The sequence below is a fragment of the Pedobacter sp. KLB.chiD genome (genome assembly GCF_047040275.1).
Taxonomy (GTDB): domain Bacteria; phylum Bacteroidota; class Bacteroidia; order Sphingobacteriales; family Sphingobacteriaceae; genus Pedobacter.
In genome coordinates, this window is record NZ_CP178207.1 from 519,045 (window position 1) to 576,102 (window position 57,058).

A 57,058-nucleotide genomic window follows, 5' to 3' on the forward strand; every position below is an offset into this window, starting at 1 on the left:
GCATAATTATCATAAAAAGCTTCACGTAATCCTTTTGGCATATAACCTTTCATGTAATCGCTTAAAATGCGTTTGCCGATGTAGGAGCCGCTACCTTCATCACCTAAGAAATAACCCAAAGAGTCGATGTTCATGGTAATTTCAGTCCCGTCATAAAGGCATGAGTTTGTACCTGTGCCTAAAATAGCAGCAAATCCAGGCTCGTTTCCGAGAAGTGCTCTACATGAAGCAAGTAAATCATGGCCTACAAAGATGGATGCATTAGTGAAGACCTGTTGCATGGCATCGGATACAATCTTAACATTTGCAGGTGTAGAACAACCGGCACCGTAGTAATAAACCGCTGTCAATTTTTCTCTTTCCAGGTGGTCAGGAAGAGTCTCATTCAAAGACTTTACAATGTACTCTCCTTTTGAAAAATATGGATTGTAACCTTCGGTGTTAAAGTAAATTTTTCTGCCGGCCTCGTTAATCAAACACCAATTTGTTTTGGTAGATCCGCCGTCTGCAATTACTATCATTTTATTTATTTTTGGTTTTAGCACGATAAAAGTATAAAAAGTCTTATATTTTGTATTCTTTTTTTTAATAATTTTTTAACAATTTGTTGTTGCTGAAAATGAAGTGTGTAAAAAATACACTATATAAGGCGTGTAATCACCGAAAAACCTTAAAATTATACCGGAAAGGGCAATGGTCTTTTTTTTAACGTCAACAATATTTTACAACAAAATAGCGAAATGAACAAGCGATTTTTAGATTTTAGGAGTGATACGGTAACGAGGCCAACTGCCGGAATGTTAGACGCCATGATGAATGCAAAAGTGGGGGATGACGTTTTTGGTGAAGATGAAACGGTGCATGCTTTAGAGACCAAGCTGGCTTCAATTTTTAATATGGAATCCGGGCTTTTCTGCCCTTCCGGCACGATGACCAACCAGATTGCAATCAAGTGTTTTACCCAGCCCATGGATGAGGTGATCTGTGATCAGACTGCGCATGTTTATCGCTACGAAATTGGAGGCATTGCTTTCCACTCCGCCGCATCGGTAAGGCTATTGCATGGTGAGCGAGGAATCCTGACGCCTGAACTGATTGAGCCTGAAATTAATGAAGACAATATTCATTATCCTAATTCAAGTTTGGTTGTTTTGGAAAATACGGTAAATAAAGGTGGTGGAAGTTGTTATACCTTATCGCAGATTGCGCCAATTCATCATCTCTGTAACATTAAAGGATTAAAGCTGCATTTAGATGGGGCGCGTATTTTTAATGCACTGGTGGCTACAGGCGACCAGGCAAGCGATTACGGTAAATACTTCGATGGTATTTCGGTTTGTTTATCTAAAGGGCTCGGCGCTCCGGTGGGTTCAGTATTTTTAGGAAATAAACAAACGATCCATAAAGCACGCAAAATTAGAAAAGCTTTTGGCGGAGGCATGCGCCAGGCAGGTTTTTTGGCCGCAGCAGGTATTTATGCGCTCGATCATCATGTAACCCGTTTGAAAGACGATCATGTACATGCGCAGGCATTGGCCAATGCACTGGCCAGCACGAAATATGTAAAATCGGTAATGCCTGTTGAAACCAATATCGTTATTTTTGAAGTAGAAAAGGGATCAGCAGAGAAGATTGTACACCGTTTAAAGGAAAAAGGACTACATTGCAATACCACTAGTGCCAGCACCATCCGCTTAGTAACCCACCTTGATCTAACTGCCGAAATGATTGATCAGGCAATTGAAATTATATTACATTTGTATTAGTTGGAGGCCTGAAGACAGAAGTCCGATGTCAATAGTTTTATAATTCATGGTCAACAGTCAGGTAGTTCATTTACAATCTGCATATATACAAAGTCTAACCAAAATGCCCGAAAACTCCAAACTCCAAACCCCGATCTCCAAACTTCTAATCGCTAATCGTGGCGAAATTGCCTTACGTATTATGCGTTCAGCTAAGGAAATGGGAATTAAAACGGTTGCTGTTTTTTCTGAAGCAGATCGGAATGCATTGCATGTACGTTATGCCGATGAGGCGGTTTGTATTGGTCCGGCACCCTCTAACCAAAGTTATCTGGCCGGCGAAAAGATTATCAATGCTTGTAAACTAACCGGTGCTGAAGCCATTCATCCAGGTTATGGATTTTTATCAGAAAATGCCAGTTTTGCGCAGATGGTTGCTGATGCAGGGCTTATTCTGGTAGGTCCTTCTCCTCACGCGATGGAAACCATGGGCAACAAATTATCGGCAAAGGCCGCAGCGCTAAGATATCATATTCCTATGGTTCCCGGAACGGAAGAGGCTGTTCAGGATGTAGGCGAGGCAAAGCAGCGTGCCATCGAAGTCGGTTTCCCGATTTTAATCAAAGCTGCTGCAGGAGGAGGAGGTAAGGGAATGCGCATTGTAGAGCGGGCTGAAGATTTTGAAGAGCAGATGCAATTGGCGGTAAGCGAGGCTACCTCGGCATTTGGCGATGGTGCTGTTTTTATCGAACGTTATGTGACCTCCCCTAGGCACATTGAAATACAGGTTTTGGGCGATAGCCACGGCAATATTGTTCATCTGTTTGAGCGTGAATGTTCTGTGCAGCGCCGACATCAAAAAGTGGTTGAAGAAGCACCTTCAGCGGTGTTGACTGAAGAAATAAGACAAAAAATGGGCAAATGTGCGGTAGACGTGGCCCGTTCTGTAAATTATACCGGAGCAGGAACGGTAGAATTTATTTTAGATGAACATCTTAATTTCTTTTTTCTCGAAATGAATACCCGCCTGCAGGTAGAACATCCGGTAACCGAGCTGATTACCGGAATAGATCTGGTAAAAGAGCAGATCAAAATTGCTTCAGGAGAAAAATTGAGTTTTAGTCAGGATGACCTGAAAATAAGTGGTCACGCCATCGAACTGAGGGTTTATGCTGAAGACCCGGCCAATAATTTCCTGCCAGATATCGGCACTTTGCAAACATATCATACACCTAAAGGCAATGGTGTAAGGGTAGATGATGGTTTTGAGCAGGGGATGGAAATACCAATTTATTATGATCCAATGATTGCAAAACTAATCACTTATGGCAAAGACAGAGAAGAGGCTATGGTGCGAATGATTAGGGCTATTGATGAATATGATATTACCGGGATAGAAACTACGTTGGGTTTTGGTAAATTTGTAATGCAGCACGAGGCGTTTAAAACAGGTAATTTTGATACACACTTTGTAAGTAAATACTTTAAAGCGGAAAATTTAAAGAAACAGGATGAGACAGAAGCACTGATTGCTGCAGCAATTGCTGTAAAATTGTTTGATAAGAAAGAGGTGATATTGGGCGATAGCTTGATTAAAAATACGTCTGATTGGAGAAAGAATAGGTTAAAATATTAAGAAAAGTCCCGATGGAACCGTTTCGCTTAACTTCCGCCCGGCGGACGGGTGTTCAGCATCTTTTTTAGTAATAATTAAACCATCCATTGTATGGAATCGTCATTCCCGACTTGATCCGATAGGGATCTCAATGCCTTTAAAGCTTGTATTCGGCATTAAGATTCCCGCATGCGCGGGAATGACGGCCTTTAAATAAAAATAAAATGTTCACAGGAATTATAGAAACACTTGGCGAGGTTACTGCCATTAAAAACGATCATACCAATATTCACTTTACCATATCATCGGCCATCAGCCATGAGCTGAAAATTGACCAGAGCGTGGCCCATAATGGGGTGTGTTTAACGGTTGTAGCTTTAAATGACGGGACGCATACGGTTACCGCTATAGATGAAACTTTGAATAAAACCAATCTGGATGCGTTAAAAGTAGGCAGTAAAGTTAACCTTGAGCGCTGTATGCAGATGAATGCACGCTTAGATGGTCATATTGTGCAGGGCCATGTAGACCAGACCGCGGTTTGCGTGAAACGGGAAGAACTGGACGGTAGCTGGGAATATCGTTTTAAATATGATGCCAGTGCCGGAAACGTGACCGTAGAAAAGGGTTCTGCTTGTGTAAACGGGATTAGTTTAACGGTTGTAAATTCAGCTGACGACGAATTTTCGGTATTCATCATTCCTTATACCTTTGAACATACCAATTTACAGGAAGTTAATGTTGGGGATACGGTAAATTTAGAGTTCGATATTATCGGTAAATATGTAGCCCGGTTGATGAACCGGTAATTTATAGATAAAAAGGAAGAGATAGGTTCGGGTAGTGATCATTTTGAATACAAATATTAATCGCTTAATATTGCAGCCCGGTAAAGAGACATCGTTAATATTTTTTTACAGGAAATCGTCATTTCCAACTTGATTGGGAATCCTAAGGCGTTCGCTTTAAGATCCCCCGCCTGCGCGGGAATGACGATTTAGGGGATGTTGACGCAGCACCTCTTGATCTTAAGATAAATGTACAGTAAAGAAGAATCAGCGAGGTTACGCCAACAATTTTGGATCAGTTTCGGACAGTATATGAAACCTGTTCCATCAGTAAGTGGCTCTACCGTAAACTGGACCAATTATAAAACAGGAGTAAAGAATATTTTCTTTAAAATGGATGTGGACAATAAAAAAGCATTCATCAGCATACAGCTTTCACATCCTGATACCGATATCAGACACCTTATTTTCGAACAGTTTGAGGAATTTAAACTATTGTTTACTAATACAGTAAATGAAGAATGGGACTGGATCAAGGATGTAACCGATGATTTTGGTAAAACGGTATCTCAGATTTCAATCACCATTACTGGAGTAAGCATTTTTAATCAGCAGCATTGGCCAGAACTCATCTCTTTTTTTAAACCGAGAATAATTGCTCTGGACGAATTTTGGGACAATGTAAAACCGGTTTTCGAAGATCTGGTTTAATCGGCCAGGTTTAGCTGTGCGACACGATCTTTGACGAATTTAAGTTCTGCTTTATCATCTGTAACGCTGGGTTTGCTTTTCAGATAGAGGTTGTAGTATTTTAAGGCATTACCAGACTGTTTTAACTTGGTATCATAAAATACAGCCAGGCGATAATACAAGTTAGGGGCAGCATTAAATTGCAGCCCTTTTTTGTAAGCTGAATTGGCCTGGCTCAGTTGATTGTTTTCTTCGTAAACGAGGCCTAACAGCGCATAATAACTCGGTGTGTTGGGCGAAATAGCTTCTTCGATCGTCTTTTTCGTATAATTGGCGGCCTGCTGGTAGTTTTTTAAGGCCCGGTAACTTAATGCAGTATAATATAAAGTAGCTTCGTTTTGCATGGCGACTTTCTCCAGCAATTTAAAAAGATCAATCGCTTTCTGGTATTTTTTGGTGTAATAGTAGGCTTTGGCTACATCCTTTAATACACCGGCATCATCTCCGTCCTTTAATAACTTTTCGCCAGCTGCAATTACTTCAGTATATCTTTTTAACTGATTGGCTATAGGCAGTTTTTCCTTTTGCAGGATCAGATTGTCGCTATCGGCTTTACTGGCAATATCAAGGATCTGATAAGCTTTTTCGTAGGCTTGTTTTGTAGTATAAATGCCGGCAAGGTCTACAGCCACATCTCCTTCAGCAGGATTAATTTTATTGGCTTTTAGCAGGTAAAATAATTTAAGCGAATCGGTAGGGATGCGGTAAAGATTAGCCAGTAACTTGTACACACTAAAATTGTTAGAGTCAATTGCTACAATTTCACCATAGTATAACTTGGCTTTTTCCGTATTACCTCTTTTAGTATTAATACTGCCCAGGCTAAACAAAATGGAAAGATTTTTTGGTTGCAGGGTATATGCTTTGCTATAAAATTTTTCTGCTTCAACATTATTTCCTGCCATTAAAAAGCAATAACCCATTTGGCTAAGGATTTTAAAATCATTTACATCTTCACCATAAATACCTTTCAGGTACTGAGCAGCATCTGCATAACGTTGAGTTTGATAGAGGTCGAAAAGTTTCTCCTTGTCTACAGTTTTTGCTTCTTGTGCATAACTTGTTAAAGTTAAAATAACTGATCCTAATAGCGTAAATAGGTGCTTCATAATAAATAATTTTAAACTAAAATATTAGTTATTTTTGGTAGTTCCAAATTGTCAAGTAAAAAATGGAGAAACAAAACAAAAACTATACAAAGGGGTTTATAAAGAATAGTTTAACTTAAAATAAGAACCTATGAACACTTTAAAGAAGTTTGAATTAATGGAAAAGATCGTGCGTGAATTGGAAGATTTACAAAATTCTAAGCAGGCACTTATTCAGAAAATTGCAAAAATTGAAGTTGATAATATCGAATTGGGTGATAGCCGTCTGGAAAAGGATTTACCAGAAATTCATCAAAATTTGGCGGATAACTTAGATACTATTTCGGGAATTTTAGATTATTTTGCCGGTAAAACACAAAACTTTGGTGATAAAAACAATGTTGATGCTTTAAAAGAACAAGAAGCCATTAACAATGCCACCAGCTAAATTTAATCGGATATGAAATTTTTATCTTTAACCATTGCCTTTTTGCTAGGTGGCTTATTTGCCAGCGCACAGGTACTGCCATCATTCCAGCTAGGAGTTAAAGCTGGTGCAAATTTTTCGAAATTTGATAGTGAAAATACTTTTAACAGCAACAACCGAACTGGTTTTTATGGAGGCCTTTGGGCCAGGGTAGGGGCAGCCGGCGTTTATTTCCAACCTGAGCTTTATTTGTCAGGAAAAAAAACAGAACTGGTCAGCGAATCCACAGGAGAAGTAAATAAAGTACGTTTTACAAGTCTGGATGTGCCTTTATTGGTGGGAACAAAATTCGGTGCAGCTGGTGTCGGACTTCGTTTAAACACGGGCCCCATGTTCTCGCTGATATTAGATGAAAACCAAAGTTTTAGTCAGGCTGCAGGAAATGTTTTTCGTGCCGATTTTAAAAATCAGGCTTTGGCCTGGCAATTTGGCGCAGGGTTAGATCTTAAAAAACTAAGCTTTGATGCCCGTTACGAACTGGGGCTATCTAAGATTAATAAATCCGGTTATCCGGGTACCAAGCTGAATTTATTCACAATTGGTTTAGGTTATAGAATTTTGTAATAAAAATCAATTAAAACAGAAAGGTGTTCATTAAAAAATGAGCACCTTTTTTTATGCCGAAGATTTTGTTTTCACATTTTCAATAAACTTCCTCCGGATTGTAAAGATTAATTTGCTTTTTTAATAACGTTGCTTATATTTGTATCGTAAACGATATAATCGTTTACGATACAAATAAATTTAGAAATATGAAAACGTTATATGAAACAAGCGCTACAGTAACTGGCGGACGTAATGGAAAAATAACAAGTGAAAATGGTGTGTTAGAACTTGAAGTGAGAATGCCAAAAGAACTGGGCGGTACCGGCGATGGGTATACTAACCCGGAACAGCTTTTTGCTGCAGGTTATGCCGCTTGCTTTGACAGTGCATTAAACCTGGTGATGCATCAGGATAAAGTTAGATCCGAGCAGCCATCGTCAGTCAAAGCAAATGTATCGCTACATCCTGATGAAAAAGGCGGCTTCAAATTAGGGGTCTCGTTACAAGTGCATATCCCGGGAATAGAAACTACACAGGCTCAACAATTGGTAAATAAAGCACATGCGATATGTCCATACTCAAATGCGACACGTGGTAATATTGATGTTAAATTAGAAGTAATTTAATTACTGAAACCATCATGGGCCGCTTGGTAAGTGGAGTGCCGCTCCGGTCATGGTGTTACCACGTAAATTCTTCGGGTGAGAAATCTTCAACATGGCTAGAAGATTTCTCTGCCTTTTCCAGCTAAAATAACAACCATATTTTTGCATTGAACAGCAAATTCCGGAGAAAATGATTTATTTAGCTAAGATTTTATGATGAAAGAAAATAGGCGATGGAAATAGATGAGTCTTTGAAACTGGAAAATCAGTTGTGTTTTCCGCTTTATGCTGCTTCGAGGTTAGTAACCAAATGTTATCAGCCTGTGCTCGATACTTTAGGAATAACTTATCCGCAATATCTGGTCTTAATGGTATTGTGGGAAAATAACTCAGTTAATTTAAGCCTGCTTTCTGAAAAGTTGATGCTGCAATCGAATACCTTAACTCCATTGCTTAAGCGGATGCAGGAAACCGGTCTTGTAAAACGTGTTAGATCGTTACAAGATGAGCGGAGTATCGTCATATCGCTTACAGAAAAGGGAATGGCATTAAAGGAAAAAGCGCCGGCTTTACGGGCCCAACTTGGAGCGCAAATGCAGATAAGCTCAGAAGAAAGTTTGCAACTCAAAAGCTTGCTTGATAAACTGATTCAGAACCTGGCTGTTTAACGCTATTTAATTATCTTCCTTTTCCTGTCCAACTTCGGTCAACTCATAAGCAAAGGACCCATTTTTCGGAACAATAGGGGTGGCACGTCCAACGCTTAATGCTTTTATAAATGAAGCTCCAAAATAGAATATCAATGAAGAGTAGAATACAAAAAGCATAATAACGATAATTGATCCCGCTGATCCGTAAATGTTGCTGATATTGCTCAACGGCAATAAAATCCTTAAAATATATTTTCCTGCTGTAAATAGGCATCCGGTTAACAAGCCTCCCGAAATAGCTGCCCGCCAGGTTGGACGGCCATTGGTTAGATACCTGAAAAGTATGGTGAACCAGGTAGTTACAATGATGACGAAAACCAATTGATTGATAATTGAGGTTAAAATTAAACCAAATGATGGAGCGCCGTTTTTAAGAAATGCACCAATATAGGCCTGCACACTATCGGCCAGTAGGCCGATAAAAAATAATATTCCTGCAAATAAAATAATGGTCACAGATATGGCTCTTGATTTAAGGGTATTAATAATTCCTTTTTTATCTTTCTGACCTATATTCCAGATCTGTTCCAGGGAATTTTTAATCACATTAAATAGCGTAGTCGCAACAAAAAGGAAAAATATAAAACTAAACAAAGTAACATACCACGCCTGATCGATTCCCCGGATGTTTTTTAACGTAGTTCTGATCTGTAAAATACTTTCATTGTCCAGAATACTCGCTAAACGTTCAAAAAGATGTGTTGCCAATAACCTTCTGTCGGTAAACATGCCGAAAAGCCTGATCAGGATGATCAATATTGGAGGTAAAGCGAAATTGGTAAAAAAAGCAGTAGCACCTGCCAAACGTAAAGGATCATTCTGCTGAAATAAGTTAAATGCTTTTCTTATGGTAGAGAAAAAAAACTTCAGATCTTGTATTATCGATGGCATTATTCCTGCGTTAAACTCAAAAGGCCGAAAATAGTAAAAATACTTTGTCCGGCCTTTTATGATTTTAAAGATTTTAGTTTGTTTTAGTGAAAACCATCAACGTTTTATCACCATTTAACAGATGTAGCTTATTATCTGTTATTTTAGCGCTATTAACCTGATTTAGGGCATGTAGATAGGCACGCTCGGCCGCATCGGTTTCCTGACAAAACATTTTTGTGCTAAAAACATTCTTAACGGTTATTTTATTGTCTGCTATTGCTGCCTGTCCGCCATAACTGTTGCAGAACGATTTTCCGCTGATTTTAAGGCTATCGGCAAAATTCAGGGTTGCTTTTGCGGTTGAGGGTAGGGTTAATCCTGGCAGCGATGTTAATTCCCATTTGGTATTGGTAAAGCTTGATGGATCTAATTTCTCTTTGCATGCACTCAATAGTAAGAGTATTATTCCACAGTAGATGAGGTTTTTCATAATAAAAAGTTTATATCATTTACTTTTTAATATCAAAAACTAAACCAATAAATTAATATAAAGTTATGTAAGATGTGATATGGAATACGGATGATGGTGTAATCCTGCGATATTCTGTGAGATTTACGGTAGACCGATCTAAACTTGTTCGCAGACCATGTTTTTTTGATCCAGGAACTATTTTCTGCATAGTGGATGAAATGTCTTAAAATACCCTACAATCAAACTTTTAACTTTAACTGGTAATTTTCTGGTGATTTTATAATAGAAAAGCAATAAAGGTTTTAAATTAGCGCGAAATATAAATAGCTATAACATGAAAATTACGCTTTATGCAATCTTACTTTCCGTTGTTTTATTTGGCTGCGGAGGCAATTTGGAAAAAACCTTTAAAGCACGCGCATTTTCTGCAAGTGATGATTTTAATGTATTCCCAAAATCGAAAAAAGACATATTAATTATAGTGAAAACTGATTCAGGAAAACTAGCTGCCGACGATCGTTTTAGCATTAAATCTAAGGATACAGCCATTGTTATAGATGACGCACCAAATGCTGAAACAAAGAAATTTAAGGTTGCTTCTTTTATCAATACGCAGAAGACAGCGGTATTGGTTCAGGGGGACAATGGTAAGGGCAAAATGGATCCTTTTTATATCGTTTACGTAAATGGCGGAAAAACAGATGTGGTAAGCTTGAACAAGCCATCAAAAGGTGCTGAAGATAAAAAATATACAAACGGATTGGAAGAGTTAACCAGAAGTAATTTATTGGTGAACAACGATTTTTTCATCACTACAATCAATTCAAGGGTTTACCCGATCAAACGTCAGAAAGAGGATGAACGTATCCAGGGGAAATTTTTTATGTATTCGAGCGATAAAACAACTTTGGTGTTTTTAACCGCTAATTCTTTATACCAGGTAAATACAGCGACGGGCGAAACCTTTAATCTTCCTTTGCCGGCGGCTTTAATCAATCAACCTGAAACACTTGTTGGCAATATCCAGAGAGATTATACCTGGGTGGCAAATGCAAACGGAACATCATTTTTAAAGAAAAATGCTGATGATGACCGTATTGTAGACATTAGTGAGTTTAAACGTTAAGGTTTTGTAGTGTTATTGGCAACGATTATACCAGGTCTTAAACTAAAGTGTAATAGCCACGACTTGATCTGACAGTTGGTTAGTTTTACTAATTGTCAGATTCCATTAACCTAAACCACCATTGTTCTAAAAGTGAGGTTTATCCTCGGGCTATTTACTTTTTTGCTTGTCGGTAACCTGTGCAACCAGTTGGTTTGTGTTTGATCCTTCATCACCAGTAAACTTCCATGTTCTAAAAATAGGGTCACCGTTTCTTTAGATTTTTTATGTCTGAATAAAAATCTTCGCTCTGCACCGAAGCTTAATGATGCAATGGCAGAATCTTTTGCCAAGTCCTTTTCATCATCACTATGGTAAGCCATGCCTTCATCGCCATTGTGGTATAAATTAAGTAAGCAGGAGTTAAATGTTGTGCCTGCTTGTTCTTCTGAGATCTTTTTCAATTCCATTAATTCTTTTGTCCATGGTAAGGCTGTTTTCGATTTATTAGAATAGGTATAAGAATAAGCTTCATCTCCGTACCAGGCTACTTTTCTTTTAGTGATGATGTGTTTGCCCATGATAAAAGCTTCGTCGTTCTTCCATTCAATCGTTTTCATCAGCACATCAAAATAATGATCGGCGGCTGATTGCCGGAATATTTTGCCATAATAATTTACAGTTCCATCATAGGGAAGCAGGTTTTGATCACTGTCTATTTTGGTGTCGAATAAATCCATTGTTTGTATATTGTTTTCAAGCAATGTCCGCAGGGGCGATAGCCCATGTTGATTGCTTCTTTTTCAGAACGGAAAAATACCCGGTTTTCTTTCTTCATCCGCTTTCCCGATCTACATTTGAGTAGTCCGTAAATTTTCAATCGGGCATTTCCGCCCAGGCAAATATCTTTGTTTTTGAAATACTTTTTGAACGCTTCAGTTGAAATATTGATATGTTTAATCATGTGCGCTAAAGTTGGTTTTTGCTGCTTCCCAACCAATCATGGCTGTTTTTCGGTTTACTCCCCAGTGGTAACCGCCCAAAGCACCGCTTGATTGTATTACCCGATGGCAGGGAATGAGAAAAGCCACCGGATTCTCGCCAATGGCCGTACCCACCGCTCTTGATGCATTTGAGTTCTGCAGTTGTTTGGCGATGTTTCCGTAAGTGGCTAATTTACCCATAGGGATTTTCAATAAGGCTTCCCAAACTTTTAACTGAAAGTCAGATCCTTTTAAATGCAGTTTAATCTGATGCAGTTTGCTCCAATCGTGACCGAAAATATATAAAGCATTTTGTTGTTCTTTATCCAAGATCTGCTGGTATTGAGCCGCAGGGAACTGGCGTTGCAGATTTGTTAGAGCAGTATTTTCGTCGTCATAAAAAGCGATATGGCAGATTCCTTTTAAGGTACTGGCTACAATAATGTTCCCAAATGGGCTTTTCGCAAAACTATAATTGATACAAAGGTTTCCGCCGCCGTTTTTATATTCGCCAGGTGTCATTCCTTCAATATTTACAAAAAGATCGTGTAGCCTGCTGGTACCCGACAAGCCGGTTGCTAATGCGGTATCAAATAAACTTTGGTTTTCTTTCAGCATTTCTTTTGCGTAACCAATGCTGATATATTGTAAAAAACGTTTAGGGGTAGTGCCTGCCCATTCACTAAATAATCTCTGGAAATGAAAGGGACTTAAGTTTACTCGCTCTGCAATTTCTTCTAAACCAGGCTGATTTTTAAAATTCTCCCTGATATAACTTATGGCTTCAGCTATGCGGTTGAAATTGATTTCTTCTTGTGCTTTCATGGTGTTACTAATTGATATTCAAAAGTAGTTTTTAAAGAAAAGGCAAACTACCCGAAACTTGCTAAGTTTAACCGGATTTTGGCTCCATGTACCTGACTTTCATTTACATTCTGAAGATCAATTTTGATCATCCTGCAAGTTACATACTCAATTATGGTTAGCACTATAGATGATATCTGATTTTTTAAGCGGCATATTGGGTTTCACCACTTGGTAGCAGGTTTATCATTAATCAAGCCTATTGCTCTTCAATAATAGATTGTCCTTTCGATTGATCTCCAGATGTCCATTGCCAGGTTTCATAGAGTCTGATTTTGCCATTGGCCAGTTGCTCTGGCTTCGAGTTACATATCCCGGTCATTAATTCACCCTGTTTGTTAATTTGGTGATAGCGCATTTCGATGTTTCCATCATGATCTACCAGACCAATCAAATGGCCATAGATAATATTTCCACCTTCGTATTCGGCGGTCAGGATATTTCCGCTTTGCCTGTATCTGAAAATGGTTTCATTTGATGTTTCGCCATTTTCCGTATTGTGTACAGGTTTAAAAAGCTTATTGTTATAATTGATCATAGGTTGATAAAACTAAACATCTCCGCCCGAATAAAAAAATCCTTAAACTTGTCCTTTGTTGCTTTAAGTCTTAATGAAAATTAAAGCTTTTCAAACGAAGTTAACCCAAGCTTTCTTCTCTTTTTACCAAGAGGTAGTCATCTTGATTTAGGATTAGATAGCCAAATTCATAACAGAAAATATAAGTGTTACCGTTTTGGGTTTTGTAACTTGAAGTATGGAATTTAAAGTTAAAGCCTGCCGAAACCAGCTTTTTACCGGTAACCTTTGTTTTGCCTGTTGGATTTAGCGCAGCAAGAACAGCACGATTTTTTTTGAGTATGTTATTTACCCTTTTTATTAGGAGATTATCCTGATTATTGATGCGATTGTTATAATTGCTGCGGCAAGAATCATCGCAGTATTTTTTATCAGCCCTACCTCTTATCGGACTTCCGCAGTCTAAACATAAACGTTCCATAATAATTGCTTTTTTTATTATGGGATGATGATCTAATATATGAAATAAAAAAATGAATAAAAAATAAAGTGCCATAATGATGCTTAAGAATACATTATCCGTTTATAAACGTTTATAAACGGATATAAATGTTTACTACCCGACTAATTTTTGATGCTGTTTGCAATTTTGTCCTGTCGGTTATCGAGGTGATGACTGTTCGTTAAACATTTAGAAACTTAAAATTTAGAAATTATGGAAAGTGCAGTTAACAAAGTAGTATTGAGCGGATTTGCAGGAGCAGATGCAGAAGTTAAAAATTTTGGAAGTCAAAAGTTAGCAAGGGTTAACCTGGCTATAAACGAAAACTACAGAAATTCATCAGGAGAGGAAATAAAAAGAGTACAATGGTTTAATTTAATTTTCTGGAATTCAAAAGCAGAGCTTGCCGAGGCTCAGGTTAAAAAGGGTACAGCTTTAACAGTTGAAGGCAGGTTACAAACCAATACTTATGATGGTGCAGACGGGAAAAAGCGCTATGCAATCGAAATAGTTGTTGGCGATATCGTGATTAAAGAGAGAGAAAAGAAAGAGGCCTTTTAGCTGATACAAAAACCGCATCATATAGGTGAACAATCTATATGGTGCGATTTAATGATTAGAATTTGACAGAAAGGCCGGTATAAAAATTAATGCTTGTGGCTGGATTAAAGTATCTTCCATTTGCTGCATTTAAATCGTTGCCTAAACTATATGGTACATTGAGTAGATTGTTTACTCCTGCAAACAGGTCTAAGTGGATTTTATTGATGCTTAGATTTCTGACACCTAATTTGCTTTCAACCAAATGATAACTTTTTGCGAAAACAGTATTGGCATCATTCAAAGGAATTGAAGAAGTATAATTATGTTGCAGAAACAGGTAAATTCCTTTCGTAAAGTTAAATTCTAAACTATTAATCAGAACGTTTTCCGGAACCCCTGTAAGTTTATTGCCATCAAACATGTTAGCGCCACTTGTAAAATTTTCAAATCTGAAGTGGCTATACGTATAATTAGTCCTCCATTGTAAAGCTGTTAAAAAGGAAGGGTTGTCTCTAATTATCCAAATGGCAGTTTCCAATTCAATTCCTTGTTGGCTGGTGCTTCCGGCATTAGTGAAGTATTCGGTGTCGTTTTGGTTCAACCTTCTAACAATAGCATCTTTCAGATGGTAATTAAATAGGTTACCGGTAGCATAAAAACGGTTGTTTTTGGTTTTATAACGTAAACCCAATTCATAGTTCCAGCCAAATTCTGCCTGCAGGTTATTATTGATATTGTTATCTGACGCCCTGACTTCTGCAATTGTTGGTGGAGAATAGCCTTTACTGATCGAAGCCCTGGCCGAAAAATCAGAAGTGATGAGATAGGATGCTGCTGCCTTTGGCATAAACCGGGCATCGAATTTTCTTTGTTTTGAGGCCACAACAATGGGAAAATAACTCTCGTAATCATATCTGTAAAAATTTAAACTCGAAGCAAGTTCGATCAGAAATTTATTATTGATATCGAAATTTAACCTAAAATAAGCAAAATCCTGAGCCGCCTTCAATCGGTCTGAAGCCTGCATCCCAATCGCTTCACCACCATTGTTATTAAAGTTTTTAATCTGGCTTTTGGTACCCGAACTTTCTAAACCAACTTGAGCGTTAAATTTTAAATCTTGTTTTATCTGATCATATTCTAAAAATGTTCTTAAGCCAAGTGTACTTTCATAACGCTGTTCATAATTGGTAATAAAAGGATTTCTAAAGTCGGTATAAGTGGTAAATAAAGCAATAACGTGCTTCAACCGCTGGCTGATCTGATAGGAATTAGATATTCCTCCGAAAATGGTTTTATTGTAAATAGCGGCTTGCTGCGAAATGGCTCCGGGTAATGTTGGTGTTGCCGGGCGCGCCAGTTTAGGATCCTGATCTAATTGTGCAGCTGTTAATCCACCCGGTGTTTGGTATTTTAAGTCGCTGTAAAAAGCAAAAGCCTTTAAAGTACCGTGATTGCTGTAATTCCATTGTTGTGAGGTCTGCAGGTATTTTCTGTTCATTGCACTGTTTTGTCGATAGCCATCACTTCTCTGATAGCCTTCGCTAAAACTAAAACTGTATTTTTTATATTGCTGTTTGATGGATGCCGTTTGATGGAAGAGACCGTAAGAACCGCCTGTTACTGAAAAATTAATTTCATTGTGGTTTGTGATAGGCGTGTTAATCAAAATAGCACCACCTGTATTTGCTCCAAAGATATTGGCTTCCGGACCCTTATAGATTTCCATTGTACCTATGGCAGATGCATCCAGAGCATTTAAATACGTATTTCCACCTGCGTCTGTTAACGGAAAATCATCAATATAAATTTTAATGTTTCGTATGCCAAAAGGCGAGCGGAGTAAACTGCCGCGGAGCGATAGGCGATAGCTCCCTGGCGAACGTTCTTCCATACGTACCCCGGGTACGGTATTTAACATACTCACTATTGAACTGTTCGGTTGGTTTTTTATTAAGCTGCTATCTATCAGATTTACAGCTGATACTGATCTTAGTAAAGTTTGGCGGTTATAATAACCTTTTACAGTAATGTCTTCGAGCTTTTTGATCGAATCTGTTTTGATGGTCTGGGAGAAGGCCGTAGAAAAAAGTAGGGCAAACAGTAAGGTAAATTTAGATTTCAAAATGAAAAAGGGTTAGTATTAAGCCACAGGTTAGCAAATAAAATTACTGCATATTCTGCTAATCTGTGGCTAATTTAAATTATTTCGCCGCTACTTTCCAGATTACACCGCTAACGTCGTCCGTCACCAATAAAGCGCCTTCAGGTGTTAGGGTAACACTAACAGGGCGGCCATATACTTCTGCCTTATCCTGGTCAGCGATAAAACCAGTTAAAAAATCTTCTGGTTTTCCAATGGGTTTCCCATCTTTAAAAGGTACAAAAGCCACCTTATAACCGGAAATAGCCGATCGGTTCCAAGAGCCGTGTTGACCTATAAACGCACCTCCCTGATATTTCTGAGGAAACTTTTTGCCCTTGTAGAATGCCAACCCCAAAGATGCGGTATGTGCGCCAACCGCAACGTCAGGTGCAATGGCTTTTTTAACCATTTCGGGATTTTGCCCTTTTAACCGGGGATCTTCATTTTGACCATAGTAGGAGTATGGCCAGCCGTAAAATGCACCTTGTTTAACACTCGTGATATAATCTGGAACCAGGTCGTCGCCTAATCCGTCGCGTTCGTTAACCGCTGTCCACAACATATTGGTTGATGGCGCCCAATCTATTCCGACAGGATTTCGCAACCCACTGGCATAAATTTTTTCGCCACTGCCATCGGGATTGATTTCTAATATATTGGCTCTCCTTACCTCATTTTCCATTCCATTTTCGCCTATATTACTACCTGATCCAACGGTTACGTAAATTTTGCTTTGATCGGCATTGGCAATGAGGTTTCTTGTCCAGTGGTTGTTATAACCACCTGCCGGAAGACTCAGGATTTTTTTGCCTGTCGCAGTTATTTTCGTGTCGCCTGTTTGATATGGGTATTGCCAGATGCCATCAGTATTGGCTACATAGAACGAATTGCCGATGACTAGCATGCCGAATGGTTGGTTCAGGCCATTTAAAAAGGTAGTAACCAATTCGGGTTTACCATCTTTATTTTCATCGCGGTAGAGAAGAATGGTATTGGCACTTTTTCCTGGTACTTCTGATTTTGCTTTACCTGTTACCGTATTGGCCACTGCTTCAACGGCGCTTCTTTCTGAATTGGAGAGTGCGACCAATATATCGCCATTTGGCGTGATGTAGGTATTGCGTGGGCTTTTAATGTTTGCAGCAAATTTCGTAACCACAAAACCTTCAGGCGCAACAGGTGTTTTACCATCAGGCCAGCCAATTACCTTACTGAATTTATTTTTAGCAGCATTGGTATCAGGAGCAGGTAAATCTACTGCTCCGGTTTTGGTGGTTACAGTGGTATCGTTTCCTTGTTTTTCTGATTTGGTATTGGATTGACATCCGAATAGCAGAGCAGTGGATAGTAGTGATGCGTAAAAAATCTTATTTTTCATGTTAACCGGTTTTTGATTAAGAATTTATCTCAAAAAATATAACATCAAAAACGGATAGAAGTTTTAACACCGATATTCCAGCTGTTCATTTGAAAACTTTTAATCAAAAATGAATTATCGTATTTCACCTAATCTGAGTTGAAACAGGTTAAATTCGTTTAACCCGGTATGTCGATTTTTTAGACGTTATCTGACCAAATTCTCCCGTAATTTCGTTTCGATATCTTTGGCATTTAAGATCAGTGCAGAAAACTGGGGGTCTGATTTTACCAATAAAAATTTTCCGTTAGGAAGGATAATGGCTGAGGTTCCGCAGGAAGTGGCCTCTTTAAACAATAATTTTCTTAGAAAACCCGAATCAGTTTCTATTTCCAGACCCTTCGATTTAATAGGGCTAAAACTTTCTCCTTCTTCACGGTATTGATAAATGGCAACTTTTGGTCTGGCCTCGGCTTTTTCCTGAATATTTTTTTGAAAGGCCCATCTTACATTGTTTAGGAATTCTGCATTCTGGTAGCTAAGGGCATTCCAGCAGGGGTCATTATTAAAATCATACTTAATAATGACGGTATCTTTTAATGTGAGCCTTTCGTTTTGTTTTAAAAAAGTATGCAGCGAATCGATCTGTGTATCAGATAATGTACCCGCCTGGTAACGTTTATTTTCATCAACATACAATTTCGGAGAACAAGCATATATCAAGGCTGAAAGAAAGAAAAGAGCAAATCCCTGGAGATTGATTCTAGAGGTAGGTTTCATTGGTGTGAGCATTACATTAAATTATTGAATAAATTTAGAACTAAAAATTTATCCGACAATAATTTTAGCAGATTAATCATTTTCATTAACGCCAATCCAAAGTAGAGAGTATAGTAGTAAATCGTCGTTCTCAACTCGATTGTGAATCGTAACGCAAGACCCTATGCACAGGAATTAGGATCTATCACCGCCTGGAATTCCTAAAGAAACCATGATGTGAAATATTTTACACGATAAATGAATTCATACAATAACTTCCTGGTGATTAACTCAACTTTTCAAAATCTTCGCTTTTTCCGCATCAAATTCTTCCTGTGATAAAATTCCGGCATCTAATAGCTCCTTTAAATCCAATAAAGCCTGCTTTTTTTTTGCCATATCGTTTTTTGGAGTCTCCATATTGTTTTCTGTTGATCCGATTTTTGTAGCCTGCACTTTTGAATGAGCTGCGGGACCATACTTCAATAAGAACTCGGTAATTTCATTAAAGCCTTTAATATTCGAATAATCAATCGCCTTTTGCTCTTTTACATTTACGATGGAAGGATCTGCAGATTTTTCGAGCAAAAATTTAACGGCATCTTTTTTTCCATTCGCTGCGGCATAATGTAATGCTGTATTTCCGCTTTCATCCTGAATATTTACGTTCGCACCCTTTTCTATCAGCAGCTTTAACATGCTTAAATGTCCACTTTTCGCAGCTACATGTAACATGCTTTCGCCCCCGTAGTTGTAATTATTATCAAAAGAGAAACTGGCCGAAATAGAAATGTTGTTAGCCGTTTCTACCCATTCCAGATACGAATACATGGAATCATCATTACCGGAAAGTGGCCTGGTATAATTTACATCTACACCATTGGTCAAAAATAAATCGACAATTTCTTTTTGGTTATTGGCACAGGCATACCAGATTGGCGATAAACCATTTTTAGAAGATACAAAAACATCGGCGCCTTTTTCTACTAATGTTCTGGTCAGCATTCGGTTAGCATCGTAACAGGCAAGCAATAATGCCGATTCACCAGCATGGTTAACATGGTTGATGTTGGCGCCCTGATCAATCAACAGCTCAACCATGGGGTTATTTTTAGATTTAACCGCAAAAATTAGCGGCGAATCTCCATTTTTGTTGGTGGTGTTGATATTGGCACCAAAATTCAGCAGTTTTTGAACAACCTCTTTATTTCTCCAGGCTGATGCAATAAGCAGGGGTGTCTCTGCCTCGTTATTCTCATTGTCAACATCTAAACCCTTATCCAATAACTTTTCCAAAACTTCAATCTGTCCGTTTTGGGCGGTTAAATGTAGTAAACTATTGCCTTTTAGGTCTTTAATATCAATTTTTGCACCTTTATCCAATAAATAGAGCGCTGTTTGTTTCTGTTTTTGCAGGCAGGCAAAATAAAAAGGGGTTTCTCCGTTATGATCTTCATAATCCAGATCTGCATCGCGTTCAATTAACACCTTTACCAGATCTAAATATCCATGATGTGCAGCATAATGCAATGCTGTTCGGCCTTTCTCATCCGTATAACCCACCTCTACTTCATTATTGGTCAATAACAGTTCGGCTATTTTTCGTTTGCCGCTTTCGCATGCAATAATAAATGACATTGACATATTTAAGATTGTTTCATCAGTAGTTCAACAGTTTTTATTTTCAGGTTATCATCCGAGGCCAGCATTAAAGCTGTTTGATCCTTATCGTTGGTGAGCGTAGTATCTGCACCATTTTCGATCAGGAGTTTTACTTTCCGGTAAGTTTGTTTTGCTTGTTCAGCTTCGTAATTTACATTGTATGTGCAAACTTTGTGCAATAAAGTATTACCGTGATCATCTGTTCTGTTAATATCTAACTGTCCACTCGCTAAAACAGCTTCTAAAATATTGGACTGTTTTTCAGCAATTACATCTAACGGGGTTTTATCTGCATTGTACCATGTACTGGACTGGTATAGATCGGCACCATCATTTAGCAGCTTTTTGAGGAAGTTGATGCTGTTTTCACTGTCAGACATCATACGTACGTATTCAAACAATAGTGTTTCTCCTTTTTTGTTAACCTGATCAAATGCGGGAATGTCAAAATTGCGAAGGGTATCGTACATGTTTTCATTTTGGGCATGTGCCACTGCATAGAAAAAAGCTGAATTACCCTCGCGGTCGGTTTGGCTAGGGTCTGCACCATTTTCAAGCAAATGTGCAATTAAATTTTTTTTATTAAACTTTACTGCTGTAATTAGAGGTGTTTCCTGTATAATATTACCTTCATTGATGTCAACTCCTTCGGTAAGAAGAATATCGATATATCCTTTAAGTAGATCGGTGGTTTGTTCATCATTCAGGTTATACTTTCTCAGATTGCTTTTTACAACCTGGTGGATATAGTTTTCTTCTGCATTGTTTTTAAAATTGGTGTTGCATCCTGCACCGATACAAGCCTCGATCACACTTAAACCAACACCATTTTCGAAGAGATAACCCAATAAGGTTTTGGTATTTACCTCATCGTTCAGATTATCAAAGTGACCAATAAATTCGTTGAAGAAGCTGATATCATCCTCTTCATTTCCGAGATTGCGAACAATACCCTGGAAAATACTTTTGTCAAAATTGTCGAATTCATAAATGTCGGTTTCGATGGTTTTATCTTTGATCATCATCTTCAGGATTTCGTATTGTTTTTCTCGAAAGAGATTGTCGAAAATTGATGATTTCTGATAATCCTGGAGATTTTTGGACAGTTTTTCGCCGTTTTGCATTAAGCTTTTGGCTTCGTCAAATTTTCGGGCATTTAAGAGTTGATCTAAGGTCGTTCCGTTCATTTAAATTAAAATATTTAAAATAGATAGTGATGTTCGGTTTTCGCTACAAAAGTTTAGCCAAAGAATTTGCCTGACGTAAAATTATCGCGAATGTTGCAGGGAATCAGAATGATAAAGCATGTCTTGTTTTTCAGGAAAGCAATTGCAGTATTCCAGAGGTGAGTATCTTCCTGCTCTGCCTCCTGCCATGAAAAATGGCATCCGTTCGATCAGGTTTAGTTTGGTCATTTTTCTGATGATAGGTCAGTCTCCGTGCAGCAGGCCCATGTTTATAGCCCTGATCGCAGCGGCATCCCCCGATCCTTCATCGGGGATAAAGCGGAGAGCAGGAATAACCTTAAAAAATGCGAATGACCCTGCGCTTCAAATCATGAAAAATGCGTCTGCACGAAAGGACTTTTTATTGGATAAAGCGGAGCGCTGTAGTTTTTTACAATATACAGTATAAGCTGTGTTCCAAAATAAAATGGTATGTTTTATTATCTCTTTTACTACAATTACTACAATCAAAGATTATAGATTTTTAATAAATGAATTGCATATCCAAACCATAAATAACATTACTGTGTTCCTTAATTCATTCGATTATTTTATCTTTAGGCGATTTTAAAAAGATTGGTTTAAGCTATAAACTGATTGAATAATAAACGTAATAAGCAAAATCAATATAAACATGTCAAATACATCAAAAATTATCTACACCAAAACCGATGAGGCGCCCATGTTGGCAACCTACTCACTTTTACCTATCGTACAGGCTTTTACCGCATCAGCGGGTATTGATGTAGAAACCAGAGATATTTCTTTAGCAGGAAGAATTTTGGCCAACTTTCCGGAGTATTTAAAAGACGATCAAAAAATTGGTGATGCGCTGGCAGAGCTTGGTACTTTAGCAACCACTCCAGAGGCAAACATTATTAAATTACCAAATATTTCTGCTTCTATCCCACAACTGGTAGGCGCAATTACCGAACTTCAGGCGCAGGGCTTTGCTATTCCAAATTATCCTGATCATGCACAAAGCGATGAAGAAAAAGCAATTAAGGCTAAATATGCGAAAGTGTTAGGTTCGGCTGTAAACCCGGTTTTACGTGAAGGTAACTCTGATCGCAGAGCGCCTAAGGCGGTTAAAAACTATGCTAAGCAAAACCCGCATTCCATGGGTAAATGGTCGGCAGATTCGAAGACTAAAGTGGCCAGCATGACTGAAGGCGATTTTTATGGTTCAGAAAAGTCGACCACTGTTGCTGAAGCAAGTCAATTTAAAATAGAATTTGTAGCTGCTGATGGCACGGTAACCGAGTTAAAAGGTTTATCGCCACTGAAAGCAGGAGAGGTGATTGATAGCTCGGCATTGAGCTTATCGGCTTTGAAAACTTTTGTAGCAAAAGAAGTCGCTGAAGCTAAAGCTGCTGGTGTGTTATTATCTGCACACTTAAAGGCAACCATGATGAAAGTGTCTGACCCGATTATTTTCGGTGCCATTGTGGAGGTTTATTTTGCAGATGTTTTTGCAAAATATGCAGATCTTTTCAAAGAATTAAATATCGATACACGCAATGGTTTAGGAGATGTATACGCTAAAATTGCAGGTAACCCTAAACAGGCTGAAGTAGAAGCTGCATTAGCACAGGCCATTGAAAATGGTCCGGCTTTGGCCATGGTAAATTCTGATAAAGGGATCACGAACTTACATGTGCCAAGTGATGTGATTGTTGATGCTTCTATGCCGGCCATGATCCGTACTTCAGGACAAATGTGGAATGCAGCAGGTAAACTTCAGGATACCATTGCTTTGATTCCGGATCGTTGTTATGCTGGCGTATATACGGCAACTATTGATGACTGTAAAGCAAATGGTGCCTTTGATGTAACTACGATCGGTTCGGTACCAAATGTTGGTTTAATGGCTCAGAAAGCTGAAGAATATGGTTCACATGATAAAACTTTCCAGGCTACCGCTACAGGAACCATCCGTGTTACTGATGCAGATGGTAACGTGTTTTTTGATCAGAAAGTAGAAAAAGGCGATATCTTCCGCATGTGCCAAACCAAGGATGCACCGATTCAGGATTGGGTAAAATTAGCCGTAAACAGGGCGCGTTTATCAGAAACGCCTGCAGTTTTCTGGTTAGATGAACAAAGAGCACATGACAGAGAGATTATTGCAAAAGTAAATACCTATTTAAAAGATTACGATACCACAGGTTTAGACATTCGCATTCTGGCTCCGATTGAAGCCACTAAATTTACTTTGGAGCGTATCCGCAAAGGTTTAGATACTATTTCGGTTACCGGTAACGTATTGCGTGATTATTTAACCGATTTATTCCCGATTTTAGAATTAGGAACATCTGCCAAAATGTTATCTATCGTTCCTTTAATGAACGGTGGTGGTTTGTTTGAAACCGGTGCCGGTGGCTCTGCTCCGAAACATATTGAGCAGTTTATTGAGGAAGGTTATCTGCGTTGGGATTCGCTAGGTGAATTCCTGGCACTTCAAGCTTCTTTAGAGCATTTATCTCAAACCCAGAACAATGAAAAAGCCCGGGTATTGGCCGATGCTTTAGATGAAGCAAATGCTAAATTTTTGGCCACTGATAAATCGCCAGGTAGAAAATTGGGTACCATTGATAACCGTGGTTCTCACTTTTATTTAGCTTTATATTGGGCGGAGGCATTAGCAGCTCAGAGCAAAGATGCTGATCTGAAAGCCAGATTTGAACCATTGGCTAAAACTTTGTTGGAAAATGAGGCGAAAATTAATGAAGAGTTGATCGGTGCACAGGGCAAACCTCAAAACATTGGCGGTTACTATAACCCTGATGATGAATTGGCAAGTAAAGCCATGCGTCCAAGTGAAACATTAAATACGGCTTTAGCTAGTTTATAAGCTAAGTGGTTCACTTTAATGTGCTTCTTTAATTGAGAGTTGACAACTCCTGAAATATTTAGCGTCCTGATGTAAAAAATCGGGACGCTTTTTTTATGATGTATAATTTCGAATTTTATTCATTTCGCTGGAATTTTATGATTCTTATTCATTTGGAAAGCAGTAGCAGAAGCATTTGGGTTACAGTAGTCCCGCTCCCGCTGCTGCTCCCGATGAAGGATCGGTAGCATCCCGCTTTGATCGGGTTTAGGTGGCCTGGCCGATGGTGTAAATTTTGCGAAGTTGTTAATCCCTAATCCCTCGGTCCTGTGTCCCCACAGACCGAAAAAATTAAGCGCAAATACTATTTTCATTTAATTTGCTTTTTTTTTAATCGCTGCCCTTGTTTGGCCAAAAATAAATCGCAAAAAAGGAAATAGAAGATGCAATGGAAAGAAAGAAGAATAGAAATGAAGTGTTACTGGCATTTTCAGTGTTATCATAAATGATTAATCCATCTGCGTTGATCTGTTGGACTTTAAAATCATCAAATACAAGATTTTTCTTTATTAAAATATTGAGATTTTTGGAAGTTTTTAAACCGTCATTCACTGCGTCCAATTCTTTTCTACTATCGTGGATTTGTTCTAGTCTTTGCTTAACTTCAAATAATTGCTTATCGTTTTTTAGTTTAAACCTTAAAACGGCTACTTTATTGGTATCAGCTGTGTAAGAACGGCTCCTTTGAACGATTACTGTTTCAATATCTACCATTGAATGATCGAGGACACCCTTAGTTTCTTTCAGTAATCTTTTGGGAAAAAGAATATCAGCCAAAAGATAGATGGCGAAAATTAAAGTAATGAAACCTAAGATTAAAGCTTTGAGATTTTTCAATATTTTAGGGTATTCATTTTAATATTTTACCGTAAATCTAATAGAATATTCTGCCTTTAAAAAAAGAATTTTAGACGCTTTGCCTGCGTGAGGGATAGCAGCGGAAAGCCCACAGCCCGATTTTTCATCGGGCGAGGACTTGTAGTGTATAGCCCGACCCTTGCGCAGCTTGGGGCACGCTCAAATAATAACAGAATTTACGGTTAAAGAAAAACCATATCTATACCGCTTTGTTATAACAATATAAATTAAAGGAAACTTATATCATGGAAATTAACGAAAATAAAGGATCGCAGGATAAAATACATAGCACCACAGAAAATAGCGAAATCAATAAAGAAAATCTTGCTTATGATGAAACTAAGCAGAGTTACGAACTCGATGTAAAGGGGACAGACAAAGAATACGATCACCCGATGGGATATGAAACGGTTGCTGCGGGTGCAAGAGATGATGACTCGACCTACGATGAGGCCAACCCTTATGTTGGTGATGAATATGCAAGTAATGAAGAAATTGCAGAAGATAACCTGGAAGAATTGGGCATGCACGTAGATAACGGTGAAAGTGTAAAACTTAGCCCGGAAGATGAAATTCTTGCCCGTACACCTGAAGATAACCGTGATGATCTGGATGAGGAAGGTTATCCGGTTAATGACGCCCCACAAGATTAGTTAACAGTTTTCGGTTGGCAGTTTAAATTCAGCTGCCAACTGAAAATTACTAACTGAAAACTGCCTAAGGATTAATATCTAAATTAAACCTCCTCCTCAATTCATCCAATTTCGGGTTTTTATTGACCAGGTAATCATACTTTTCACGATTACCGTAAAGCCTGTTTTCTATCTTACGCTCGGTTAACTTATAAGTAACCTCAATACCAAAGTTTCTAAGTTCGTTTCGTAAGAAATTTAAAAGTTCAACTGATTCTTGTTGTACGAGGTGTTCCTGTGTTTTGCTCTCTACAGAAATTTCGATCAGCTCAGGATTCAAAAGTTTCGGTGCAAAGTTATTTAAGATCGTGAAAAGGTTAATCTTATCCGCTGCCTTCATCTTCTGCGTAAAGGCATTCCATACTTCCAATAAACGATCATAACTAAAAGGTTCGCGTGCTTCGCCGGTTGCTTTTTTAGGGCCTTTATCTTCTTCTTCCTGTGCGATGCGGTCAAAATCGTTCAAAGACGGAATAAGCATACTTGTTACTTTAGCCTTCGGGATATTAATGCTGATGGAAGTTGTAGATGGTGACGGAATGTTTCCTTCTGAGTTTTCTTTCGCTTTTTCTTCTACAGGAATACTGGGCTGAACGGGAACATTAACGGTAGGTGTTAGTGTAGGAATAGTCTTTTCACTTTCCGCTTTCAGCTTTGGACTTTCAGCTTGTTCAGCTACGACATTAGTTTTTTTTTTATCCTGATCTGCGTCAGTTGCTGTATTATTATTTAAAGGCTGTTGTGCTAAATTGACGACCGATCGGATATGGCACATTTTAATCAATGCCAATTCTACCTGTAAACGCTGGTTTTTAGAGTTTTTGTAATTTAAATCACAGGTATTGGCTAAATTCAGTGCTGTTAACAGAAATGATAGTTCGGTTTGCCTGCACTGATCCAGGTATTTTTGTTTAATGTTTTCGCTAACTTCCAATAACTTAATGGTAGCGGCATCTTTACCTACCAATAAATTGCGGAAGTGACTGGCCAAACCATTGATGAAGTTGTTGCCATCAAAACCATTGTTCAGGATTTCATCAAACAGAAGCAGGGTCTGACTCACTTCTGCTGCGGTTAAATAGGAGGTCAGCCTGAAAAAATAATCGTAATCTAAAATATTGAGGTTGTCGATTACCGCCTTATAGGTAATGTTCTTGTTTGCATAACTGGCAATCTGATCGAACATGGAAAGGGCATCTCGTAAACCTCCATCAGCTTTTTGTGCAATAATGTGCAGGCCGTCACTTTCGAAAGCAATATCTTCACGCTGGGCTATTTTCGACAGGTGACTGGCAATATCTTCTACCTGTATGCGGTTGAAATCGAAAATCTGGCAACGCGATAAAATGGTTGGCAGGATTTTATGTTTTTCGGTAGTAGCCAGGATAAAAATAGCATAAGATGGTGGCTCTTCCAGTGTTTTCAGAAAGGCATTAAATGCACTTTGAGATAACATATGAACCTCATCAATAATATAAATTTTATACTTCCCGGCTTGTGGTGGTATTCTAACCTGCTCAATCAGGCTACGGATATCATCAACAGAGTTGTTGGAGGCCGCATCTAATTCGTGTACATTAAAAGAATGACCGTTCTGGAAAGATAAACAATTGTCGCATTGGCCACAGGCCTCCATATCGGCTGTAGGGTTGGTACAGTTAATGGTTTTGGCCAGGATACGTGCGCAGGTAGTTTTACCTACTCCCCGCGGCCCGCAAAATAGAAATGCCTGGGCAAGCTGGTTGTTTTTAATGGCATTTTTTAACGTGCCGGTAATATGCTGCTGGCCAACAACGGTTTCGAAGGTGGCTGGGCGGTATTTACGGGCAGAAACGATAAAATTTTCCATCGGCACGAAAATAGGAAAAATTTAGGTGTTGTAAGATTGAAAAGTCGGAATGTGGAAAAGTTGAAATAGGATATGAAAGAAGCTTTATTGGTAGTTAAGTATTCAGGCCTATCCATGATAGTAGTAAAACTGTCTATATCTTTCTTCAAACTTGCTGAAACTGCCGAAAGTAAGTTCGATTGCTTTTTCGGTATCATAACCCTGCGTGTTTAGTTTTATGATGTTTTTTAACATCTCTGTTCTCTTCGATTTGATGAAAAAATAAATTACGCTATAGGCCGTGTTATAATTGTCATCTATATCATGCCCATAAAATGAACCGCTATAAATTTTAAAGAAATTTTTTAACCTTTCGGTGTTTTTTAAATCTATTCCTGCCTTTATATTCTTAATTCTGCTACTTTGCGGGTAGGCGTATAAATTTCCTTCGCTGTCAAAATCCAGTGTTTCAAAAAACTCCGCCAATCCTTCATTTAACCATTTGGGCGAATTTTTGAAATTGAACTGAAAAATACTGTGGCTGGCCTCATGCAGGGCAACAGAAATGAAATCGCTGCTCTTGTATACAAAAGCTTCGTTAATTGCAGCTATATAAAATCCGGAGCTGTTTATGGGTGCTTTATATGTTTTTTGTACTAACCGAAAATCTTTATTTTTTCCATAGAGATTTAGTTTTACCGGGGCAGTAATGTTTTCTCTGGTTTCAAAAATTTCGTTGCAGAACATACGTTCGTAGGCAATCAGTTTTTCTATTTTCTTTTGCTCAGTGTCGCTTATTTTGCAATTGACTAAATTGATGTCGACGTATTGAGGATAACAGATAAGACTGGTTAAATTAGCCAATAAGCATAGCAAAAAACTTTTCATCGTGTAGTATACCTGGTTTAATGATGTTTTATGTTTAGGTCATAATAGCTTTCAGTTCATTCCGATATTCTGAAGCACTTTTTCCGGTAAATTCCTTAAATAATTTATTGAAATGGCTAAAGTTGTTAAATCCGCTTTCATAAGAAATATTGGCTATACTGGTCTGCTTTTCGGCCAAAAGTTTAGAGGCATGTACCACACGGTATTCGTTTACGAAATGGGTAAATGTTTTCTTTGTAATCTTTTTAAAGTAACGGCAAAAGGAGGGGACGGTCATGCTCGACATTTCAGCGATATGCTTTAGGCTAATCTGCTCCTGGAAGTGATCTTTTACATAATTGAAGATCATATTGATGCGGTCGTTATCCTGTACCTGCATTTCCATCGAAAATCCGTCGGCGTTTAAAATTTTGTAGTCTTTTGCATGTTCAAGCGTTTTTAGTACGCTAAGTAGGGATAAAAGCCTGTTAAAAGGAGACTGATCGTCCATCATTTCTATTTTGTTTCCCACTGCCTGCATGGTTTCCCTGCCAAAGGCTATCCCAGCCTTTGATTTATCGAACAGTTCCTGTATCCCTTTAATTTCCTGCAGGCCTAAAAAAATGCTGCCCAAAAAATCAGGTTTCATCTGGATTACGGTCTCGTTTTTATTTCCGGTATTGGTATCAGTGAAGCCGCAATGAGGCAGGTTGCTGCCAATCAGGATCAGGTCGCCGTCAGTGTAATAGGAAACGTGACTGCCAATCTGCCTTTTTCCGGCTCCTCCATTAACAAATACGATCTCAATTTCGGGGTGGTAATGCCAGAGGTGGGCCATGTTATTGGCATTCTCTACGTATTTAGAATAATAAAATGAACTCCCGAAAGAAGGCTCAACAACCTCAAAACTTGGTTTCATATTTCGTTGAATTATTTAGGCTAAAATACATAAAAATATGCTTTATTATGGGTTTTGTTAAAATTACAGGTAATTGCGGGTAATAGAGCATAGATATTGGAAAATATGCAATCACCTGGCTTGAGGATGCCTCCTTATCTTAGTGGTGTCATTATAATGATTAACTCAACAAAATATTGGTTATGAAAAAGTTCTTAAAAATCGGTTTAATAGCAGCGTTATTTTTTACTGCTACGGGTGTATACGCTAACGATGGTGATTTTACTTTAACAGTAAAAGGTGAAAAGGAAAAATTTATCCGTTTCTCTGTAGATAAAGCAGAAAATATTAATGTATCGCTAATTGATGCATATGACGAGGTGCTATTTGAAGAAAGCATCCATGCTACGGCTGCTTCCAGCAAAATCTATGATCTGAATGAACTCCCTGATGGAAAATATACGCTTAAAGCAGCGTCGGATGAAAAGGTGGCTAAATATAATGTATTGATTAAAAATGGTGAAGCAATTGTTTCTGAGCCAAAGATATCCAGGATATTTAAACCTGTTTTTACTAAAAAAGATCAGGTAATTACGCTTAACCTTGAAAACCTGGAAAACAATCCGGTAGAAGTGAGGGTATATAACGAATACAACGATGTGGTTTACAATGAGGTGTTTAAAGATAAATCGCAATGGTTAAAAAAATTCAATGTCGGCAGAACAGATTCTAAAGAATTAACCTTTGTGGTGAAGTATAATGATGATAGTTTTGTAAAAACGATAGAAACCTATTAAAAATCTTTACCGCTAATTGATACAGGGAGATTGTCGGATAGACGAACTCTCTTTTTTATGTAAGACGGGGTAGGTAAGATGGATGGTGTTGCAAGACAGCCTTCGATAGATAAAATCTGATTACCTTTTATGTAAGATGGAGTATGTAAGATGGAGTATGTAAGATGGATGATGTTATGCGACTTTCTTATTTCGATTTTCTTCTCTCACTTTCGCTTTCCATCTTCCATTTTCCGTCTTCCCTTAACCATTTTCCTTCATCCGTTTTACCCCAATGTTTTTCATGATATAAAATCCAATTAATCATTTGATTTTAAGAAATATATTATTACTTTTGCATCCCCGTAATATACCTCGGGATTAAAAAAATTAAAAACATAATTTATAACAATGAATCAGTACGAAACTGTTATCGTTCTAACCCCGTTGTTATCTGAAGAAGCTGCGAAAGAGGCATTAGCTAAATTCAAAGCCGTTCTAACAGATAACGGAGCCGAAATTATCCAGGAAGATAATTGGGGTTTGAGAAAATTAGCGTATCCAATTGCAAAAAAATCAAATGGATTCTTCAACTTAACTGAATATAAAGCTTCAGGAGATTTGATCGCTAAATTAGAGCTTGAATTAAAACGCGATGAGCGTGTGTTACGTTTCTTAACTATCCGTTTAGACAAACATGCTGTTGCTTACAATGAGAAAAAGCGTAGTGGTGCTTTTAACAAAAAAACTAAGGAGGTTGCAGCGTAATGGCCAGAGAACAAATACAATACGTAACTGCCCCTAAAGTAGAGGATAACCGTAAAAAATATTGCCGTTTCAAGAAAAACGGAATTAAATATATCGATTACAAGGATGCAAACTTCTTGTTGAAATTTATTAACGATCAGGGTAAATTATTACCACGCCGTTTAACCGGTACATCGTTAAAATTCCAACGTAAAGTGGCTCAGGCCGTTAAACGTGCCCGTCATATCGGTTTATTACCTTTTGTTGCTGATCAATTAAAATAGGAGGCTAGAGATATGGAAATTATTTTAAAACAAGATATTAAAGGCCTTGGTGAGAAAGATGATGTAGTTACAGTAAAGCCAGGTTTTGGCCGTAACTATTTAATTCCTCAAGGATTTGCAGCATTAGCTACTTCTTCTGCTAAAAAAGTATTGGCAGAAAATTTAAAGCAAGCTGCTTTTAAACAAGATAAAATTAAGAAAGATGCTGAAGGTGTTGCTGAGCGTTTAGCTGATGTTAAACTTTCAATCGGTGCCAAAGCGGGCGAAAGCGGAAAAATCTTCGGAGCGGTTAACACTATCCAGATTGCTGAAGCATTAAAAGCACAAGGCTTTGATGTAGACCGCCGTCGTATTACTTTCGAAACTGAACCTAAATTTGTTGGCGAATATGTGGCTAACTTAAACTTACACAAAGAAGTTAAAGTTCAGGTTCCTTTCGAAGTAATCGCTGAATAAGCATTGTTAAATCAAGTCAATAAGAAAGGCCTTCCGATTAAATCGAGAGGCCTTTTTTTATTGGATGTAAAAGGTAATGATGTGAGATGGGGGAACTCCGTTTTCCATAATCCATTTCACATCTTCCATCGTTTCTATCCCTTCGGTGTAGTTGGTCGGATTTCTACCTTGCTAGGCAGTGTTCTTGCCGGCATGGCCAATAAATCAACAATCAGTTTACCCATATCTTCCGGCTGGATCTTCCAGGCATCATTTTCACTGTCAGGCTGATGATCATTAAAGTGACTCGCAACAGATCCCGGCATAATAGTGCTTACTTTTACGCCATACTTCCTTAAATCGAGCATCACCGATTGGGTAAATCCTGTTAAGCCGAATTTACTGGCATTATAAGCCGATCCTCCGGCAAAAAAGTTCGTGCCTGCCAAACTGGAAATGGTAAAGATATGTCCTTTGGTTTTTTTAATTTCCTCAACTGAGGCTTTAATACTGTAGAAAACGCCTGTTAAGTTAGTGTCAATCGTTTCTTTCCATAAATTAATATCCAATTCGTCAACAGGGGCAAAATGACCAACACCTGCATTGGCAACAAGTACATCCAATTGTCCCCATTTCTCAATGATCAGATTTACAGCATCCTGTTGGGATTTAAAATCTGCAACATCTGCTTCAATAGCCAATACATCGCCATGTGCTACCAGCTGAGATGCAGCCTGATTTGCGCTGGCAATCGTTCTGCTTGTTATGGCTACTTTGTAGCCTTCTTTTAAAAGTGATTCGGCAATGCCAAAACCAATTCCTTTGCTTCCGCCTGTAATTAATGCAACTTTCATGTTGTTGTAACGTATGATATCGAAAAATGTTTACCTGGATTTTTTCATATTGTGGTGGGGAAGTTCCATGATCTGGATATCTTTAAAATCCACAGGTTGCCCTTCGCTTTGCAAGGCAATAAAACCAGATTTAAGCGCTTTGCCATCAATTTTAATTTTTGGGTCGTAACGGTTAGCTACCTCTCCGCCAATCTGGGGTTTGCTATATTGTAGCACCGTATCACCATTGATAATATGGGTAACCAGCGAGTCGCCAAGAACAATCAATTCAGCAGATACCCATTGGTCACCATCGTATGTCTTAGATTTAGAATCCAGGCAATGTTCATCATATAATTTACCTTTATAAAAAATATCTGTACCTGGCGAACACATATTTCCGGTCGGGCGTGGGCGACCATCGCTCAAACCGCCTAAAAATTGCATTTCAATCGAAATTGGCCAGTCTTGTTCCTTAGGCATCGTTTTCGGATCCTGAGAATGGAACATTACACCGCTATTGCGTAAGGTATAACTGGGCGCTCCTTTTTGTAACTCACCTACGAAACGGTATTTCAACTTTAAATGATAGTATGAAAAAGGTGTTTTATAATAAAGATGGCCGAACTGATCATTAAAATCGCCATATTGGTCGTACCGAACTTGAATAATTCCATCTTCAACCCTAAAAGTGTTTCCGAAATTTACATTGTAATCGTGGTGGTGGATTTTAACATTCCAATCTTTAATATCTTTTCCATTAAAAAGTGTTATCCACTTTTCACTCTTGTTATTGATATTTTTAGTGGTGCTACAGCCCCATAAACCAAGGGCGAGAAATAAGTAACTAAGTTTTTTCATTTATTAAATCATTTATGGTTCTAATTCGGTTTTGTGTGGTTTAGCGAATGAGAACGGTTAATTCGAAGTCGCCGGACTAAAATACACAAACAAAGTTATTTATCAGATATAAGTTAGCCTGGTATAAAATAATTGCTTTTGTGTGCGTTAGCTGATTTTAATATCGACATAATTAGAGCCATGATTAGCACTTTCATTTCCATCTCTTTAAGTACCTTTGCGCTTATGGCGAAAAAACGGGCAACCAGGAACAAAAGCAAAGCAAAACATCCGCTGCTAAAGAAGATTACCAATGTGGCTACAAAAGTATTTCTGTATTTTTTATTGGTTTCTGTATTTTGGGTAATCGCACTTCGTTTTATCAATCCGCCAATTACCCTTTTAATGGTATTGCGGAACATTGAGCGTAAAGCTGACGGAAAGCCTTTTAAAACAGAAAAAAAATGGGTAAAATTTGATGATATTTCTGATAATATGAAGAGGGCAGCCGTTTCGGCCGAAGATCAGCTTTTTTTAACCCATATCGGTTTTGACATGAAAGCCATTGAAAAAGCTTTTGCCAGTAATGCTAAAGGAAAAAAGATAAAAGGAGGGAGTACCATTTCGCAGCAAACCGCAAAAAATGTTTTTCTTTGGCCTGGCCGATCATGGATTAGAAAAGGTTTTGAAGCTTATTTTACTTTGCTCATAGAACTGTTCTGGAGCAAAGAAAGAATATTGGAAGTTTACCTCAACGTGATTGAAATGGGCGACGGAATTTATGGTGCCGAGGCCGCTTCGCAGGAGTATTATGGCAAATCGTGTACCAAGTTGACCAAGAAACAAGCCGCTTTAATTGCGTCATGCTTTCCAAATCCCAGAAGGTGGACGCCGAAAAACGCAACTCCATACATCAGGCACCGACAATACCTCATTTTAAGGAATATGAACAGGTTAGGACCGCTTGATTTTTAATGTAAGATGTGGGATGTATGATGGACAAGGGGCTCTAATTCCATTATTCATCTTACATTTTCCATCCACTAATCATGATCTTTGTTCCACCTGATTTTTATTCCGCCTTTTTCGTCATCAATGGCTTTTAAGTGCAATACGATGCCACGCATGCGGGCTTCTCTTCGTTCTGATTTGGTTAGATTTTCATCTCCCTTTGGATTTCTTAGTGGAATGTCCATCTGTACATTTGTGCCGCTCCCTAAAGCATAAGTACCCTTAACATTAAAATTTAAAGCGCTGGAGTTGATCTGCATCGGACTGATTTCTACCTTATCGCCACGGATATTAAGCGTTCCATCAAGGTTTTTGATCTCTACATTTGACAGGTTTCTGTTGGCAAAAGCAAATTTACCGACGTTAACCATCGGTTCGAAATTAACCAGGGCGGCATTTTTCAGGTTAAAAACCACCTTGCCGTTGATTGATCGGGGAAGAATTTTTCCTGCATGCGATATCCTGCCCGAAATGTTGACCAACGAAGATAAATAACCTCTTAAATTTTTATTGGTTATGGTATTTTGTCCGAAATTATCAAATGAATAAAAAAAATCTTTCACACTTACATGGCTGATCTTTGAATTGACCTTGAAACTATTTGACGCCGCTTCCTGCATAATATTGCCGTTTAATGATAACTGACCTCCGGCGTGCATTACACTTATTTTGTTGAAGAATATACCGCCACCGCGTAAAGAAATGTCGGCATCGAGGTTTTTGGCCAGGAAATGATCATAAATGGCTTTATCTACTGTTAAACGAATGTTCATTTTCGAAAGCTCCAGCACATTGCTCAGCTCTTTGGAAACCACTTGTTTGTTTCCACTCGGTTTCTTCTTCGCCGTTCTCGGTCCTAAGAAAGGTAAAAACTCTTTTAGGTAGAGCTGAGGACTCGACATTTTTAAGTTTACCAATATTTTTTCAGGCGCAGTATAATACAGGTTGGCAAAGTTGGCAATGCTGCAGCTCACATTGAGTTCACTTTTTCCCAATTGGAAATGTCCATTATGTATGGATAAATCATTTTGGTTAAAATCAATATTCAGGGCACTTTTTACCAAATGAAGTTTTCTTGGGATATAAAGGATATCGGCATCGGCAATTTGTATTTTACCGGAAACCACTGGTTTGGTAAACCTGAAATTGTCAATATCAGCCTTACAATATAACCTTAAGTTGGCTGTGCCGCTTTTAAAATCAAAGTCGTTCGTGCCTAATGAATTGTTTAAGTTAGTTAGCGGGAATTGCGAGGTAACCAATCCGGTGGCAATAGGGCGGGATAGGTTGTTAACCGTAAACGTGTCGATCTTAAGTGGTGCATTAAAATACTTTGCCGTAAGCCTATGGAATTTGATGGACGAATTTTCATCGCCAATAATACCACCAACAGTATCGCGATTGGTGAACGAACCATCAAAATTACAAGCTGTTAATTTGCCTGCTGGAATGGAGACTACATTATTCCTCACCGTTATGCCTACCTTGATCAAAGGATCTCCGTATTTTCCCGATCCGTCATCAATAATATTTCCACGGATATTGATCGGTTTTTCGATACCGAATTTTAGTAGTTTTGAGGAAATGTTGGGTGATAGGAGTAGGGCAACATCTCTGAATAAAATATCATCAACAGCAATACTAATCGCAAAAGCAGATTTAGCCAATTCGATTTTAGCACCGATTTTAAAAGGATGACCGCCAATGTTCAGGATTTCGGGATCCAATAATATCGCATCCAAATCTCTGCTATAATGCGCTTTTAAGGTGCCTTCTAAAGTTTTATCTTTCAAAAAGCTACCCTTGCGTGTATTAAAGGCAAAACTGTTTACTTTGGTCATTAACTTAATCTTACCGGTCCAGCCACTATCCGGGTACTCCATTCTACCCTGAATTTGATCGATATTAAAATTGAACAGCTTAAATCTTTTCTTATTGTCCAATACCAGACTCACCTTGTTAAAATCAATTTTTTTCACTTCCAGCGCAGATGATTTTGGCGATGATTTTTGATCGTTTTTAGGCTTACTTTTAAAAATACTGGTGTTGCTATAACCTGTAGAATCGGTATAGATATAAATGGAAGCGTTGTTAATGGCAATTTGCTTAATATTGATACTGCCTACGATAAGGGAGAGTACATTTAGAGATACATCAATATCCTGCGCCTTTAACAGATCGTGTTTATGCTGCGCCCATAAGCTATCCCTCAATAAAACGCCATTTAAAGAAACAGAAACTCCCGGAAAACTTTTCAGTAGTGTAGGCTCCATACTGGCAGCGGTGATCTTTCCGTTTAAATTTTTATTCAGTTGCGAAAGGATAGAAGCCAGTACTTCTTTTTTATTTCTGCTGATGTAAAAAGCACCGGCCAGCCAGGTCAATACAATCAGTACAACTAGAACAGATAAAATTTTTAAGGAGATTTTAAGCCAGCGCTTCATACACATTATTTGATTTAACCAATATAATGTTTTTTGTTAGCTAATTGTTTGGCTAACAGTAAAAAATAGCTGTCATCACAGCAGCACTTTTAAATGGGTCAACCCAAAAGCGATTTAAGATCCGGGTGGTATTGCGAAGTGAGGAAATGGGTGATAGTGAAATCGGCCAAACGGTGTTTATAAAAGGGATCCTCCATCAGGATTTTCTTTAATTCAGCCTCATCTTTGGCCAGGGCTAAAATAATTCCACCCGTACGGGGCACCTTTCTGCCCGAAGCCACAAAAATATTTTTCTTATAGTATTTCTTTAGATATTGCACATGGGCTTCCATATGCACATCTAACTCAGTTAACGGTACTATATATTTAAGATCTACAATGAACACAGGCTTACAGTAAATGTGCAAAAACAGTAGAATGCCAGCTATTCTGAAAAGGGACTTCCCACTTCGTTTCAAGCTCAGCCAGGTTTTGAACCATATTGTTAAATACAATAGTTTCCGGCGTTACCTGCTTTATATTAACCAAAGTTTCAAAATCCTCCTTATTATTTACCACCACTTCACCATTTACTTTATAGGCAATGTTGAAACGGTTGAAAAGATCTACATGGTACTCCTGTTCAATTTCCTTAAAAAGGCGAACAGAGCTGTCTATAGAACAACCGGTAACGCCGGCTTGACTTTCGTCAACGGTAAGGATAATAAAAAAGCCATAGCGTATTTCCGCTTTTGCAAGCAATTCATGCCCGTGCGCTTTCCATTGGCTGGTAAAGGCGGTTAGCTTGTTTAAGATCTCAGTTTCTTCAGCAGAAGTAAATTTGCGATCACTTTGGTATATCCAGACTCTTGATTGTGGAGAAAAACTCATATACAAATTTACGATTTTAATTAAATTGCTGTGTTAAAAACGCTAACCCGATGAAAAAGTTTACACGCTGCTTGAAAATATCCCTGCTTTTGGCTTCTGGCATGTTTTTATGTGCTTTTTCCGACCCCGAATCTGTGGAACAGTGTGCCAGCTATCTTCAAAAAACCTTTACCGATCATTACGACAACAGCCAGGAAAGCGATCGGATAAAACGCTACGAGTTAAATGTTACCAACAATGGTTTTTGTCGCTATAAACGCTATTTTAATAACGGTAAAACCGAATATTTCGCTTTCAAGCTGTCGAAATTTAAAGATATGGATTATTATGGTACAACCACCGCAGGTAAATTATATATCCATACCAAAGGCGATGACGTGATTGTGCAGACTTATAAAGATAGGGGAGGCGACGTAGATTCGATGGCTACGCAGATTGTTATCCCTTTAAAAAACATCGAAGCCGAAGATTTGAATCTAATCCGCGATAACCTGAATAAAATCAATGCAGAGGCTTCCACTCCTCAGAAGCAATAGATCTTCTATAATATTTGCTTTCTTAAACCAGGCAACAATTACGACGCGATGTTATTAAGGTTTAGGTGGCATTATGTAAAATAATAGATTATGGTTTGTTTATGGAGTGCAATGTCATTCGCTTTTTTTAAAGCTATTCCTGCTCTCCGTTATATCCCCGATGAAGGATCGGGGGATGCCGCTGTGATCAGGGCTACAAACTGAGGTGTGTGCAAGTGGAAAACTGACCTGGTAGAAAAAAAAGAAGCTGAACCTGGTCGGACGAATGCCACTTTTCATAGCAAGAGGTAGCGCAGGAAGAAATTAAACTATGGTTGCAATTGCTTTCTGAGAATAAGCAAGAATTGCATGGTGATGTAGATTTTTGGTTGTTTTTGGAGCGCAGTGTCATTCGCTTTTTTTAAGTGTTATTCCTGCTCTCCGCTATATCCCCTATGAAGGATCGGGGATGCCGCTGCGATCAGGGCTATAAACTTAGGTTTGTGCAACGGGAAAACTGACCTGGTAGAAAAAAATTAAGCTGAACCTGATCGGACGAATGCTACTTTTCATGGCAAGAGGTAGCGCAGGAAGAAATTAAACTATGGTTGCAATTGCTTTCTGAGAATAAGCAAGAATTGCATGGTGATGTAAAGATTTGGTTGTTTTTGGAGCGCAGTGTCATTCGCTTTTTTTAAAGTTACTCCTGCTCTGTGCTATATCCCCGATGAAGGATCGGGGGATGCCGCTGCGATCAGGGCTATAAACTGAGGTTTGTGCAACGGGAAAACTGACCTGTCAGCAGAAAAAGGACCAAACTAAACCTGATCGAACGGATGCCATTTTTCATGGCAGGAGGCAGAGCAGGAAAAACATAACCTAAGGATTGCTGAAATTGCTTTCCTGAAATGGAAACTATCAAATCATAAATTTAAGGTAGTTGGTTAGTCGGAGCGCAGTGTCATTCGCTTTTTTTAAAGTTATTCCTACACTGCGCTTTATCCCCGATGAAGGATCGGGGGATGCCGCTGCGATCAGGGCTATAAACTTAGGTTTGTGCAAAGGGAAAACTGACTATCAGCAGAAAAAGGACCAAAATAAACCTGATCGAACGGATGCCATTTTGCATGAAGATTATTCATTAATTTTTTGTTTTTTTATCGGTACTCTTGAACACTACGTGGTTCCCATCCGATAACCATCGGATCGGTTTGGGAATGACGCAGGCTAACGCTGAGATTGACAACTATTCTTATGGTACAGCTTTTATCAAGTGGACCTAAAACAGTGGTTACAGGCCGTTTGCCCTTGCTGTAATCTCAGCAATATCAAGCACTTTAACTTCCTGTTCTTTATCTTTTAGTTTGATGCCATCACTTAACATGGTCATGCAGAATGGGCAGCCTGCTGCAATAAATTGTGGGTTGGTTTCTAAAGCCTCATCAATACGTTCTACGTTGATATCTTTATTTCCCTTTTCTGGTTCTTTAAACATCTGCGCACCGCCGGCACCGCAACATAAGCCATTGCTTTTGCAGCGTTTCATTTCTACCAACTGCGCATCGAGTACCTCTAATGCTTTTCTGGGTGCTTCGTAAATGCCGTTGCCACGGCCAAGATAACAGGGGTCGTGATAAGTGATTTTTTTGCCTTTGAAACTTTCGCCACCTTCGGCTTTTAGTTTTCCGTCATTAATTAAATCCTGTATCAATTGTGTATGGTGGATCACTTCGTAGCTGCCACCCAAACCTGGATATTCATTTTTAATGGTGTTAAAGCAGTGTGGGCAGCCGGTAACAATTTTTTTGATGTTATAAGCATTCAATACTTCAATATTGGTCATCGCCTGCATCTGGAAAAGGAACTCGTTGCCGGCCCTTTTGGCAGGATCTCCGGTGCAGCTTTCTTCTGTGCCCAAAACCGCATATTTAATACCTACGTGATGTAAAATCTTACAAATGTCGCGGGTAATTTTTTGCGCTCTTTCATCATAACTTCCGGCACAACCTACCCAAAATAATATTTCCGGTTCTTCACCTGCGGCCATCAATTCGGCCATTGTAGGGACTTTAAATTCCATTTGTCTATTATCTAGTATCAAGTATGAAGTATTGAGTATCAAGACTTGATGTCATTATTATTCTAATTCATTGTCAATTGAAAACCATCCGTTGCAAACCGCTAACTTTCTTGCGCCCAGTTAAAACGATCGGCCGGAGAATATTTCCAAGGGGCCTGGTTATTTTCGATATTGCCCAGCATCGCATTAATACTGCCTGGAGCCTGCGATTCTTCCATCACGGCGAAACGTCGGAGTTCCATGATAATCTGTAAAGGATCGATATTTACCGGACAAGCCTCTACGCAGGCATTACAGCTGGTACAGGCCCAGATCTCTTCTCTGCTGATATAATCGTCCAATAACGATTTTCCATCCTGGTGTGCTTCGCCATGTTTATCTATGTTCTGCCCCACTTCGGTAATGCGGTCGCGGGTATCCATCATAATTTTGCGTGGTGATAAAAGTTTGCCTGTAATATTGGCCGGACATACCGAGGTACATCTACCGCATTCAGTACAGGTATAAGCATTCATCAGGTTAACCCAGCTTAAATCAGTTACATCTTTTGCACCAAATTTACCTGGTTCATTTTCTGCCGGAACAAAAGAAGGATCGAGCATTGCCTTTACTTCATTGGTTACGGAGGCCATATTGTTAAATTCTCCTTTAGGTTCCAGATTGGAAAAATAGGTGTTTGGGAAAGCAAAAAGGATATGGAAATGTTTTGAATAGGGCAGGTAATTTAAGAAAGCCAGGATACCGATGATATGAAACCACCAACAGCTGCGTTCTATAGCAACCAAGGCACTTTCTGATGATGGCAGGATGTTGATTAAGTATTGGCTTACGGGAAATGCACCGGCATTAACATAATGGCTGGCCCCCATAAGCTGCAGTTTTGCGTCGGCTGCATTCATAAACAAGAAGGCACTCATTAATAAAATCTCGGTGATGAGAATATAGTTGGCATCAGATTTCGGCCAGCTTTTCATCTCTACTCCACTAAAGCGTTTGAGTTTTAAGATATTCCTGCGGACAAGAAAGATAGCACAGGAAACCCAAACGGTAAAGGCCAGGATTTCGAAAGCGCCGATCAGAAAGTTATACAAACCGCCCAGGCCATGAAAGATACGGTGGGTGCCGAATAGCCCATCGATCATGATTTCCAACACTTCGATGTTGATAATGACAAAGCCGATGTATACAAAAAAATGGAGAAAAGCCGGGATAGGGCGAACAACCATTTTAGATTGACCAAAAGCCACCCGAAGCATGGTCATTAACCTTTTTTGCGGTTGATCTTGTCGATTTACCGGTTTGCCTAAGCGGATGTTGCGAATTATCTTCCGCAGGTTAACTGTAAACAGCGCAATTGCTGCAAGTGTAAGTACTAGAAAAATGATCTGTGCTACCATGCAATATTAGATTGTTATGCTAAAATAGGATATTAATCCAAATAAATTACTATGCATGCATAAAAAAATAGTAAAAAATATTTGTTTGTATTCATTCTAAGCAATGATATTAATCTTCATTTTGAAAAAAGAAAAATTAATTAATTGATAATCAGAGTAACAATGAAATAATCGAAAAAAAGTTTTGCTTTTGAAAAAAGAACACTACATTTGCAATCCCAAACGGATGGTGCCATAGCTCAGTCGGTAGAGCAAAGGACTGAAAATCCTTGTGTCCCTGGTTCGAATCCAGGTGGCACCACTTCCAAAAGCCTTTCAGCAATGAAAGGCTTTTTTGGTTTTTGGTGGTTTTTAAAATGTTCGATATTAGCGGAACAGCAGATTTTGGATCCTCTGTACGAATGATGATTAGATGAGTGAATAAAAAAAAATAATGCATCTTTCTGCCTATCAAAAAGTTGACGCATTATGTTTGCATTTTTAGAAAAAATCTGATATCCTTTTTTGGATTTGAGAAAAAGAACACTACATTTGCAATCCCAAACGGATGGTGCCATAGCTCAGTCGGTAGAGCAAAGGACTGAAAATCCTTGTGTCCCTGGTTCGAATCCAGGTGGCACCACATCTAAAAGCCTTTCAGCAATGAAAGGCTTTTCTGGTTTTAATAGGTTTCTGTAAATCTTACCTTTCGGCTATTTCTTTTACTTTTGCTAAAGCTTTTGGCCATGTTTCCTGAAAATATTCTACCCATTCTTCAACCATATCCATATCGATCAATAGTTCAGTTTCGTCATTTTTTTCGTTCAAAGTATAATTTTCGAAAGCTTCGCCCCAATTGTGCAACGCTTCTTTGCCATCTTTGATTTCCCCAATGTGTTTGATAGACAGGTGTTGATTGAGTATGTTTTCGTGGATCACCGCAAGCATCCCATTCCCTTTGCCATCTCCAAAAATGGTCCGGCTTCCTTTTTTCCAGTCGGTTTCCACTTGCGATCCTTCAGCAAATACGGCGGTCCACTCAGGGTAAGTTTTTAAACCGAAGAGCACATCCCAAACTTTTTCTCTCGGAGCATTAATCGTGATTTTAAATTGAGTTTTTTCCTTAAGTCGTAATTTAAGGTTTGTTATTGTTTATTAAGATTGATTATAGGTATGATTTAATGCAAGTTAATCTTAATTTGGCTAGTCAAATTTGCAAATAAGTTGTCCGGTTAAAGCGGTGCAAAGGCGACAATTTATGAGGCTAAAAGGGCTAAGTTTGGGGATTGATTTAAATGGCTTTTTTAAATTTAATAGATATCGCTGTTAAACGTAATTTAATCGGTAGATTTACGTAGTTCATTAATGGCGTGGCATAAACGTGCAATATTTTGAATGAGATGAAGTTATGGATAAAAGTTTATTTTGAAACAACTTAACTATTGTTCAGTACGTATATAAAAAATATGATTAAAATTTCTATGAGAAATAAGCGATTCTTTTATCTGGCTGCAATAAGTTTTTTAAGCTTTGTAGCCATTGGAGGCTGCAAAAAAAGCAGTACGGTGCCTGAAGAACCCGAAACACCACCGGTTGTAACCACGCCCAGCGGAACGCGCGATGAATTGACAAAAGATTCTATTTTTTTATACGGAAAAGAACTTTATTACTGGAATACTTCGCTCCCAACCTACGACGTATTTAATCCAAGGAGATTCAGCTCGAATGAGGCTGAACTATATGCCATGACACAGTATTCCTTAGATCCGGCAACAGGCAAGCCATATGAATATGTAAGCAATTCCGGTGAACCTAAATATTCGTTTTTCGATTATACGGCAGCTACAACGGGTAAAACAGGCGCGCTTAAAGCTGACGTAAACGGCTCGGCCAATGATTATGGTTTTTCTGTCCAGTATAATTACAACAGCAATACAGATTTGATGGTGAAGTATGTTTATCCCAACTCGCCGGCGGCATTGCAGGGATTAACACGTGGTTGTAGGATAACCAGTGTGAACGGAAGAACGGATCTGACCTATCCGGGCGCGGTCAATTTCCTGAATAACGCTATTTTTGGAACAAATGCAACCGTTACCTTAGCTTTTAATGACATTGCCGGAAACCCTAAAACTGCTGTCATATCGAGCGGTCTATATACAGTTAATCCGATATTATTTACAAATGTTTACACTGTGGGTACAAAGAAAGTAGGTTATATTGTATTTAATAGTTTTACCAATAATGCCTCTTCAGCCATCAGTGCAGTTTTTGCTAATTTTGCTACGCAGGGGGTAAGCGAAGTAGTTGTTGATTTACGTTATAACGGTGGAGGCTATGTTTCAACTGCTATCGAAATGATCAATCTGATGGCACCTGCGGGAGAAAACGGTAATACCATGTTTACTTCTTACTATAACGATTATCTGCAAAATATTACCACAGCTCAGCGAAAAAGCTCTGTTTTGGCACACCAGCCCTTGTTGGATGATGCAGGTAAATTGCAAACCTTTACCACGGGGGTAAATGGAAAATATGCTACTTATGCTGATTTAAATTACTCGCCAACCGCTACAGACAACGTAGAAAAATTTGCTAAATCAGGTAGTTTAGCATTGAATAGAGTTTATTTTATCGTAACGGGCGCTACCGCATCGGCCAGTGAACTAACCATTAATAGCTTAAAACCCGTAATGGATGTAAAGTTAATCGGGAGAACAACTTATGGTAAACCTGTGGGTTTCTTTCCGATCAGGATAGATAAGGTGGATATGTATATCCCGGAGTTTGAAACTAAAAACAAACTCGGAGTCGGAGGCTATTATAATGGCCTTACGGTTGATAAAGAATCGCCAGAAGATTTAAGTAAAGCATGGGGCGATGAAACTGAAACCTTGCTGAATTATGCTTTGACCTATGCGAAGAATGGTAGTTTTGTAACTACAGCGAAAAAAACATCTAGTTTAAGCACAGCAACCACAGCAGTTCCCAAATTGTCAGTAGCTCAATTGAGGGAGTTGGATGAGAAGCTGGATCCAAATGGCTTTAAAGGAATGGTGATGACACCTCGCAAGAAATTTTAATGAAACTTTAATAAAAATGCCCGCTTAATTAAATACGTAAAGCAGGCATTTGTTGATACGATTTTATTTACAATAGTATTTTACTGCTGATATCCTTGTTGATGGTGATATAACCTGGATATTTGACAGGTGTACTGCCCAGCATAAAAGTTGGTCTTATTTTAATAGTTAATAAACCTAATTTTTCATCTTTTGAAGATGATCCCTTTTGAGCCGCCTTAATAATATCGTTGAAAACATTACCATTAGATATCAACCCGTAGATATTGCTCACCAGCTGTACAGGGACAGTTACGGTCTGACCTTGTGCAATACTTACATTTTGATTAACAATGCCTTCTGCCAGATCAGTATTATTAACCAGTATTTTATATTCAAACTGGTTTATGGCGGCTAAATTACTTGACGGGTTGGTTATTTCTAAATTCAGGTTCGCTTTTAAGGGAATGTCTTTTCTTAACAGACCCAATGCTACCCCGGGTAAACTGGTTAGACTAAAACTTTGCTGATCCATCAATTGTTTAACATCTGTTCCCGCTATTGTCACCTGTTTTACTCCGGTAATTTTATAGGTGCAATTTTCCAGTGCTTTTATCTGTTGCGCCTGCCTGTTTATTCCACAGCCAAAAATGCTTATGGTAAACAAAAAAAGCAATAGTTTCTTTTTCATATCATTCATAACGCCAAAATACTAAAACTATTTCAGCTGGAATACCGGTTTAACCAAAATTAACTTAGGCACTCGGTGTAGTGGTTTCAATATCGTCGCGTTGATCATCGCCGTCAGTTTTAGTTTCTTCAACTGGTTTTTCTGTAAAATCTTCTTTATCAACCTGATCATTTGATTTTGATTTTTCCTGATCTTCGGCTTCTCCGGTGTTCTGTACAGATTCACCTGGTTGAGCAGTTTCCTTTTCTGTTGAAGGTATTACAGTTTCTATTTCCAGTTGTACATCATCTGTTGGTTTCGGATGATTGCTGTTCTGTTTGGTATCTTTTTTATTTTCCTCGTTTTCCATGTTTAAAATCCGTTTTAACATGTATAATGGAATTCGATTGCATTTTGTTTGCTTTTATTTTAAAACAATTGGTGGTTTTTTAATTTTGGATAAAAATGACAAGATATGGCCATAACCATCAGGAAAATTACTCCGGCAGATAATATTGCCACTGCATCAATGATCAGAACGGTTTTAAAAGAATTTAAAGTAGACAAACCAGGTACCGTTTATACCGATCCTACAACCGATGATTTGGCAACGCTTTTCGAACACCCTAAATCTGCTTATTGGCTCGCCGAAGAGGATGGGGCAATTATTGGAGGATGCGGTATTTATCCAACAGACGGTTTACCGGACGGTTGTGTTGAACTCGTTAAATTTTATGCCCTTCCGGCTTCACGCGGCAAAGGTATAGGCAAATTGCTGATGGAGAAAAGTATAGCATCTGCACAGCAATTTGGTTACAATGAAATTTATCTGGAGTCTTTTCCTGAACTTGCCAAAGCCATTACCATGTACGAAAAGGCAGGTTTTAAAAAACTCGCAGGTCCGCTGGGCAATTCTGGCCATTATGCCTGTAATATCTGGATGCTACTGGTTTTATAGCTGGTTTGATTAAATAAAATGGTTAATCGGTTAACTGGATAACGTTAGAGAGTTAACCGATTTATTTTACGCGTATCTTTAATTTTTGCCTACCCTGTTTTCTTCATCGCTTGTTCCGGTTTGTCTTCTGCGGGCGGTTTTGATTTTCATATTTCCGAATTTATAGGTGAAACTTAGATTTACCCTACGGCTTTCCCATTCATTTTGCCAGTAAGTTTTAATATTGTTATATTCCAGGTTAGCCCTGAATTTACTCGTATTAAAAATATCGTTTACTTTTAGTGCCAGTGTGGCATTTTTGTTCCAGAACAATTTTTTAACGTCAATATTGAGCTGATAACTCTCCAGGTTGCGGAAAAGGCCATTAACGGATGGCGAATCATAAAAAGCATAAGTGGTTAAGCTATAGTTTTTAGGTAATGTGAAGGTATTATCCATGATTACCGACCAGTTCCAGGAGAAAGCATTGTACCCATTTCCCTGGACCGCTGATTCGGTTCGGTTAAATCCTGCTGAAACTTCGGTACTGTTGTTCCACCATTTGGTTATATCAAAAGGACTCCCGGTAGCCATGTAAAAGTTTGTGGTTCGATTCAGGTTTTCTGGCCTGGAGATACTTTCTTTCGTCATATTATTCTGATAAACCACTTCCGATATCGAACCATTGTTTACAGAATAACTCAAGGTCAATACCCTGAAGTTTTTAATGGAATAATTAAATTCGAAGCTATTGGCGTAAGATGGCTGTAGTAACGGATTTCCCTGTATGGCCGTATATGGATCGGTATAAAAGGTAAAGGGATTTAAGCTGCTGTATGATGGTCTGTTGATGCTCTTACGGTATGCAGCCGTTACGAGGTTGTTTGAGTCGAGTTTTAAGGAAACAAAAACCGTTGGAAAAAGCTTCCAGTATTTTCGGTCGATCAAGGTGTTGGTACCTGATGAGCTACCATTACCTAAAGTCTGCTCAGCACGCAAACCTGCTTTAATCTGTATATTTTTAAAACTTTGATCAAGGGAAAGATAACCAGCATTAATATTTTCATGGTATAGAAAAGCATTGGTCCTGCGGGGATCGTTAAGCCAGCCTGCGGTTTTTAATGAATCGAAACGCACATCGCTCTGCGATTTAACCCAGCTGCTTTTCCAGCCGGTTTCCATTTTTAATGTTTTCGAAAAATTTAAGCTATAATCAGCTTTGATAGCATAGATAGAAACGTTTCCCATTCCATTATTCCGCAAATCGATAGGATTGCCGATAAGCTGATCGTTTGCATCAAGGTAATTGTTGGTAAAAGTTTCGGTTTTGCTATTATCGAACCTTACGTAATCGGCATCAAAACCTAATTCACCGCCCAACGAATCTGTTTTAAAACGGTAATTAAGGTTAAGCGCATGGTTTTTTTCAGTATTGCTTTGTGGGTTGAACATCGATGTGCCGCCCATTTTTATACCTGCAGCATTATAATTTACCGAATTGCTGTTTACCTTCGTGTCTTCAGGAGCGGTAAAGCCTTTAATCATCAGCCCTAAGGTATGTTTCTCATTAATGAAATAATCGGCACCTGTAGAATAATTTAAGCTGTTGGTTATCGGATGCCAGAAATTAAGCTGGTTATATTGTTCGTCGCCAATGCTTCTATTTAACGTGAGTCTGTTGTAAGAGTTATAGTGTCCGGCATCTAAGCGTAGATAGGTACTCACCTTACCGATATTGTAATTCAGGTTGGCACCTGCGTAAACTTTTTCATATCGGCCATAACCGCCGCCCAGATTTATGTTGCCATTAAATCCCTGCATTTTATTTCTTTTCAGTTTAATGTTAATGATCCCGGCTGTGCCTGCAGCATCGAAAGAAGAAGGAGGATTAGAAATCAATTCTATTTTGCTTAGTACCGATCCGGGCAGCGATTTTAGGTAAGTGGTTAGTTCCAGGCCTGTCATATAACTCATTTTACCGTCAATCATTACATTGATCCCTTTTTTACCTTTAAGTACAATGTTATCATCTTTATCCAGTTTCACACCCGGCGACCTGCTGATCACTTCCAGTGCATTATCGCCTGCAGTATTCATCTGCTCTACATTTACAATCACCCGGTCGGCCTTTTGATCAATTACAGGCATTCTCGATATGATGTTTACATCTTTCAGGTTTTGCGTTTCATCTGCCAGTATGATTGACGGAACTTTAACAGGCCTGTCTTTTACTTCAAATGCTGCAGACTGGTTTTTTTTATAACCCATCATTAAAGCCTTAATGAGGTATCTGCCTGGTTTAACATTACTAAATTCGTATAAACCTTGTTTGTTGGTAACCTGTAAGGAGATAGATGCCGAATCGGGTAAGTGGATTAAGGCTACTGACGCATAATCGAGTGTTTTATTTTTGTTATCGGTAACCATTCCTGATACCTTCATATTTTGAGCAAGAGCAGTTTGGAAATTAAAAACAAGCAGGGCAAAAAGAATGGATTTAAATAAATGATTCATCATCGTGTTGGTTTTTGATATTGACGTTTCAAATATGAAGAGGTTGCATTAGTTTAAAAATTACATTATCCCAACCCTTTAAGATATTATCCCAATCCATTTTTAGCGCACAATTGGCATTCATCCTTAAAATGTAGCGGTTGGGATAATTATTTGTCCGTTTGGAATAAGAAAATAGGCTGTTAAAAAAGCTTTGTCTAGTTTTGGACTATGAAAACAATAAAAATCATTTCTTTTCATCTTCTTGGCTGGTTGCTTGTTTTGGGCTATTTTTATGGTGGACATTTAATTGATGGCACAACCTTCAGACAATCTGCTTTTAGCATTTCTATGAATTTTATACAGGTGATAGAATTCTATATCTGTTATGCATGGGTATATCCAAGATTTTTGAAAAGAAATAAATTACCCCAGTTAATAGGCGGTATTTTATTTACCATAGCCGTTTTTACCTCACTTCGGTATTTAATAGAAGAGATCCTATATCTAAAGTGGTTTGGTTTTCATAATTATGATGATGGCGTAACGGCATGGAATTATATATCAGATAATATTTACTGGAGTTTAGCTTTTATTGTGGTGCCGGCGGCGGTATATGGAATTGAACAGAGCTTTAAATCAGAACAGGCAAACCGTAAACTTAAGGAAGAAGTGGTTAAAGCCGAACTTTCATTTTTAAAATCGCAGATCAATCCACATTTCCTGTATAATACGTTGAATTATGTTTATTCGCTGGCTATTCCCGTTTCCGATCAGCTGGCCAATGCTGTTCTGCGATTGTCAGACCTGATGCGATATACCTTAAACGACAGCCCGGATGGTAAAGTGAGTTTAGATAAAGAGGTTGAATATCTGGAGAGTTATGTGGCATTATTCAGGATGCGTTTTGAACCTAAATTTTATGTCGATTTTACAGCAGATGGCGTTGGCGATCAAAAAATAGCTTCGCTGATATTGATCCCCTTTGTTGAAAATGCTTTTAAACACGGTGTGGTGAATGATGAGACTCAACCGGTACGTATCAGGCTTAAAGTGCAACACAAAAGATTAAGTTTTGAAGTGAGCAATAAGATCAGTCATGCGCAGAAAGACCATTCAAGCGGTATTGGTATGGTAAATATACACCGGAGGTTAGATCTGATCTATCCCGAGAAACATGAGTTATTGATTTCCAATAACGGAAATACCTACAAAAGTACTTTGATTTTAAATCTCTGATGTATAATTTGTATCATTGAAATATTTTAGTTCGCCACGCTAACCACCAAACCCTAACCGCTAAACCCCTAACCTCCACCTTATGATCCGTTGCCTTGCCGTTGATGACGAGTCTTATGCCGCAGATATTGTTGCTGCCTTTATCAACAAGACTCCCTTTTTAGACTTAGTTGGAACCACTACCAATGCTTTTGAAGCACTTAACCTCGTTCAGGAAGGTAAGGTGGATCTTGTTTTTTTGGATATACAAATGCCTGAGTTAACGGGTATCCAGCTTTTGAAAATCTGTGGGGGTAAATGCAAGGTAATCCTAACCACTGCCTATCCCGAATATGCTTTAGAGGGTTTTGATCTAGATGTGGTAGATTATTTACTTAAGCCGATCTCCTATGAACGTTTTTATAAGGCCGCTACAAAAGCACAGCAGATTTTAATGCCTGTAGTGCCTGTTCAGCAAGAAGTTGTTCAGAAGCCAGCCATGCAGGGAAACGATTTTATTTTCATCAAAGGTGACACTAAAAACAAATTTATAAAGGTTAATTATGAAGATATTCTTTATATAGAGGGCTTGAAAAACTACGTTTCGGTTTATACGGCAACCCAAAGAATTGTGACTTATCAGGCATTGCGCGAGCTGGAAACGGAACTGCCTCAGCCTCCTTTTTACCGCATCCATAAATCTTATATTATTTCGCTGGAAAAAATTAAGATGATAGATGGAAATACGGTTTATATCAACGACCAGGCCATCCCCGTTGGCGAAACCTATAAAGAAGAATTTTTTAAAGTGGTAAGAGAGGGGAAGAAGTAGGGGTAGTTTGGTTAATTGTATAGATAGGTTAACTGGTTAATTGAGGAACTTAAATATTGCTGAATTGTTAGATTGTTCAATTGCTAGGATTCATCTTTCAGTTAACCAGTTTAAACAATTAACCGATTAACCATTCTGAACAGTTTTCAGTTGGCAATTTGCAACTTAGCAATGCAACAATTGAACAATCTTTTAGCAATTCATAATTGCAGTTGGCCAACTTAAACAGTTAGCCAGCTAACCAACCTGTGTATAAATTCTCCCCAATATTTCTTTCGTTTTTTTTAAGTTTGCTGTATCAAGATTAAATCAAACACCATCATGCAAGAAACGAATTCGCTAAATCAGGTTGCAGAATTTCACACTACCTTTAAACATCCCATCCTGGAAAGTCCGGTAATCCCTTCAAAACAGCGGGCCAATCTGCGTATTTCGCTTTTAGCAGAAGAATTGAAAGAATTGCAGGAAGCCGTGGAAAATGATGATCTGGTGGAAGTTGCTGACGCCCTTTGCGATTTGCAGTATGTTTTGGCCGGTGCCATCCACGAATTTGGGCTGGGTAGAAAATTTAAAACTTTGTTTGACGAAGTCCACCGCTCCAACATGAGCAAAGCCTGTAAAACGGTGGAGGAGGCTGAACAAACCATCCGGTTTTATTTGGAAAAAGACGGAACAGAATCTTATTATAAAGAAATAGACGGACTGTTTTTAGTGTTCAGAAAGTCTGATGATAAGACTTTGAAATCAGTTAACTATTCGCCAGCCGATTTAAAATCACATTTGATCTAATTCAAATAAGCGCAAATTGAAAAGGCTAAAACAGATTGTAAACGAGCTTAAATCAAGGCAGGATACTCCTGATGCTGCTTTAATGCGCGAGTTTATTTTTTATTCACCTAAAATGCCCTTACGCCTGCATCAGGAACAGCTTATTGCGGTTTCAAAGCAGTTTAGCCTTCAGGTTTTCGATACCTATTTTACCAAAGCCAACGTCACCATTAATTGTTTTAGCTGGGGAAATGGAAAGCGAAAAGTATTACTTACACACGGCTGGGCCTCAAAAGCTTTGGATTTTTATGAGCTGATTATCGAACTTCAGAAAATAGATGACCTGGAGATAATTGCTTTTGATGCACCTGGCAACGGAAGTTCAGTTTCCGAGTTTTCCAACCTGATGTTATATGCAGATTCAGTAAAAGCTATTTCTTTAAAATACGCACAGCCTGATGTTCTTATTGGGCATTCACTTGGTGGCATGGCTAACGTAATTGCTGTACAGGAATTATCGATTACCCCTAACTTGCTTGTTAGCATTGCACCATTGATCAAACTGAGAGAAAACTTCGAACAAAGTTTAGATTCGGTAAATATTGGCGCAAAGGATCAGGATATCTTTTTCAGCAACTTTGCCCATGAATTTCCTGTTCCGGCTGAACACTTTAACCTGACTGAACTTTATCACTTGGATGCTGATTTAGAACATTTTCTGGCTTTTGATCCAGCCGATCATATTTCGCCGTATTTGTTTTTAAAAGAGTTTTTAGCTAAAAATCCTGCAATAAACGCAAAATCATTTGAAGAGGTAGGACATTATAAAATCCTCAAATCTGCGGATGTAATTGAAGATATTGTGGAGAGAATATCTGCATTTTCAACCACATAAATCGTCATTTTGACCGTTGTGGTACATGCTTAGTTCTTCCCGACGGAAGTGTGACGAAATGGAGAAATCTATCAAAATTTAGTTTCGCTAAACTAAAAAATCATTTATATCCGTTAATTGTGCATAAAAAGCTAAAAGTCATTTTAGCTAAAACTTATTAATGATTACTTTTATCACTTTAGCTTTTTAGTTTAAATGAGTGGACAGGTCACAACGCATCCGGTATCAGAACAAAATCCTTACGATTATATATTAAGGGATTTCAATCTGAAAAACCTGAGCCAGATTGTTATCCTAAAACATTTAAGCGGACTGATCCATACAGATGTTAAAGGTTTTTATCAGCTTTTTCCGGAACAGATTGAGATTGATTTTGCTGCTTTTAGCGATGAAACTGCTGGATCAGCTTTTCCAATTGTGCAGGTTCAGCAAAATGAAAACGCTGTAAAACTTTCCTGCAGGTGTGCTACACCTAAATATAAGTTATGCGAACACCAGGCAAGGGTTTTGTACAATATCCTTCAACGGCAGGAGTTGCTCATTTTTTTCGACAGTAACCTGAGGAAACAAAAGCTTGCCAAAATCGCAGTCGATTATGGGTTGGAAAAAGAGGTGCATCTCGATCTGCTGTTCAATCTCCATTACGAAAACAGTCAGGTGGTAATCCGGCCGAAAATGGATGCGCTCCAGCCCTTTAATAAAGAGGCCCAGCAAAATTTACAGGAACTTTTATTGCCAGCTGGTAAATCCAAGTCAAAACTACCGGTCAAAAGTGATCCAGGTAAAATGATCCTGGTTTTTGGGCGGCATCGCTATTACCATAATTTAACTGTAGAATTATTTGAAGCCAACATCGCCAAAAATGGTAAGGTTAAAAATCCTATTAAAGGAATTAATCCGGCCGATTTGCTATTTAAAACCAATGATAACGATCAGTTAAAATTTTATAGTGGCATTACCACTTTTCAACAGCATTATGACAGCGATCCAAGCGAGGCAGAAATTGAAGCCTTAAAAGCCATAGTGAAAAATCCTCAACAGATTCCTTTCTATCTGCAGGATAGTAAGCAATCCGGGGTCATTCAAGCCTCTACCATTACCGCGGTTGAGGTACATTTGCTGGAGGTAGATTTACACCTTTCGGTAAGCCAACGCGATGATTATTACGAAATTACAGGTCGATTGGTTATCGAAGGTAAATCATATGAGCTGGATAACCTGGTATTGGTTCACCAGTATTTTGTTAAACTTCATCATCAACTTTATTTAATTGGCAGGCTGGATTTTTTACGGGTAATCGGATTTTTCAAAAAACAGAGCAACAGGTTAATCCTGCACAAAACCAAATATCCGGAGTTTCAAAAACTTATTCTGGTGCCCTTAGAAGGAAGTATCCGTGTCGATTATGCTTATTTAAAACCTGCCACCAAACGTCAGATTGAAGAAAAAGGTTTCGATCTCGAAAACGAGCAATTGATCTACCTGTCAGAATCTGAAGATTATATTCTGCTTACGCCGGTTATGCGTTATGGAAACCTGGAAATCCCTGTTCTTTCTAAAAAGCAAATTCAGGCACAGGATAAACTGGGCAATCTTTTTACCCTGCACCGTGATGAAGCAGCAGAGTTGCAGTTTATTGGGGATATTTTAAAACAACATCCTTATTTCTACGAGCAGGAAACCAACGATTCCTTTTACCTGCACCGCAAACGTTTCCTTGAAGAAGCCTGGTTCCTGAATGCTTTTGAAGTATGGCGAAATAAAGGAATTCATATTTTAGGATTCAATCAGCTCAAAAACAATAAACTGAGTGAATTTCAGGCTAAAATTAATATTGAGGTACTTAGTGGAACAGACTGGTTCGAAACCAAAGTAAAAGTAAAGTTTGGCAAACAGCAGGTGGCCTTGAAACATCTCCATAAATCAATCAGGAACAAAAGCAAATTTGTAACACTTGATGATGGAACCCTTGGCATACTTCCGCATGAATGGATAGAAAAATTTGCGGCTTATTTCAGTGCTGGCGAAGTAACTGAGGAAGCCATTCTTACACCAAAAATTAAGTTTGCTTCTATAAACGAACTTTACGAAGATGCTTTGCTGGATGGCGAGGTGAAAAATGAATTAAAATGGTATAGGCAGAAGTTTGATGGAACCAGCTCCATACAGGAGGTTGAGGTACCGGAAGGTTTAACCGCAACGTTACGCCATTACCAGAAAGATGGCTTAAACTGGCTCAACTTTTTAGATGACTTTAATTTTGGTGCTTGTTTGGCCGATGATATGGGACTGGGTAAAACCATTCAGGTTTTGGCTTTCATTTTATCACAGCGTAAAAAGGTAAAACAAAATACCAATCTGGTGGTTGTGCCTGCCTCGTTAATTTTTAACTGGAAAGCAGAGATAGAGAAATTTGCACCATCCATAAAAGTAAAAACCATTTATGCCGGCGAGCGGACAAAAACCACAGATACTTTCGATGATTATGAAATTATTTTAACCTCATACGGGACATTGCTTTCCGATATCCGTTTCCTGAAGGACTATCGCTTTAACTATATCTTTTTAGATGAATCGCAGCTGATCAAAAACCCGGATTCCCAGCGTTATAAAGCGGTTAGGATGCTACAATCTCGGAATAAAGTAGCCCTGACAGGAACTCCGATTGAAAATAATACTTTTGATTTGTATGGACAGCTGTCATTTGCCTGCCCGGGTTTGTTTGGCAGTAAACAGCAGTTCGCTGATTTGTATTCAACCCCGATCGATCAGTTTAAAGATAGTAAAAGAGCAGAAGAACTCCAGAAAAAAATAAGGCCCTTTATCCTGCGCAGAACCAAAGAGCAGGTAGCAAAAGAGCTTCCCGATAAAACTGAAATTGTATTGTACTGCGAAATGGGTGAGGAGCAACGAGAAATTTATGAAGCCAATAAAAAGGAAATTCAGGATTATATTTTAGGTAAACAGGAAGATGAACTGCCTAAAAGTTCGATGCATGTATTGAAGAGTATCACCACCTTAAGGCAGATCTGCAATTCGGCAGCTTTACTGTCCGATGGAAAATCTTATCTACAGGCCTCATCAAAAATTGATGTATTAATGGAGCAGATAGAAAGCAGGGCGGGAAATCATAAAATTCTTGTTTTCTCTCAATTTGTAACCATGCTCGACCTGATTAAAAAGCAATTGGAAAGTAAGGGAATAAGGTACGAATACCTTACCGGGCAAACCCGAAAAAGGGCTGAAGCGGTTGCTTCATTTCAGGAAAATGCCGATATTCCGGTTTTTCTGATCAGTTTAAAAGCGGGCGGTACGGGATTGAATTTAACTGAAGCCGATTATGTTTACCTGGTTGACCCATGGTGGAACCCTGCGGTAGAAAACCAGGCTATAGATAGAGCATACCGGATCGGCCAGCATAAAAACGTGATGGCAGTCAGGCTAATCTGCCCCGATACTATTGAAGAAAAAATCATGAAACTTCAGGCAACTAAAAAGGATTTGGTCAAGAATCTGATCCAAACAGAGGGTAGTTTCTTTAAACATTTAACCAGGAAAGAGTTGTTAGGGCTGTTGAGTTAAATAAAGTCGTGCAGAGATGAACCAAGAGGCACTCCTTTTTTATTATAACAAAGCTCCGTCATTTCGAGCGGAGTGAAACAAAGTCGAGAAATCTATTGACCTAAAGTTATTGCTATTTATTCGTGGTGATAATTTTTAGCCTCTTCAACTTACGCGATCGTCATGCTGACCTGTAGCGCAGCGGAAAGCTGCGCAGTAAATTTATTTCAGCATCTTTCTTGTAAAATAGACCCTGAAATAAATCCGATAACTATCGGATCAGGGTGACGAAAAAGAGAAGAAATCTCTAAATCCCAACTTTAAATTCATACCCCAAAAATTCGGGTACATTTAAACTTTCTACAATCTTCCAATTTTTCTTTTCCTCAATAAATTCAGGAACAGCTAAACCCGTTGCTTTGGTCGCTTCCACATAGAAATCCATCTTTGCAGGATGTTTGGGTGAGCAGGCATTGTATGTTCTTCCAAATGCCTGCTTTTCCAAAAGTTTTATTGCAAGGCCGACGGCATCGGTCTGGTGGATCAGGTTAACCGGAGCTAAACCATTCGGAATATTGATTTTGCCGGCGAAAAATCTACCTGGGTTACGGTCTGGACCGATTAATCCTGCAAAGCGGATGATCGTGCAATTTTCTGGAAATAGTTTTTTAAATAATGTTTCGGCAGCTAAAACAACCTTTCCCGAATCCGTATCCGGAACGGTTTCGCTGTTTTCATTTACCGTTTTATTGTCATCAGCATAAACACTTGTCGAACTGATCAGCACCACCTGTTTCGATATATCTTTTGCAGCGGCCAAAATAGAATTTATTTTATTTGGATAGTCAAGGAGTTCAGCTGAATTGCGCTTCGGCGGAATACAGATAAACAGCACATCAGCCACAAAAAAGGCAGCATCTGTAACAATCGATTCTGCCGTAAAATTAACTAAAAATGGCTGTATATGTTCGGTTTGGAGGATCGCTAATTTATCCTGACTGGTGGTGGAACCTTTAACCTTGTAATTTAATC

56 protein-coding genes and 2 tRNA genes (2 of these 58 only partly in view) are annotated in these 57,058 nt (G+C 38.6%); 28 read left to right on the plus strand and 30 right to left on the minus strand.

Going from position 1 to position 57,058, the window contains the following annotated elements; genetic code table 11:
* Positions 1-521, minus strand: the 5' portion of a protein-coding gene (locus tag ACK1I8_RS02120; RefSeq protein WP_412467720.1) for an N-acetylglucosamine kinase. It extends 340 nt beyond the left edge of the window; only the first 521 of its 861 coding nucleotides appear in the window; the start codon lies at positions 519-521; the stop codon falls past the left edge of the window.
* Between the two features lie 219 nt (positions 522-740).
* Here ACK1I8_RS02120 and ACK1I8_RS02125 point away from each other — a divergent pair, with 219 nt between their 5' ends.
* The 4 genes from ACK1I8_RS02125 to ACK1I8_RS02140 all read left to right on the plus strand — a co-directional run bounded on the left by ACK1I8_RS02125 (position 741) and on the right by ACK1I8_RS02140 (position 4,859).
* Complete coding sequence (locus tag ACK1I8_RS02125; RefSeq protein WP_412467721.1) at positions 741-1,766, plus strand: threonine aldolase family protein; 1,026 nt, start codon at positions 741-743, stop codon at positions 1,764-1,766.
* A gap of 103 nt (positions 1,767-1,869) precedes the next feature.
* Positions 1,870-3,381, plus strand: a complete 1,512-nt coding sequence (accC, locus tag ACK1I8_RS02130; protein ID WP_412467722.1) for an acetyl-CoA carboxylase biotin carboxylase subunit — start codon at positions 1,870-1,872, stop codon at positions 3,379-3,381.
* Positions 3,382-3,584: 203 nt separating this feature from the next.
* On the plus strand, positions 3,585-4,169 hold the full coding sequence (locus tag ACK1I8_RS02135) for a riboflavin synthase (RefSeq protein WP_412467723.1): 585 nt from the start codon (positions 3,585-3,587) through the stop codon (positions 4,167-4,169).
* Between the two features lie 228 nt (positions 4,170-4,397).
* Positions 4,398-4,859 carry a DUF4268 domain-containing protein gene (locus ACK1I8_RS02140; RefSeq protein ID WP_412467724.1) on the plus strand — a complete coding sequence of 154 codons (462 nt, stop codon included), beginning with the start codon at positions 4,398-4,400 and terminating at the stop codon, positions 4,857-4,859.
* Here the strand turns inward: ACK1I8_RS02140 and ACK1I8_RS02145 are convergent.
* Positions 4,856-6,007 (minus strand): tetratricopeptide repeat protein, encoded by a 1,152-nt coding sequence (locus ACK1I8_RS02145; protein ID WP_412467725.1) that lies wholly within the window; start codon positions 6,005-6,007, stop codon positions 4,856-4,858. The two genes, ACK1I8_RS02140 and ACK1I8_RS02145, sit on opposite strands and share 4 nt — an antisense overlap.
* Positions 6,008-6,137: 130 nt before the next feature.
* Between ACK1I8_RS02145 and ACK1I8_RS02150 the strand changes: the two genes are divergently transcribed.
* The 4 genes from ACK1I8_RS02150 to ACK1I8_RS02165 all read left to right on the plus strand — a co-directional run bounded on the left by ACK1I8_RS02150 (position 6,138) and on the right by ACK1I8_RS02165 (position 8,292).
* Positions 6,138-6,434: a hypothetical protein gene (locus ACK1I8_RS02150; RefSeq protein WP_412467726.1), complete on the plus strand. Its 297-nt coding sequence runs from the start codon at positions 6,138-6,140 to the stop codon at positions 6,432-6,434.
* 12 nt (positions 6,435-6,446) lie between these two features.
* On the plus strand, positions 6,447-7,037 hold the full coding sequence (locus ACK1I8_RS02155) for a porin family protein (protein WP_412467727.1): 591 nt from the start codon (positions 6,447-6,449) through the stop codon (positions 7,035-7,037).
* Positions 7,038-7,225: 188 nt separating this feature from the next.
* The gene (locus ACK1I8_RS02160; protein WP_412467728.1) at positions 7,226-7,645 is read left to right on the plus strand and encodes an organic hydroperoxide resistance protein; all 420 of its coding nucleotides are present in this window, start codon (positions 7,226-7,228) and stop codon (positions 7,643-7,645) included.
* A 212-nt stretch (positions 7,646-7,857) separates the two neighbouring features.
* Positions 7,858-8,292 (plus strand): MarR family winged helix-turn-helix transcriptional regulator, encoded by a 435-nt coding sequence (locus tag ACK1I8_RS02165; protein ID WP_412467729.1) that lies wholly within the window; start codon positions 7,858-7,860, stop codon positions 8,290-8,292.
* A 6-nt stretch (positions 8,293-8,298) separates the two neighbouring features.
* Here ACK1I8_RS02165 and ACK1I8_RS02170 read toward each other — a convergent pair whose 3' ends face one another.
* Positions 8,299-9,225: a YihY/virulence factor BrkB family protein gene (locus ACK1I8_RS02170; protein WP_412467730.1), complete on the minus strand. Its 927-nt coding sequence runs from the start codon at positions 9,223-9,225 to the stop codon at positions 8,299-8,301.
* Between the two features lie 73 nt (positions 9,226-9,298).
* On the minus strand, positions 9,299-9,697 hold the full coding sequence (locus tag ACK1I8_RS02175; protein WP_412467731.1) for an META domain-containing protein: 399 nt from the start codon (positions 9,695-9,697) through the stop codon (positions 9,299-9,301).
* 316 nt (positions 9,698-10,013) lie between these two features.
* Here ACK1I8_RS02175 and ACK1I8_RS02180 point away from each other — a divergent pair, with 316 nt between their 5' ends.
* Positions 10,014-10,805, plus strand: a complete 792-nt coding sequence (locus ACK1I8_RS02180) for a hypothetical protein (RefSeq protein ID WP_412467732.1) — start codon at positions 10,014-10,016, stop codon at positions 10,803-10,805.
* A gap of 110 nt (positions 10,806-10,915) precedes the next feature.
* Here ACK1I8_RS02180 and ACK1I8_RS02185 read toward each other — a convergent pair whose 3' ends face one another.
* From ACK1I8_RS02185 to ACK1I8_RS02205, 5 genes are all read right to left on the minus strand, one after another.
* A complete protein-coding gene (locus ACK1I8_RS02185) occupies positions 10,916-11,524 on the minus strand; it encodes an alpha-ketoglutarate-dependent dioxygenase AlkB family protein (RefSeq protein WP_412467733.1) in 609 nt (202 codons plus the stop codon).
* The gene (locus tag ACK1I8_RS02190; RefSeq protein ID WP_412467734.1) at positions 11,500-11,748 is read right to left on the minus strand and encodes an Ada metal-binding domain-containing protein; all 249 of its coding nucleotides are present in this window, start codon (positions 11,746-11,748) and stop codon (positions 11,500-11,502) included. The genes ACK1I8_RS02185 and ACK1I8_RS02190 overlap by 25 nt, the downstream gene beginning before the upstream one ends.
* Positions 11,741-12,592, minus strand: coding sequence for a methylated-DNA--[protein]-cysteine S-methyltransferase (locus ACK1I8_RS02195; RefSeq protein WP_412467735.1), 852 nt, complete (start codon positions 12,590-12,592; stop codon positions 11,741-11,743). Before ACK1I8_RS02195 ends, ACK1I8_RS02190 begins: the two co-directional genes overlap by 8 nt.
* Before the next feature lie 238 nt (positions 12,593-12,830).
* Positions 12,831-13,169, minus strand: coding sequence for a n-acetylglutamate synthase (locus ACK1I8_RS02200; RefSeq protein ID WP_412467736.1), 339 nt, complete (start codon positions 13,167-13,169; stop codon positions 12,831-12,833).
* Positions 13,170-13,269: 100 nt separating this feature from the next.
* Positions 13,270-13,704, minus strand: a complete 435-nt coding sequence (locus ACK1I8_RS02205) for a hypothetical protein (RefSeq protein ID WP_412467737.1) — start codon at positions 13,702-13,704, stop codon at positions 13,270-13,272.
* A gap of 159 nt (positions 13,705-13,863) precedes the next feature.
* On the opposite strand from ACK1I8_RS02205, the gene ACK1I8_RS02210 reads away from it, so the two are divergent.
* Positions 13,864-14,211: a single-stranded DNA-binding protein gene (locus ACK1I8_RS02210; RefSeq protein WP_412467738.1), complete on the plus strand. Its 348-nt coding sequence runs from the start codon at positions 13,864-13,866 to the stop codon at positions 14,209-14,211.
* Positions 14,212-14,266: 55 nt separating this feature from the next.
* Here the strand turns inward: ACK1I8_RS02210 and ACK1I8_RS02215 are convergent, their stop codons facing one another.
* From ACK1I8_RS02215 to ACK1I8_RS02235, 5 genes are all read right to left on the minus strand, one after another.
* Positions 14,267-16,318: a TonB-dependent receptor gene (locus ACK1I8_RS02215; RefSeq protein ID WP_412467739.1), complete on the minus strand. Its 2,052-nt coding sequence runs from the start codon at positions 16,316-16,318 to the stop codon at positions 14,267-14,269.
* A gap of 79 nt (positions 16,319-16,397) precedes the next feature.
* Positions 16,398-17,717: a PQQ-dependent sugar dehydrogenase gene (locus tag ACK1I8_RS02220; RefSeq protein WP_412467740.1), complete on the minus strand. Its 1,320-nt coding sequence runs from the start codon at positions 17,715-17,717 to the stop codon at positions 16,398-16,400.
* Between the two features lie 186 nt (positions 17,718-17,903).
* Complete coding sequence (locus ACK1I8_RS02225; RefSeq protein WP_412467741.1) at positions 17,904-18,476, minus strand: hypothetical protein; 573 nt, start codon at positions 18,474-18,476, stop codon at positions 17,904-17,906.
* A gap of 270 nt (positions 18,477-18,746) precedes the next feature.
* Positions 18,747-20,093 (minus strand): ankyrin repeat domain-containing protein, encoded by a 1,347-nt coding sequence (locus ACK1I8_RS02230; protein WP_412467742.1) that lies wholly within the window; start codon positions 20,091-20,093, stop codon positions 18,747-18,749.
* An 8-nt stretch (positions 20,094-20,101) separates the two neighbouring features.
* Positions 20,102-21,304, minus strand: coding sequence for an ankyrin repeat domain-containing protein (locus tag ACK1I8_RS02235; RefSeq protein ID WP_412467743.1), 1,203 nt, complete (start codon positions 21,302-21,304; stop codon positions 20,102-20,104).
* A 118-nt stretch (positions 21,305-21,422) separates the two neighbouring features.
* Here ACK1I8_RS02235 and ACK1I8_RS02240 point away from each other — a divergent pair, with 118 nt between their 5' ends.
* Entirely contained in the window at positions 21,423-21,752 is a 330-nt protein-coding gene (locus ACK1I8_RS02240) for a hypothetical protein (protein ID WP_412467744.1), read from the plus strand.
* Between the two features lie 225 nt (positions 21,753-21,977).
* Positions 21,978-24,197 carry an NADP-dependent isocitrate dehydrogenase gene (locus ACK1I8_RS02245; protein WP_412467745.1) on the plus strand — a complete coding sequence of 740 codons (2,220 nt, stop codon included), beginning with the start codon at positions 21,978-21,980 and terminating at the stop codon, positions 24,195-24,197.
* Positions 24,198-24,566: 369 nt separating this feature from the next.
* Here the strand turns inward: ACK1I8_RS02245 and ACK1I8_RS02250 are convergent, their stop codons facing one another.
* The gene (locus ACK1I8_RS02250; RefSeq protein ID WP_412467746.1) at positions 24,567-25,073 is read right to left on the minus strand and encodes a hypothetical protein; all 507 of its coding nucleotides are present in this window, start codon (positions 25,071-25,073) and stop codon (positions 24,567-24,569) included.
* A 266-nt stretch (positions 25,074-25,339) separates the two neighbouring features.
* Here ACK1I8_RS02250 and ACK1I8_RS02255 point away from each other — a divergent pair, with 266 nt between their 5' ends.
* Positions 25,340-25,747 (plus strand): hypothetical protein, encoded by a 408-nt coding sequence (locus ACK1I8_RS02255; protein ID WP_412467747.1) that lies wholly within the window; start codon positions 25,340-25,342, stop codon positions 25,745-25,747.
* A 64-nt stretch (positions 25,748-25,811) separates the two neighbouring features.
* Here the strand turns inward: ACK1I8_RS02255 and ACK1I8_RS02260 are convergent, their stop codons facing one another.
* The 3 genes from ACK1I8_RS02260 to ACK1I8_RS02270 all read right to left on the minus strand — a co-directional run bounded on the left by ACK1I8_RS02260 (position 25,812) and on the right by ACK1I8_RS02270 (position 29,400).
* Positions 25,812-27,635, minus strand: coding sequence for a DNA polymerase III subunit gamma/tau (locus ACK1I8_RS02260; RefSeq protein ID WP_412467748.1), 1,824 nt, complete (start codon positions 27,633-27,635; stop codon positions 25,812-25,814).
* Between the two features lie 108 nt (positions 27,636-27,743).
* The gene (locus ACK1I8_RS02265; protein ID WP_412467749.1) at positions 27,744-28,502 is read right to left on the minus strand and encodes a DUF1570 domain-containing protein; all 759 of its coding nucleotides are present in this window, start codon (positions 28,500-28,502) and stop codon (positions 27,744-27,746) included.
* A 34-nt stretch (positions 28,503-28,536) separates the two neighbouring features.
* Complete coding sequence (locus ACK1I8_RS02270; RefSeq protein WP_412467750.1) at positions 28,537-29,400, minus strand: AraC family transcriptional regulator; 864 nt, start codon at positions 29,398-29,400, stop codon at positions 28,537-28,539.
* A 182-nt stretch (positions 29,401-29,582) separates the two neighbouring features.
* Here ACK1I8_RS02270 and ACK1I8_RS02275 point away from each other — a divergent pair, with 182 nt between their 5' ends.
* The 4 genes from ACK1I8_RS02275 to rplI all read left to right on the plus strand — a co-directional run bounded on the left by ACK1I8_RS02275 (position 29,583) and on the right by rplI (position 31,642).
* A complete protein-coding gene (locus ACK1I8_RS02275; protein ID WP_412467751.1) occupies positions 29,583-30,176 on the plus strand; it encodes a hypothetical protein in 594 nt (197 codons plus the stop codon).
* A gap of 390 nt (positions 30,177-30,566) precedes the next feature.
* Positions 30,567-30,923 (plus strand): 30S ribosomal protein S6, encoded by a 357-nt coding sequence (gene rpsF / locus ACK1I8_RS02280; protein ID WP_090982636.1) that lies wholly within the window; start codon positions 30,567-30,569, stop codon positions 30,921-30,923.
* Positions 30,923-31,186 carry a 30S ribosomal protein S18 gene (gene rpsR, locus ACK1I8_RS02285; RefSeq protein ID WP_010599582.1) on the plus strand — a complete coding sequence of 88 codons (264 nt, stop codon included), beginning with the start codon at positions 30,923-30,925 and terminating at the stop codon, positions 31,184-31,186. The genes rpsF and rpsR overlap by 1 nt, the downstream gene beginning before the upstream one ends.
* Positions 31,187-31,198: 12 nt before the next feature.
* Positions 31,199-31,642 carry a 50S ribosomal protein L9 gene (gene rplI / locus ACK1I8_RS02290; RefSeq protein ID WP_090499059.1) on the plus strand — a complete coding sequence of 148 codons (444 nt, stop codon included), beginning with the start codon at positions 31,199-31,201 and terminating at the stop codon, positions 31,640-31,642.
* Positions 31,643-31,776: 134 nt separating this feature from the next.
* Here the strand turns inward: rplI and ACK1I8_RS02295 are convergent, their stop codons facing one another.
* Together ACK1I8_RS02295 and ACK1I8_RS02300 are read right to left on the minus strand one after the other, a co-directional pair.
* Positions 31,777-32,475, minus strand: a complete 699-nt coding sequence (locus ACK1I8_RS02295; RefSeq protein ID WP_412467752.1) for an SDR family oxidoreductase — start codon at positions 32,473-32,475, stop codon at positions 31,777-31,779.
* A 30-nt stretch (positions 32,476-32,505) separates the two neighbouring features.
* Positions 32,506-33,315 carry a DUF1080 domain-containing protein gene (locus ACK1I8_RS02300; RefSeq protein ID WP_412467753.1) on the minus strand — a complete coding sequence of 270 codons (810 nt, stop codon included), beginning with the start codon at positions 33,313-33,315 and terminating at the stop codon, positions 32,506-32,508.
* Between the two features lie 225 nt (positions 33,316-33,540).
* On the opposite strand from ACK1I8_RS02300, the gene mtgA reads away from it, so the two are divergent.
* Entirely contained in the window at positions 33,541-34,269 is a 729-nt protein-coding gene (gene mtgA / locus ACK1I8_RS02305; RefSeq protein WP_412469342.1) for a monofunctional biosynthetic peptidoglycan transglycosylase, read from the plus strand.
* A gap of 68 nt (positions 34,270-34,337) precedes the next feature.
* On the opposite strand, the gene ACK1I8_RS02310 is transcribed toward mtgA, so the two are convergent.
* The 3 genes from ACK1I8_RS02310 to ACK1I8_RS02320 form a co-directional block, all read right to left on the minus strand.
* Positions 34,338-36,749, minus strand: a complete 2,412-nt coding sequence (locus tag ACK1I8_RS02310) for an AsmA-like C-terminal region-containing protein (protein WP_412467754.1) — start codon at positions 36,747-36,749, stop codon at positions 34,338-34,340.
* A 98-nt stretch (positions 36,750-36,847) separates the two neighbouring features.
* Positions 36,848-37,135 (minus strand): YciI family protein, encoded by a 288-nt coding sequence (locus ACK1I8_RS02315; RefSeq protein ID WP_412467755.1) that lies wholly within the window; start codon positions 37,133-37,135, stop codon positions 36,848-36,850.
* Positions 37,136-37,139: 4 nt separating this feature from the next.
* Complete coding sequence (locus ACK1I8_RS02320; RefSeq protein WP_412467756.1) at positions 37,140-37,619, minus strand: ABC transporter ATPase; 480 nt, start codon at positions 37,617-37,619, stop codon at positions 37,140-37,142.
* A 50-nt stretch (positions 37,620-37,669) separates the two neighbouring features.
* On the opposite strand from ACK1I8_RS02320, the gene ACK1I8_RS02325 reads away from it, so the two are divergent.
* Positions 37,670-38,155 (plus strand): hypothetical protein, encoded by a 486-nt coding sequence (locus ACK1I8_RS02325; RefSeq protein ID WP_412467757.1) that lies wholly within the window; start codon positions 37,670-37,672, stop codon positions 38,153-38,155.
* Between the two features lie 1,270 nt (positions 38,156-39,425).
* Here ACK1I8_RS02325 and ACK1I8_RS02330 read toward each other — a convergent pair.
* Complete coding sequence (locus tag ACK1I8_RS02330; protein ID WP_412467758.1) at positions 39,426-40,214, minus strand: (Fe-S)-binding protein; 789 nt, start codon at positions 40,212-40,214, stop codon at positions 39,426-39,428.
* A gap of 101 nt (positions 40,215-40,315) precedes the next feature.
* A complete protein-coding gene (locus ACK1I8_RS02335; protein ID WP_412467759.1) occupies positions 40,316-41,611 on the minus strand; it encodes a 4Fe-4S dicluster domain-containing protein in 1,296 nt (431 codons plus the stop codon).
* 228 nt (positions 41,612-41,839) lie between these two features.
* Here ACK1I8_RS02335 and ACK1I8_RS02340 point away from each other — a divergent pair.
* Together ACK1I8_RS02340 and ACK1I8_RS02345 are read left to right on the plus strand one after the other, a co-directional pair.
* Positions 41,840-41,912: transfer RNA gene (locus ACK1I8_RS02340), tRNA-Phe, on the plus strand.
* A gap of 248 nt (positions 41,913-42,160) precedes the next feature.
* Positions 42,161-42,233, plus strand: a tRNA-Phe gene (locus tag ACK1I8_RS02345).
* 59 nt (positions 42,234-42,292) lie between these two features.
* Here the strand turns inward: ACK1I8_RS02345 and ACK1I8_RS02350 are convergent.
* Positions 42,293-42,739 carry an SRPBCC domain-containing protein gene (locus ACK1I8_RS02350; protein WP_412469343.1) on the minus strand — a complete coding sequence of 149 codons (447 nt, stop codon included), beginning with the start codon at positions 42,737-42,739 and terminating at the stop codon, positions 42,293-42,295.
* 332 nt (positions 42,740-43,071) lie between these two features.
* On the opposite strand from ACK1I8_RS02350, the gene ACK1I8_RS02355 reads away from it, so the two are divergent.
* Positions 43,072-44,673, plus strand: a complete 1,602-nt coding sequence (locus ACK1I8_RS02355; RefSeq protein WP_412467760.1) for a S41 family peptidase — start codon at positions 43,072-43,074, stop codon at positions 44,671-44,673.
* Positions 44,674-44,740: 67 nt separating this feature from the next.
* Here ACK1I8_RS02355 and ACK1I8_RS02360 read toward each other — a convergent pair whose 3' ends face one another.
* Positions 44,741-45,343: a hypothetical protein gene (locus ACK1I8_RS02360; RefSeq protein ID WP_412467761.1), complete on the minus strand. Its 603-nt coding sequence runs from the start codon at positions 45,341-45,343 to the stop codon at positions 44,741-44,743.
* A 64-nt stretch (positions 45,344-45,407) separates the two neighbouring features.
* Positions 45,408-45,692, minus strand: coding sequence for a hypothetical protein (locus ACK1I8_RS02365; RefSeq protein WP_412467762.1), 285 nt, complete (start codon positions 45,690-45,692; stop codon positions 45,408-45,410).
* A 105-nt stretch (positions 45,693-45,797) separates the two neighbouring features.
* Between ACK1I8_RS02365 and ACK1I8_RS02370 the strand changes: the two genes are divergently transcribed.
* Positions 45,798-46,280 carry a GNAT family N-acetyltransferase gene (locus ACK1I8_RS02370; protein ID WP_412467763.1) on the plus strand — a complete coding sequence of 161 codons (483 nt, stop codon included), beginning with the start codon at positions 45,798-45,800 and terminating at the stop codon, positions 46,278-46,280.
* 78 nt (positions 46,281-46,358) lie between these two features.
* On the opposite strand, the gene ACK1I8_RS02375 is transcribed toward ACK1I8_RS02370, so the two are convergent.
* Positions 46,359-48,776: an outer membrane beta-barrel family protein gene (locus tag ACK1I8_RS02375; RefSeq protein WP_412467764.1), complete on the minus strand. Its 2,418-nt coding sequence runs from the start codon at positions 48,774-48,776 to the stop codon at positions 46,359-46,361.
* A 207-nt stretch (positions 48,777-48,983) separates the two neighbouring features.
* Between ACK1I8_RS02375 and ACK1I8_RS02380 the strand changes: the two genes are divergently transcribed.
* The 5 genes from ACK1I8_RS02380 to ACK1I8_RS02400 all read left to right on the plus strand — a co-directional run bounded on the left by ACK1I8_RS02380 (position 48,984) and on the right by ACK1I8_RS02400 (position 56,047).
* Positions 48,984-49,991, plus strand: coding sequence for a sensor histidine kinase (locus tag ACK1I8_RS02380; protein WP_412467765.1), 1,008 nt, complete (start codon positions 48,984-48,986; stop codon positions 49,989-49,991).
* An 82-nt stretch (positions 49,992-50,073) separates the two neighbouring features.
* The gene (locus ACK1I8_RS02385) at positions 50,074-50,802 is read left to right on the plus strand and encodes a LytR/AlgR family response regulator transcription factor (protein ID WP_412467766.1); all 729 of its coding nucleotides are present in this window, start codon (positions 50,074-50,076) and stop codon (positions 50,800-50,802) included.
* 321 nt (positions 50,803-51,123) lie between these two features.
* Positions 51,124-51,591: a hypothetical protein gene (locus ACK1I8_RS02390; protein ID WP_412467767.1), complete on the plus strand. Its 468-nt coding sequence runs from the start codon at positions 51,124-51,126 to the stop codon at positions 51,589-51,591.
* A gap of 16 nt (positions 51,592-51,607) precedes the next feature.
* Complete coding sequence (locus ACK1I8_RS02395; RefSeq protein ID WP_412467768.1) at positions 51,608-52,465, plus strand: alpha/beta fold hydrolase; 858 nt, start codon at positions 51,608-51,610, stop codon at positions 52,463-52,465.
* 195 nt (positions 52,466-52,660) lie between these two features.
* Positions 52,661-56,047, plus strand: a complete 3,387-nt coding sequence (locus ACK1I8_RS02400; RefSeq protein ID WP_412467769.1) for a DEAD/DEAH box helicase — start codon at positions 52,661-52,663, stop codon at positions 56,045-56,047.
* Between the two features lie 286 nt (positions 56,048-56,333).
* On the opposite strand, the gene ACK1I8_RS02405 is transcribed toward ACK1I8_RS02400, so the two are convergent.
* A protein-coding gene (locus tag ACK1I8_RS02405; RefSeq protein ID WP_412467770.1) for an NAD(P)-binding domain-containing protein crosses the window boundary here: on the minus strand, positions 56,334-57,058 show its 3' portion. Its footprint extends 94 nt past the window's final position; only the last 725 of its 819 coding nucleotides appear in the window; its start codon lies beyond the right edge, outside the window — the gene reads right to left on this strand; the stop codon is at positions 56,334-56,336.

Bases quoted from the DNA above. Each gene is read 5' to 3' on its own strand.
- ACK1I8_RS02150 (WP_412467726.1), top strand. From the start codon at position 6,138: ATGAACACTTTAAAGAAGTTTGAATTAATGGAAAAGATCGTGCGTGAA.
- ACK1I8_RS02185 (WP_412467733.1), bottom strand. From the start codon at position 11,524: ATGGATTTATTCGACACCAAAATAGACAGTGATCAAAACCTGCTTCCC.
- ACK1I8_RS02335 (WP_412467759.1), bottom strand. From the start codon at position 41,611: ATGGTAGCACAGATCATTTTTCTAGTACTTACACTTGCAGCAATTGCG.
- ACK1I8_RS02165 (WP_412467729.1), top strand. From the start codon at position 7,858: ATGGAAATAGATGAGTCTTTGAAACTGGAAAATCAGTTGTGTTTTCCG.
- ACK1I8_RS02325 (WP_412467757.1), top strand. From the start codon at position 37,670: ATGAAAAAGTTTACACGCTGCTTGAAAATATCCCTGCTTTTGGCTTCT.
- ACK1I8_RS02235 (WP_412467743.1), bottom strand. From the start codon at position 21,304: ATGAACGGAACGACCTTAGATCAACTCTTAAATGCCCGAAAATTTGAC.
- ACK1I8_RS02310 (WP_412467754.1), bottom strand. From the start codon at position 36,749: ATGAAGCGCTGGCTTAAAATCTCCTTAAAAATTTTATCTGTTCTAGTT.
- rplI (WP_090499059.1), top strand. From the start codon at position 31,199: ATGGAAATTATTTTAAAACAAGATATTAAAGGCCTTGGTGAGAAAGAT.
- ACK1I8_RS02210 (WP_412467738.1), top strand. From the start codon at position 13,864: ATGGAAAGTGCAGTTAACAAAGTAGTATTGAGCGGATTTGCAGGAGCA.
- ACK1I8_RS02330 (WP_412467758.1), bottom strand. From the start codon at position 40,214: ATGGAATTTAAAGTCCCTACAATGGCCGAATTGATGGCCGCAGGTGAA.
- accC (WP_412467722.1), top strand. From the start codon at position 1,870: ATGCCCGAAAACTCCAAACTCCAAACCCCGATCTCCAAACTTCTAATC.
- ACK1I8_RS02320 (WP_412467756.1), bottom strand. From the start codon at position 37,619: ATGAGTTTTTCTCCACAATCAAGAGTCTGGATATACCAAAGTGATCGC.
- ACK1I8_RS02220 (WP_412467740.1), bottom strand. From the start codon at position 17,717: ATGAAAAATAAGATTTTTTACGCATCACTACTATCCACTGCTCTGCTA.
- ACK1I8_RS02200 (WP_412467736.1), bottom strand. From the start codon at position 13,169: ATGATCAATTATAACAATAAGCTTTTTAAACCTGTACACAATACGGAA.
- ACK1I8_RS02255 (WP_412467747.1), top strand. From the start codon at position 25,340: ATGGAAATTAACGAAAATAAAGGATCGCAGGATAAAATACATAGCACC.
- ACK1I8_RS02380 (WP_412467765.1), top strand. From the start codon at position 48,984: ATGAAAACAATAAAAATCATTTCTTTTCATCTTCTTGGCTGGTTGCTT.
- ACK1I8_RS02205 (WP_412467737.1), bottom strand. From the start codon at position 13,704: ATGGCACTTTATTTTTTATTCATTTTTTTATTTCATATATTAGATCAT.
- ACK1I8_RS02375 (WP_412467764.1), bottom strand. From the start codon at position 48,776: ATGATGAATCATTTATTTAAATCCATTCTTTTTGCCCTGCTTGTTTTT.
- ACK1I8_RS02180 (WP_412467732.1), top strand. From the start codon at position 10,014: ATGAAAATTACGCTTTATGCAATCTTACTTTCCGTTGTTTTATTTGGC.
- ACK1I8_RS02260 (WP_412467748.1), bottom strand. From the start codon at position 27,635: ATGGAAAATTTTATCGTTTCTGCCCGTAAATACCGCCCAGCCACCTTC.
- ACK1I8_RS02240 (WP_412467744.1), top strand. From the start codon at position 21,423: ATGTCTTGTTTTTCAGGAAAGCAATTGCAGTATTCCAGAGGTGAGTAT.
- ACK1I8_RS02125 (WP_412467721.1), top strand. From the start codon at position 741: ATGAACAAGCGATTTTTAGATTTTAGGAGTGATACGGTAACGAGGCCA.
- ACK1I8_RS02265 (WP_412467749.1), bottom strand. From the start codon at position 28,502: ATGAAAAGTTTTTTGCTATGCTTATTGGCTAATTTAACCAGTCTTATC.
- ACK1I8_RS02170 (WP_412467730.1), bottom strand. From the start codon at position 9,225: ATGCCATCGATAATACAAGATCTGAAGTTTTTTTTCTCTACCATAAGA.
- ACK1I8_RS02365 (WP_412467762.1), bottom strand. From the start codon at position 45,692: ATGGAAAACGAGGAAAATAAAAAAGATACCAAACAGAACAGCAATCAT.
- ACK1I8_RS02225 (WP_412467741.1), bottom strand. From the start codon at position 18,476: ATGAAACCTACCTCTAGAATCAATCTCCAGGGATTTGCTCTTTTCTTT.
- mtgA (WP_412469342.1), top strand. From the start codon at position 33,541: ATGGCGAAAAAACGGGCAACCAGGAACAAAAGCAAAGCAAAACATCCG.
- ACK1I8_RS02175 (WP_412467731.1), bottom strand. From the start codon at position 9,697: ATGAAAAACCTCATCTACTGTGGAATAATACTCTTACTATTGAGTGCA.
- ACK1I8_RS02270 (WP_412467750.1), bottom strand. From the start codon at position 29,400: ATGAAACCAAGTTTTGAGGTTGTTGAGCCTTCTTTCGGGAGTTCATTT.
- rpsR (WP_010599582.1), top strand. From the start codon at position 30,923: ATGGCCAGAGAACAAATACAATACGTAACTGCCCCTAAAGTAGAGGAT.
- ACK1I8_RS02245 (WP_412467745.1), top strand. From the start codon at position 21,978: ATGTCAAATACATCAAAAATTATCTACACCAAAACCGATGAGGCGCCC.
- ACK1I8_RS02275 (WP_412467751.1), top strand. From the start codon at position 29,583: ATGAAAAAGTTCTTAAAAATCGGTTTAATAGCAGCGTTATTTTTTACT.
- ACK1I8_RS02360 (WP_412467761.1), bottom strand. From the start codon at position 45,343: ATGAAAAAGAAACTATTGCTTTTTTTGTTTACCATAAGCATTTTTGGC.
- ACK1I8_RS02195 (WP_412467735.1), bottom strand. From the start codon at position 12,592: ATGAAAGCACAAGAAGAAATCAATTTCAACCGCATAGCTGAAGCCATA.
- ACK1I8_RS02355 (WP_412467760.1), top strand. From the start codon at position 43,072: ATGAGAAATAAGCGATTCTTTTATCTGGCTGCAATAAGTTTTTTAAGC.
- ACK1I8_RS02370 (WP_412467763.1), top strand. From the start codon at position 45,798: ATGGCCATAACCATCAGGAAAATTACTCCGGCAGATAATATTGCCACT.
- ACK1I8_RS02295 (WP_412467752.1), bottom strand. From the start codon at position 32,475: ATGAAAGTTGCATTAATTACAGGCGGAAGCAAAGGAATTGGTTTTGGC.
- ACK1I8_RS02135 (WP_412467723.1), top strand. From the start codon at position 3,585: ATGTTCACAGGAATTATAGAAACACTTGGCGAGGTTACTGCCATTAAA.
- ACK1I8_RS02300 (WP_412467753.1), bottom strand. From the start codon at position 33,315: ATGAAAAAACTTAGTTACTTATTTCTCGCCCTTGGTTTATGGGGCTGT.
- ACK1I8_RS02145 (WP_412467725.1), bottom strand. From the start codon at position 6,007: ATGAAGCACCTATTTACGCTATTAGGATCAGTTATTTTAACTTTAACA.
- ACK1I8_RS02390 (WP_412467767.1), top strand. From the start codon at position 51,124: ATGCAAGAAACGAATTCGCTAAATCAGGTTGCAGAATTTCACACTACC.
- rpsF (WP_090982636.1), top strand. From the start codon at position 30,567: ATGAATCAGTACGAAACTGTTATCGTTCTAACCCCGTTGTTATCTGAA.
- ACK1I8_RS02190 (WP_412467734.1), bottom strand. From the start codon at position 11,748: ATGATTAAACATATCAATATTTCAACTGAAGCGTTCAAAAAGTATTTC.
- ACK1I8_RS02160 (WP_412467728.1), top strand. From the start codon at position 7,226: ATGAAAACGTTATATGAAACAAGCGCTACAGTAACTGGCGGACGTAAT.
- ACK1I8_RS02385 (WP_412467766.1), top strand. From the start codon at position 50,074: ATGATCCGTTGCCTTGCCGTTGATGACGAGTCTTATGCCGCAGATATT.
- ACK1I8_RS02230 (WP_412467742.1), bottom strand. From the start codon at position 20,093: ATGTCATTTATTATTGCATGCGAAAGCGGCAAACGAAAAATAGCCGAA.
- ACK1I8_RS02155 (WP_412467727.1), top strand. From the start codon at position 6,447: ATGAAATTTTTATCTTTAACCATTGCCTTTTTGCTAGGTGGCTTATTT.
- ACK1I8_RS02140 (WP_412467724.1), top strand. From the start codon at position 4,398: ATGTACAGTAAAGAAGAATCAGCGAGGTTACGCCAACAATTTTGGATC.
- ACK1I8_RS02400 (WP_412467769.1), top strand. From the start codon at position 52,661: ATGAGTGGACAGGTCACAACGCATCCGGTATCAGAACAAAATCCTTAC.